Here is a 57,457-nt window from a genome sequence, read left to right on the forward strand (position 1 = left end):
CGGGGGCAGTGCCGCCGATATCGGCATGATGGCCGCGTGAGGCTACGTAGAAGATTACTTCCTCCCCCCTTGAGGGGGAGGTGGCGGCGGAGCCGCCGGAGGGGGTCGTTGCGGCAGTGCTCGACGCTCTTGTGGTGCCTTCTGAGAGGACCCCACCCGGCCGCTGCGCGGCCACCCTCCCCTCAAGGGGGAGGGAAAACACCGGCGTCACCACGGTGATGTCGGGCAGATGCGTGCCGCCATTGTAAGGTGCGTTCAGCGCAAAGACGTCGCCGGGGTGGATGTCGCCGGAGTTCAGCCGGATGATGGTTTCGACCGAGCGATCCATTGAGCCGAGATGCACCGGCATGTGCGGCGCGTTGGCGACCAGCGCGCCGTGGCGGTCGAAGACGGCGCAGGAGAAATCCAGCCTTTCCTTGATGTTGACGGAATAGGCGGTGTTCTGCAGCGTAACGCCCATCTGTTCGGCGATCGACATGAAGAGGTTGTTGAAGACCTCCAGCATCACCGGATCGGCTTCGGTACCGAGGGCAGCCGTGCGAACTTTCCGTTCGGTGCGGCGGATGACGACGTGATTGAGGTTGGTGATTTCGGCCCGCCAGCCCGGCTCGACGACGATGGTCTGGTTCGGCTCGATGATCAAAGCGGGGCCTGCGATCAGGTTGGATGGGCGCAGATTTTCGCGACGATGGATGCCGGCCTCATGCCAGCGGCCCTCGGTGTAGATGCGCCGCGTTCCGGACGCACCCGCTTCAACCCTTGCCGGTCCGGCGGGCGCAAGGGCTTCGGCCGTGGTCTCGACGATCTCGGCGCCTTCCACGCCAACGGTCTCGACGATCATCGGCTTGTCATCATAGACGAACCCGAACTGCGCCTTGTGGGCGATTTCGAAATCGCGCCTGGCCTGGAAGATCGAGTCGCCTTCGAAATTCACCGGCAGCGTGGTGTCGGTGCCGTCATAGCGGATGTGCAGCACCGGCGTTGCCGCAATCTTGTCCTCGGCGATGCCTTGCGCTACCAATTCGGCGATGACGGCTTTTTTCAACGTGCCGATGAGGCTGCCCATCTGGGTCCTGGATTCTTCGGCAAGCGGCTTCAGGAGCGCCTGCTGGCGCGACGCGAAAACCGACGACAGGCCGATACCATAGGCTGAGAGCAGACCGGAGAAGGGGTGGATCAGTACCGCCTCCATGCCGAGCGCGTCGGCAACCAGGCAGGCATGCTGGCCGCCGGCGCCGCCAAAACAGTTCAAGAGATATTCAGTGACGTCATAGCCGCGCTGCACGGAGATCTTCTTGATGGCATTGGCCATGTTTTCCACCGCGATGGTGACGAAGCCTTCGGCGACGGCTTCCGGCGTGCGGCCATCGCCGATTTCGACGGCCAGCGCAGCGAATTTTTTGCGCACGGCGGCCACATCGAGCGGCTGGTCCTGGCCTGGGCCGAAAATTGCCGGGAAGAAATCGGGCTGCAGCTTGCCCAGCATGACATTGGCGTCGGTGACGGCCAGCGGGCCGCCGCGCCGGTAGGCGGCGGGGCCAGGATTGGCGCCGGCGGAATCCGGGCCGGCGCGGAAACGGCCGGCTTCGTAGTGCAGGATCGAGCCGCCGCCGGCAGCGACGGTATGGATGCGCATCATCGGCGCACGGATGCGCACGCCGGCGACCTCGGTGTCGAAGGCGCGCTCATACTCGCCGTCATAATGGGCGACGTCGGTCGAGGTGCCGCCCATGTCGAAACCGATGACTTTCTCGAATCCGGCGAGTTTCGCCGTCTCGACCATGCCGACGACACCGCCGGCCGGGCCGGACAGCAGCGCGTCCTTGCCCTGAAACATGTCGGCGGCGGTAAGCCCGCCCGACGACATCATGAACATCAGGCGAGGGTTCTCCCTCCCCCTCGAGGGGAGGGTGGCGGCGAAGCCGCCGGGTGGGGTCGCCGCGGCAGTGCTCGACCCTTTGGTGGTGCCTCCTGAGAGAACCCCCTCTGTCGGCTTTGCCGACTGCCCTTCGCTATGGCTCCGGGCGTTCGTCGCTGAAAAAGCCAAATCGTTGGCTTTTTCTCGGCCTTTGGCCGACCGCTCCTCACCCCCCACAAGTGGGGAGATTGGCGTCGCGCCCAGTTCTCCCGCCACCCTTTGCACATAGCGCGACAGGATCGGCGACAGATAGGCATCGACCACGGTGGTGTCGCCGCGGCCGACCAGTTTGATCAGCGGCGAGACTTCATGGCTGACCGAGACTTGGCTGAACCCGATCTTGCGGCAGACTTTCGCCACCGCCTTCTCGTGGTCGGGATATTTCCAGGCATGCATGAAGACGATGGCCACCGCATCGATGCCGTCGGCCTTCGCCTGTTCGATGGCGGGCCGGCAGGCGGCGATGTCGAGCAAGCGCTCGACCTCGCCATTGGCGCGCACACGCTCGTCGATCTCGATGACTCGCTCGTAGAGCTGTTCGGGAAGGATGATCTCCTTGGCGAAGATGTCCGGCCGCGCCTGATAGGCGATCTTCAGCGCGTCGCGAAAGCCCTTGGTGATGAGCAAAAGCACACGGTCGCCCTTGCGCTCCAGCAGCGCATTCGTGGCAACGGTGGTACCCATCTTGACGTCACCGACCAGGCCCGGAGGAATAGCGGTGCCGGATTTCAGCCCCAGAAGCTCGCGGATGCCGGCTATGGCCGCGTCGGGATAGGCTTCGGGATTTTCCGACAGGAATTTCCTGGGATGCAAACCGCCTTGCGGATCACGTCCGATCACGTCGGTAAAGGTGCCGCCGCGGTCGATCCAAAAATCCCATTTCTTGTCCACGCAGAACTCCGGCATTGCATTTGGGTCCAGACTGTTAGTTCGGCATCGCCCGGCCCGCAATCGGTAGTGCGCGGATGTTACATCAGGAAACGCAACGTTACGAAACTCATGGCCGTTTGATGCATTTTGCCTTCGACCGTTCACCGCAACGTGAGCGTGTGTTGAAGGAGAGATGTCATGAAAAAGCTCATTCTTGCTTCCGTTTCCGCCCTGGCCCTGTTCGGCGTTGCCGCCTGCAGCGACAGCGGTACGGATAACACCACCACCCAGAGCACCAATCCGCCAGCCGCCGAGCCCATGAAGCCGGCGACGCCGGATGCACCGAAGCCTGCAGAACCGGCTCCGGCAACACCTGCTCCTGCCCCCGCGCAGTAGCAGCAGTCCCGGTCACTTTGACGTGACGAGAGAGGAGGCCGGCTTCGCGCCGGCCTTCCTGCGTTTAGGTCGATTCGGGGCTCAAGGGCCTTGAACCGGCTCTTTCCTACGGTTTGGGATCTGGCGCGTCGGTTGCTTGCGTAAATTCGGTCCACTCTGCGGCGCTGTCTTGGCTTGATAGCAATGGCCGGCGGCCCTAATAAGCGCTCATGTCGATTTGGGATCGCCTCGGCGACTTCATCACCCGCGTTTCATCTTCAGCCACGTCCGGCGTAGCCGATGTGGTTGAGGCCGTGCGCACGGTTTTCTCCGGTGACGCTGATCTGCGCCGGCGTGTTGCCTTCTCTGTGGCGATGATTGCGCTGTCAGCCAAGATGGCCAAGGCCGATGGCATCGTCACCCAGGACGAGGTTCGCGCGTTCCAGGAAATATTCGAGGTGCCGCGAGAACAGACCCGCAATGTGGCGCGGCTTTACGATCTGGCCAAGCGCGACGTCGCCGGGTTCGAGACCTATGCCGAGAGTATGGCGCAGATGTGCGGCTCGGGCCATTCGAACTGCGTCATGCTGGAAGACATACTCGACGGTCTGTTCCATATCGCCAAGGCGGATGGGCTGGTGCATGAGCGCGAAGGGATTTTCCTGCACCGTATTGCCGAGATTTTCCGCATCGACGAGGTGCACTACGAGGCCATCATGGCCAGGCACGTCAATCTCGGCGCCGGCGATCCCTATATCGTGCTCGGCATTGAGCGCGGCAAGCCGTTCGAGGAGGTCAGGAAGCGATACCGCAAGCTGGTCTCCGACAATCATCCGGACCGGCTGATCGCGCGCGGCCTGCCGCAGGAATTCATCAAGATTGCAACGACCAGGGTCGCGGCGATCAACGCGGCCTATGAAATGATCGAGCGGGGCCTCAGGCACGCATGACCGGCTTCTCGCCCGACGAGCCAAGCGCGGAGGTCAGGGTATCGCCGAATTTCGGCCCGCGGCGCGAAACGCTCAGGCCCGACATGATCGTGCTGCACTATACCGGCATGGCGACTGGTGCTGCCGCGGAAGCCTGGTTGTGCAACCCCGCAAGCGAAGTCTCGTCGCACTACCTCGTCCATGAGGATGGCCGCATCATCCAGATGGTGCGCGAAAGCGACCGCGCCTGGCATGCCGGTGCAAGTTCCTGGTTCGGTCGTCGCGACATCAACTCCTGTTCGGTCGGCATCGAAATCGTCAATCCCGGCCATTCGCTCGGCTATTCGGCCTTTCCCAAGCGGCAGGTGGAAGCGGTGATCGGGCTTTGCCTTGGTATCATCGAACGCCATTCCATTACGGCGCAAAGGGTGCTTGCCCATTCCGACATCGCGCCGGGGCGCAAGATCGACCCGGGCGAGAAATTCCCCTGGAATGCGCTGTTTGCGGCCGGGGTCGGCCATCTCGTGCCTGCGGCGCCGGTCCGGCGCGGCGCGGTGCTGAAAGCCGGCGATACCGGCGCCCAGATCGAGGCACTGCAGTCTATGCTGGCGCTCTATGGCTATGGCGTCGAGATATCAGGTGTCTTCGACCGCCAGACCGAAATCGTCGTCGAAGCTTTTCAGCGGCATTTCCGACCACGCCTGGTGGATGGCGTCGCCGACGGCTCTACGTCTAGCACGCTGCAAAGCCTGCTGACTTCCCTTAGGTCAGTTGCGTCTAAATAATCTTTTCCCTGATATTCAAGTTACAGCCTGTCACTGAAAGTGAATTGCCTCGCCTTGTTCGACACAAATTCCGCCCTCAAAGGCAGTTCGTGCAAGTTATCGGACCTCCAGCCCCCCGGATGCTCCGATATTGATTAGGCGTTGCTGCGTGAAGATCTTCGCGCGGCCAAACAGAACAGGACCACATGCAGAAATTGACCGTTGTAACGGCAGCTATTGCTGCCGGAGTAATGACTTTTGCCTTCAGCACGGCCGATGCCGCACCACTGAGCCAGAGGGCAGACCAGGGCTTCATCGCCGCACCCGCCAAGGCCACCATGACGAAGGCAAACCCGAAAGCAAAAAGGGCAACCACCGCGAAAGTGCGCAAAGCAGCCGTGGTGAAGGCCAGAAAAGCCACGGCCAAGAGGCATTTTAAGCGCAACAGGAAGAGCGTCGACCTGACGACGACCGCATCGATCCGCCCAAGCACCGCTGCGGAGTCGACTGCGGCAGCCGCGCTTGGCGGCCAGTATTCGGCAATCATTGCCCGCTATGCCGCGGCCGAAGGCGTGCCGGTGTCGCTGGCCCAGGCGGTCATCAAGATCGAGAGCAACTACCGGCCGAACATCGTCGGCGGCGCGGGTGAAATCGGCCTGATGCAGATCAAGCCGGCAACGGCGCGGATGATGGGTTATAGCGGCTCCGCCAAGGGTCTGTTCGATCCCGACACCAACATCAAATACGGCATGAAGTACCTTGCCATGGCGCGCAATCTCGGCGGCGGCACCACCTGCGGCACGATCCTGAAATACAATGCCGGCCATGCCGCGACGAGGATGAACCCGGTGTCGGCGGCCTATTGTGGCAAGGTCAAGGTGCAGTTGGCGGCATTGGGATCGCCGGCATAAGTCTGCTTTTTCATTTGCGTTTTGGAACGTGAACCCCTTTATACGCTCTGCCAGCTGGCCGGGCGGCCGCACCCGCAAAGCCGAAAGGCTGCGGGTGAGGAAAGTCCGGGCTCCATGGAGACACGGTGCCGGTTAATGGCCGGCGGGGGCGACCCCAGGGAAAGTGCCACAGAAAGCAAACCGCCACGATTTATCGGGGCAAGGGTGAAAGGGTGGGGTAAGAGCCCACCGCGCGACTGGCAACAGGAGCGGCACGGTAAACCCCACCGGGAGCAAGACCGAATAGGGACGGTGCGAGGGGAAACCTTCGAGGGCTGTTTCCGGCTCACCGTCCGGGTAGGTTGCGTGAGGCGCATGGCAACATGCGCCCAAGATGAATGGCCGCCACGTTCTCGCCCCGAAAGGGGCGAGGGCCATACAAAACCCGGCTTACAGGCCAGCTGGCAATTTCTCCCCATATCGCGATTAATCTTTGGGATCAGCAGTCTGCGCCTTCGGGCGCAGCTGACGATTCAGGTGCTTGAGCGATTGAATCAAGTACGCATGCTGGGGTCGAGACAAACGCATCCTTGAAGCTGGTACGATTTAATCGTACCATGATTGTCATGGTTTGATCAGGAGCGCATCATGGGTCACGTCGACAAACGCAGCATCACGCTTTCGCCGGAACTGGCGGCGGCGGTCGACGATGTCGTGGCCGCCGGCGAATATGCCTCGGCCAGCGAAGTCATCCGTGATGCGCTGCGGCAATGGAAAGACCGCCGCGATCTTCTCGGCTACACGGTCGAGGAATTGCGCAGGCTGGTTCAGGAGGGGATCGACAGCGGACCGGCGGTGGACGGCCAGCCCTTCATGGACCGGCTGCGAGCCAAATATCAGAGGATGTCGGAAGCTCCAGGCTCGGAAGAGTGAAATATCGGCTGCTTCCTCAGGCGATATCAGATGTCGAAGGCATCGGTGACTACATTGCGGAACATAGCCCAAAGGGAGCCATGCGCCTTGTGGACGCTTTGGAGAGGCGCTGGACACTGCTCACCTTGCACCCGTTCTCAGGTGCGCCGCGCGATGATATCGCGCCCGGCATTCGTCATCTGATCGTCGGCGAATATGTCACTCTGTATCGCATGGGCGAAGACGCGATCGAGATCGTCCGCGTTTTGCACGGCAGGCGCGATATTGGCGCCGACGACTTGGTGACCTAACCGCCAGCTCAGATGCCGATGTTGTCCAGCGATGCCTCGATCGCCTGCCAGAGTTCTTCCACCGGCTCGCAGCCCACCGACAGGCGCACGAAGCCGGGCGGAACCGAATCTCCTCGCTTGGCCCGCCGCTCGGCGGAGGTGTGGACACCCCCGAACGACGTTGCCGCCTGCATCAGCGTGCAGTTGTTGATGAAATCCTCGGCCTTTTCCTGGGAGAGGAGTTCGAAGGACATGAGGAAGCCGAAGCGCTCCATCTGCGCCCGGGCGAGGTTGTGCGACGGGTCGCCCTCCAGCCCGGGGTAGCGCAAGCCGCTAACGGCGCGATGGTTTTTCAGGCGCTTCGCGATCACCTCGGCAGAAGAACACATGCGGTCGAAGCGTACCTCCAGCGTCTCCAGGCCGCGATGCACCAGCCAAGCCTCGAACGGGCCGGGAATGCCGCCCGCGGTCTCGCGCCAGCCGGTGACGGCCGCGATGATATCTGGATTGCGGCTGGCGACATGGCCGAACAGCACGTCGGAATGCCCATTGGCCGCCTTGGTGTCGGCAGCAACGACAATGTCGGCGCCGAGATCGAGCGGACGCTGGCCGAACGGCGTCATCGTGGTGTTGTCGACGACGACGATCGCGCCCGCTTGGTGCGCCGCCTCGGCGACGGCTGTGATGTCGCAAATGTCCAATCGCGGATTTGACGGGGTTTCAATGTAGACAAGGCGGTAGCCGTCGAAGCCGCCGTCGAGGAATGTAGATGTCGGCCGCAGATCATAAATGACGCCGAACGGCTTGAGGAAACGCTCGGCCAGCGCCCTTGTGGCGTGATAGCCGTCGGAGGGCAAAAGCACGCGGTCGCCGGATTTCAACAGGCCGAAAAACACCGCCGAGATCGCCGCCATCCCCGAGGGGAAGCCGACGCATGGCGCGTCTTCGAGATGCGCCAGCATGTGCTCGACCGCATCCCAGGTGGCGTTGCTGTAACGGCCGTACTGACTGTAGCCGGCGCCGTCGCCCGGGTTGTGGAAAATAGCGGCCATGGTCAGCGGCAATGGGATGGGGTCGCCTTTGGCAAGTCCGTCGCGACGCAGATGGGCAAGGGAGGCCGCGCGGGACCTGGCTGTTTCGGACATGGATTTCTGACCTTGTTGCTCAGCGAAAAGACTGACGACGCTATTCGCGGCAGTGATGCGCGGCAAGCCGCTTCCGCTTGGGCCAGCCCGCTCTAAACGGTTCGTTAGGCTTAATGGGAGATAAAGACGGGAGTGTTGTCAGAGCTGCTCTCACCGGTTGTGGCGCGCGCGTTTGTGAAGCCTGTTCCCGTTGACGCCCATAGTGCCCCATGATATCCCATTTCGATACCAAAGCCTTCGTTCCGCGTCAGGGTAAAGCGTACGCCAATCGGGCAGCCGCGGCGGCTGTGCGTTTGCGGGGTTTTGCCGCTGGGATCGAAGCGGATTTTCGGCAGGGGACGCGCTTCGGCGCGGACGAAAACATGGAGAGGGGTGCGGCGGCGGAAGCGGCTGCAGCGTGTAATGGACCGGTTTCTGTCAAGCGCGGTGAACAGGATCGATGCGAAGGGGCGGGTCTCCGTTCCGGCGCATTTCCGCACTGTCGTGCAGAAACGCGGCTATTCGGAGCTCTACGCGCTGCGCGGACTGGACGTGCCTGCGATGGACGTCGGCGGCCTCGATCTGCTCGACCGCTACGAACAGCGCATCGCGCTGGAAGACCCTTTTTTGCAGACGGCGGACGACATGTCGTTCTTCTGCCATGGCGACGGGACGTTCCTGAAGCTCGATCAGGATGGCCGCATCACGATGAGCGAATTCATCCGCGAGCATACGGGCATCACGAGCGAAGTGGCCTTTGTCGGCCGCGGCAATTTCTTTCAAGTTTGGGAACCCGGGCGGCTTGCCGCCTATGGGGCGCAGGCGCGCGCTCGGCTTTTGCAGCTTCGGCAGGGGACGAAGGCTCACGAGGCCAAGGCTGGGGAGCGGCCGGAATGATGGCGGATCACGGCGATGATCTCAGCGCCGTTGGCGGACCGGTCCGCCACATTCCGGTCCTCCTCGCCGAAGTGCTGGAGGCGCTCTCACCCAAAGCCGGCGATGTGATCGTCGACGGCACGTTTGGCGCCGGCGGCTACACCAAGGCGATCCTGGCGAGCGGCGCCTCGGTGGTGGCGATCGATCGCGATCCCGATGCGATTGCCGCCGGGCGCGGCCTGGAACAGCAATCCGGCGGCAGGCTAAGGCTAGTGCAGGCGCCATTTTCGACGCTGGACGAGCAGGTCGAAAGCGCCGACGGCGTTGTCCTCGACATCGGCATTTCCTCCATGCAGGTCGACCAGCCCGAGCGCGGCTTTTCGTTCCGCACCGACGGGCCGCTCGACATGCGCATGGCGCAGGCGGGCTTGAGTGCTGCCGACGTCGTCAATTCGTTCAAGATAGGCGACCTTGCCCGCATCTTCGGCTTCCTCGGCGAAGAGCGGAATGCCGGCCGCATTGCCCGCATGATCGAGTCACGCCGCGAAAAACGTCCGTTCGAGCGCACGCTCGATCTCGCCGACGCCATCGAAACGCATATCGGCCGCGCGCCGAAGGACAAGATTCATCCGGCCACCCGCGTCTTCCAGGCGCTGCGCATTTTCGTCAATGACGAGCTGGGCGAATTGGCCAAAGCCCTAATGGCATCCGAGCGGGTATTGAAGCCCGGCGGGCGGCTTGCGGTGGTGACGTTCCATTCGCTGGAAGACCGCATCGTCAAGCGCTTCATCGCCGACCGCGCCGACGTCGCCACCGGCTCACGTCATTTGCCCGAGGCGCACGCGCGCACTGCGACCTTCCGCAAGGCTGGTGGCGGCGTGACGGCAGGCGATGCCGAGGTCGCTGCCAATCCGCGGGCGCGCTCGGCCAGGCTGCGTACCGCCATCCGCACCGAGGCGCCGGCGCGCGCCGGTGATCTCACCATTTTCGGCCTTCCAAAGCTTCCCGGCATCCAGGCGCCGCGAGAGAGGTGAATACGTGTTTCGAACCAGCGACATAGTCCTGATCGCCGTCATGGTCTCGGCCGCGGCCCTGACCTACAAGGCCAAGCGCGAGGCCGAGGAACAGCTGGCTTCGGTGCAGAAGATCGAGGCGCAGATCCGCTATGAGGAGGACACGATCGACCTGCTCAAGGCCGACTGGAGCCTGCTGACCCAGCCGTCGCGCCTGCAGAAGCTGGCTGAAATCTACAAATCGCAGCTCGCACTCGAGCCGGTCAATGCGCGGCAGATCGTCGGGCTCGACGACCTGCCGGCAAAACCGCTCAACATCGAGGACCTGTCGTCGCAACGGCTTGGCGGCATGGCCGACAATTCCGGCAAAGGACCAACCGACAAGGATCCCGTGGTCACCGGAGCCATCGTCCAATGATCGCTGGATTTCCAATGCGCGCCAAACTTCCGTCGGTCGGCAAATTGCTGAAGCGCCGCGCACGGACCGGCGAGGACGGCTCCATCGTGGTCGAAGGCGCGCGCAAGGCGACCGGCGGCAAGGCCAAGACCCGCATCGTGATGACCATGGCGGTGTTCTTCGGCATCTATTCGACCATCGCCGGGCGGCTGGTCTATCTCGGTTTTCAGTCCCCCGACATGTCGAATGGGCCGCAAAGCCGGGTGACGGCGTCGCGTCCCGACATCGTCGACCGCAACGGCGAGGTGCTGGCGACCGACATCAAGACGGCATCGCTGTTTGCCGAGCCGCGCCGCATCGTCGATGCCGACGAGGCGATCGAAAAGCTGTCGACCATTCTGCCAGATATCGACCCCGAGCAGACCTATCACAAGCTGAAGAGCGGCGCCGGCTTCGTCTGGCTGCAGCGGCAGCTGACGCCCAAGCAGCAGGCCGACATCATGCAGCTCGGCATTCCCGGCATCGGCTTTCGCACCGAAAAGCGCCGCTTCTATCCTGCCGGCGTGACCTCGTCCTACATTGTCGGCCTCACCAACATCGACAATCAGGGCATCTCCGGCATGGAGAAGTACATTGACGAGCAGGGCCTGAGCGACCTGCAGGCCTCAGGCTTGGCGATCGCCAAGGATCTGAAGCCGGTTCAGCTGTCGATCGACCTGCGCGTCCAGCATGTGGTGCGCGACGAGATTGCCGCCGGCCTCGAGCGCTATCGCGCCATGGGCGCAGGCGCCGTCGTGCTCAACATCAAGACCGGCGAAGTGGTGGCGATGGCCTCGGTGCCGGATTTCGATCCGAACAATCCCTTCAATGCGCAGGACAAGGACCGCCTGAACCGCATGTCGGCCGGCCTCTACGAGATGGGCTCGACCTTCAAGAGCTTTACCTCGGCCATGGCGCTCGATTCCGGCAAGGCGAACATGAACAGCCGTTTCGACGCCTCGCATCCGATCCGGGTCGGCCATCAGGCCATTCACGATTTCCACGGCAAGAACCGCGTGCTGTCATTGCCGGAGGTGTTCCTTTACTCCTCCAATATCGGATCGGCGCGTGAGGCCGAAATGGTCGGCATCGAGGGGCACCGCGAATTCCTGCATCGCCTTGGCCTTCTGGACAGGATGCAGACCGAACTGCCTGAGGTCGCGCGCCCGACCGAACCGAAGGTCTGGAAACAGGTCAACTCCTTCACCATCGCCTTCGGCCATGGCGTGTCGACGACGCCGCTGCAGGCGGCCGTCGGCTGCGCGGCGCTGATGCAGGGCTATTTGATCCCGCCGACTTTCCTGGTCCGCAGCGAGCAGGATGCCATGGCGGTGGCCAAGAGAGTGGTCAGCGAAAGGACTGTGGAGGGCATGCGCTACCTCTATACGCTCAATGCCGAGAAGGGCTCGGCCAGAAACGCCAGGGCCCCCGGCTACCGCGTTGGCGGCAAGACCGGAACCGCCGAGAAGGTGATCAATGGCCGCTACTCGAAGGAACTGAATTTCAACACCTTCGTCGCCGCCTTCCCGATGGACGATCCGCAGTATCTGGTGTTTACGATCGCCGACGCTCCGCACCCGGAAAAGCCCGGAATGACCGACGTCGCCGCCAACAATGCGGGTGTCATGGCCGGAAACATCATCAGGCGGGCAGCCGCCATGCTTGGCGTGAAGCCAGATTTCAGCCATGAAAATGGCGCAACGCTGGTTTCCTATCAGTGATTCTTAGGGCGCGCCGGCAACTGCGCGCCATTTTGTTGAGATAAACGGGGTTCGATGCACCTGAGAGATTTAGCCGGTATCCTGCCTGTCGAGGGAACATCTTCCCGCGATGTGGAGGTAACCGGGATTTCGTCGGATTCCCGCACGGTCAAGACCGGCGTGGTCTTTTTCGCGCTCGCCGGCAGCAAGGCGGATGGTTCGGCCTATGCCGCCGATGCGGCAAAGCGCGGCGCAGCGGCGGTTGTCGTGGGCAAGGCCAGCGCCGTTTCCGGCCTGTCCGTCCCGGTGCTCAGCGTCGACGACCCACGCCTGGCGCTGGCGCTGAGCGCGGCACGTTTCTTCGGCAGCCAGCCGGAGACCATGGTCGCGGTTACCGGCACCGCAGGCAAGACCTCGGTCGCCGCCTTCACCAGGCAGATCTGGGAGCAGGCCGGCTTTGCCGCCGCGTCCATTGGCACCACCGGCGTGGTGGCGCCGGGCCGCAACGATTACGGTTCGTTGACCACACCCGATCCAGTGGCTTTGCACCAGTTGCTCAAGGAATTGGCGGAGGCCGGCGTCACACACGCCTCGATGGAGGCTTCCAGCCATGGTCTCGACCAGCGCCGTCTCGATGGCGTCAAGCTCGCCGCTGGCGGTTTCACCAATCTCGGCCGCGACCATATGGACTATCATCCGACGGTCGAGGACTACCATCGCGCCAAATTGCGCCTGTTCGACACGCTGCTGCCGAAAGGCGCGCCGGCGGTCATCTTTGCCGACGATCCGTGGTCGGCGCCGACCATCCAGGCTGCGCAGGCCGCGGGGCTCAATGTGCTGACTGTCGGCCGCCATGGCGATTTCCTGCGCCTGAAGCGGGTCGAGCACGAGCGCCACCGCCAGCGCGCCGAGGTCGAAGCTGACGGCGTGCTCTACGAGATCGACCTGCCGCTCGCCGGCGACTTCCAGATCGCCAATGCCCTGGTTTCGGCCGGGCTGGCCATTTCCACCGGAACGCCGGTCGCCAAAGCTTTGATGGCGTTGGAGAAACTTCAGGGGGCACCGGGACGGCTCGACCTTGTCGGCGCCACCGCCAATGGCGCGCCCGTCTATGTCGACTATGCCCACAAGCCGGATGCGCTGGAAAATGTGCTGGCCGCGGTGCGCCCGTTCACCACCGGCCGCGTCATCGTCGTGTTCGGCTGCGGCGGCGACCGCGACCGGGGCAAGCGGCCGATCATGGGCGGAATCGCCACGCGGCTGGCCGACGTCGTCATCGTCACCGACGACAATCCGCGCTCGGAAGTGCCGGAAACGATCCGTGCCGCGATCCTGGCAGCCGCGCCCCGCGCGATTGAAATCGGCGACCGCCGCAAGGCGATCCACGAAGCGGTCGCCATGCTCAAAGCGGGCGATACGCTGATCGTTGCCGGGAAGGGCCATGAAGAGGGCCAGACCATCGGCGCCGAGACGTTTCCCTTCTCCGACCACGAGGAAGTCCGCTCGGCGCTGCGGGAGCGGGCCGCATGAGCGTGCTCTGGACTTCCGAGGCGCTGGTCGACGCCATGGGCGGTCGGCCGCTCGGGCCGATGCCGGAGGGAATTTCGGGGATCTCGATCGACAGCCGCAGCCTGCAGCCGGGCGACGCCTTCTTCGCCATCAAGGGCGAGGCGATGGACGGCCATGACTTCGCGACCGCGGCGATCAAGGCCGGCGCCGGCGTGCTGGTCGTTGCTGAGGGCAAGTTGCCGTCGCTCGGGCGGCTGACGGCGCCGATGATCGTGGTGCAGGACGTGCTGGCGGCGCTGGAAAAACTCGGTGTCGCCGCGCGCGCGCGTTCGAAGGCGAAAATCATCGCTATCACCGGATCGGCGGGCAAGACCACCACCAAGGAAGCGCTGCGTCATGTGCTGTCGGCCGTTGGCAAGGTGCACGCGTCGGCGCAGTCGTTCAACAACCATTGGGGCGTGCCGCTGACACTGGCGCGCATGCCCGACGATTGCGATTACGCCGTGTTCGAGATCGGCATGAACCATCCCGGCGAAATCCGGCCACTGGTCAAGATGGTCCGCCCGCAGGTCGCCATCGTCACGATGATTGCCGCCGCGCATCTCGGCTTCTTCAGAAATCTCGACGAGATCGCCAAGGCCAAGGCCGAGATTTTCGAAGGCATCGAGCCCGGCGGTGCGGCCTTGCTCAACCGCGACGATGCGCGCTGGAAGCTGCTCGACAAGATGGCGCGAGCCGCCGGCGTCGAACATGTCTTTGGCTTCGGCGAGAATGCACGGTCGACCTACAAGCTGACCAAATGCGAGCTGCATGCCGATCATTCCGACATCACCGCCAGGATCGGCGGGCAGGATGTGACGGCGCGCATCGGCGCGCCCGGCCGCCACATGGTACAGAACGTCCTGGCGGTGCTCGGCGCCGCGCATTTGGTTGAAGCCGACATCGGCAAGGTGGCCTTGGCACTGGCCGATCTGTCGGCCGAGCGTGGTCGTGGGAAGCGCCATATGCTTCGCCACCCCAAGGGACCGATCACACTGATTGACGAGAGCTACAACGCCAATCCGGCCTCGATGGCTGCTGCCATGGCGCTGCTCAACGCGACGCCTGTCACGGGCGAGGGCCGGCGCATCGCCGTGCTCGGCGACATGCTCGAGCTCGGCGACCATTCGGCCAAGCTCCATGCAGCCCTTGCCGAGTTGATCGTCGGCACCGGCACAAACACGGTCTTTCTCGGCGGCCCGGAAATGCGGGCGCTGGCAGACATCCTGCCCGACGAGATCAAAACGGAATACCGCGCCGGCGCCGAGGAATTGAAGCCGCTGCTGTTGTCGACGCTGAAGGCCGGCGACGTGGTGATGATCAAATCGTCGAAAGGCATCGGCTTTTCAAAGCTGGTCGAGGCCTTGCTCGGCAAATATCCGGCGGAAGCCGCAGGCACGAAACAGAACTAGTCCGGGGAACGGAATCGTATGTTTACATTGCTCGTCGATTTTGCGGACAAGGTCTCGGTCTTCAATGTCTTCCGCTACATAACTTTCCGCACCGGCGGTGCGCTGATCACCTCGGCGCTGATCGTCTTCATCTTCGGGCCGACCATCATCAATTCGCTTAGGCTGCGGCAAGGCAAGGGCCAGCCGATCCGCGCCGATGGCCCGCAGACGCATTTCAAGAAGGCCGGCACGCCGACCATGGGCGGGCTGATGATCCTGTGCGGCATCGTCGGCTCGTCGCTTCTATGGGCGAACCTCTCCTCGATCTATGTCTGGGTGGTGCTCTTGGTGACGCTGGGCTTCGGTTCGATCGGCTTTTACGACGACTATCTCAAGGTAACCAAGCAGTCGCATCTCGGCTTTTCCGGCAAGGCGCGGCTGGCGTTGGAATTCGTCATCGCCGGCATCGCCGCCTGGGCGATCATGCATAATGGCCAGGCGCCGTTCTCATCGTCGCTGACTTTCCCCTTCGCCAAGGAATTCATCATCAATCTCGGCTGGTTCTTCGTGCCGTTCTCCTGCTTCGTCATTGTCGGCGCCGGCAATGCGGTGAATTTGACCGATGGCCTCGACGGGCTGGCGATCGTGCCGATCATGATCGCGGCGGCATCCTTCGGCGTTATTGCCTACCTCTCCGGCAATGCGGTGTTCGCCGAATATCTGCAGATTCATTTCGTGCCCGGCACCGGCGAGCTGGCTGTCGTGCTTGGCGCCGTCATCGGCGCCGGCCTCGGCTTCCTCTGGTTCAACGCGCCACCGGCAGCGATCTTCATGGGCGACACCGGTTCGCTGGCCATGGGTGGCCTGATCGGTACGGTCGCGGTCGCCACCAAGCACGAAATCGTGCTGGTCATCGTCGGCGGATTGTTCGTCGTGGAAATCCTGTCGGTCATCATCCAGGTCGGCTACTTCAAGATGACCGGCAAGCGCGTCTTCCTGATGGCGCCTATCCATCATCATTTCGAAAAGCTCGGCTGGACCGAAAGCCAGGTGGTGATCCGCTTCTGGATCATCGCCGTCATCCTGGCGCTGGTCGGCCTGTCGACCCTCAAGCTGAGATAGGAACCCGCTTGATCCCCGCCGCATCCTTTTCGGGCAAACGCGTTTCGCTCTTCGGGCTCGGTGGCTCGGGGATCGCCACGGCGCGCGCGCTGATCGAGGGCGGCGCCGACGTGCTCGCCTGGGACGACAATCCCGATAGCGTCGCCAAGGCTGCTGACCAAGGCATTGCGACCGCCGACCTGCGCGGCGCCGACTGGTCGAAATTCTCGGCCTTCGTGCTCTCACCCGGCGTGCCGCTGACGCATCCCAAGCCGCACTGGACGGTGGAGTTGGCGCGTGGCTCCGGCGTCGAGGTGATCGGCGATATCGAATTGTTCTGCCGCGAGCGGATTGCGCGCGCGCCTGATGCGCCGTTCATCGCTATCACCGGCACCAACGGCAAGTCGACGACCACGGCGCTGACCGCGCATATCCTCAAATCGGCAGGGCGCGACACGCAGATGGGCGGCAATATCGGCCGGGCCATCATGACGCTCGATCCACCGCAGGCTGACCGGGACTATGTCGTCGAGTGTTCGTCCTACCAGATCGATCTCGCGCCCTCGATCAACCCGACGGCCGGCATCCTGCTCAACCTGACGCCCGACCATCTCGACCGCCACGGCACCATGCAGCATTACGCTTCGATCAAGGAGCGGCTGGTTGCCGGCAGCGAGACGGCGATCGTCGGCGTTGACGATTCCTGGTGCGCGCAGATCGCTGACCGGCTGGAGAGGGCGGGCCGGGAGGTGATCCGCATCTCCAAGCGGCTGCCGCTGACCGACGGTTATTTCGCAGACGGTTCCGATCTGATGGAAGCCGTCCATGGCCGCTACAGCCGCGTCGCCTTCCTCGAAGGCATCGGTTCGTTGCGCGGCCAGCACAATGCGCAGAACGCGCTTGCCGCTGTTGCCGCCTGCCTCAGGGTCGGCTTGAGCCTGGGCGAGATCCAGGCGGGACTGGAGAGCTTTCCAGGCCTGGCGCATCGCATGGAGCAGGTCGGGCGGAAGGACCACGTGCTGTTCGTCAACGATTCCAAGGCGACCAATGCCGATGCGGCGGCACCGGCGCTGTCGAGTTTTTCGCGCATTTACTGGATCGCCGGCGGACTGCCCAAGGAAGGCGGGATCGAGCCGCTGCGCGGTTTCTTCCCGCGCATCGCCAAGGCCTATCTGATCGGCGAGGCGGCGCCCGCGTTCTCGGCGACGCTCGGCGAAGCCGTGCCCTATGAAATCTCGGGCACCCTGGCCGCCGCGGTCGACCATGCCGCGAAAGACGCGGCCAAGGATGACAGCGGCGAGGCGGTGGTGCTGCTGTCGCCGGCCTGCGCCAGTTTCGACCAGTTCAAGAATTTCGAAGTTCGCGGCGAAGCCTTCAGGCAAGCTGCGAATGCTATCGAGGGCGTGAAACCCATCGGAGGGGCACGATAATGCAAAGCCGTCTCGACAAAAGCCCGGTCGCAACCTGGTGGTGGACGATCGATCGCTGGTTCCTGGCGGCGTTCCTGTCGCTGATGGGGCTTGGCATCGTCTTGTCCTTTGCGGCAAGCCCGGCGGTGGCCGAACGCATCGGCCTCGACAGTTTCCACTTTGCCACCAGGCAGATCATCTTCACCGTGCCGGCGCTCGGCGTGATGCTGGCAGTGTCCTTCCTGGAATCGCGGCAGATCCGGCGCATGGCGCTGATCATCCTGGGTATCATGCTGGTGCTGATGGTGGCCGTGCTCTACATCGGCGTCGAGGTGAAGGGCGCGCGGCGCTGGGTGTCGTTTGTCGGCATGTCGATCCAGCCGTCGGAATTTCTGAAGCCCGCCTTCGTCATCGTCTGCGCCTGGCTGTTCGCCGAACACAAGCGCCAGCCCGACATCCCCGGCAATTTGTTTGCCATGCTGCTGCTGATCCTGGTCATCTCGCTTCTGGTGGCGCAGCCCGATCTCGGCCAGACCATGCTGGTGACCGGCACCTGGGGCGTCATGTTCTTCATGGCCGGCCTGCCATGGCTATGGATCATCGCGCTTGGCGCCACCGGCGCCGGCGGCCTGTTTGCCGCCTATACGGTGTTCCCGCACGTCGCCGCCCGCATCGACAAATTCCTGACCGGCGAAGGCGACACGTTCCAGGTCGACATGGGCCGCGAGGCGCTGATCAACGGCCACTGGTTCGGCGTCGGCCCGGGCGAGGGCACGGTCAAGCGGGTCATTCCCGACGCGCATGCCGATTTCGTGTTTTCGGTCGCCGGCGAAGAGTTCGGGCTGATCATGTGCTTCTTCATCATGTCGATCTTCGCCTTCATCGTGCTGCGCGGCTTGAGCACGGCATTGAAGGAACATGATGATTTCACCCGCTACGCCGTCGGCGGTCTCGTCACCGTCTTCGGCCTGCAGTCGGTCATCAACATGTGCGTCAACCTGCAACTGATGCCGGCCAAGGGCATGACGCTGCCTTTCATCTCCTATGGCGGCTCCTCGCAGATCGCCATTGCCATCTCGATGGGCATGGTGCTGGCGCTGACGCGCAAGCGACCGGAAAAGCGCAAGCAGATGGGCTTTGCCCTGTCGCAGCGCGCCCTGCCGGCGGAGTGATATGGCGCGGGGTGTCATCCTTCTCGCGGCTGGCGGAACCGGCGGACATCTGTTTCCGGCCGAGGCGCTGGCGCATGAGCTGATCGAGCGCGGCTGGGGCGTGCATCTGGCGACGGACGACCGCGCCGAGCGCTTTGCCGGCCATTTCCCGGCCGCCGCCATCCATCCGATCCAGTCGGCGACGATGGGCTCGAAAAACCCCGCCGCTCTGCTCGGAGCGTTCTGGAAGATCTGGCGCGGCGTGCGCCAGGCCTCTGCCGTCATCGCCAGGATCAAGCCTGATGCGGTCGTCGGCTTTGGCGGTTATCCGACCTTGCCACCGCTCTATGCCGCGACGCGGCGCAAGCTGCCGACGCTGATCCATGAGCAGAACGCAGTGATGGGCCGCGCCAACCGGGCGCTGTCCGGGCGTGTCGATGCGATTGCCGGCGGCTTCCTGCCGCAAGATGAAAGTGCCACAGGCGCCAAGACGGTGACGACAGGCAATCCGGTCAGGCCGCCAATCCTGGAGGCGGCCAAGACGCCCTACACCGCATCCAAAGGGGCGGATCCGTTCAGGCTCCTGGTGTTCGGCGGCAGCCAGGGCGCGCAGTTCTTTTCCGACGCCATGCCGACGGCGATCGCACTTCTGCCGGAGGCGCAGCGCAAGCGGCTGGTGATCACCCAGCAGGCCCGCGCCGACGACGTGGCGCGGGTGAAGGCCGGCTATGCGGCACTCGGCGTCCATGTCGAGGTCTCGCCCTTCTTCACCGACATGGCACAGCGCATGGGCGCGGCGCATCTGGTGATCTCGCGCTCCGGCGCCTCGACGGTTTCGGAGATCGCCGTCATCGGCCGGCCGGCGCTGCTGGTGCCTTATCCCTATGCGCTGGATCACGATCAGGCGGCGAACGCAGCCGCCCTTGCCGCGGCGGGCGGCGGCGAGGTGCATCCGCAATCGTCACTGTCGCCGGAGCGCATCGCGGCTCTCATTGGCGGGCTGATGGACGATCCCGAGCGGCTGACGGCCATGGCTGCCGGAGCGAAGTCGGCTGGCCGGCCGAACGCGGCACGGTTGCTCGCTGATCTCACAGAGGCTATTGCGTCCAGAAAAACCGTTTCGGATTTCAGGAAAGGGACGCATTGATGAAGATGCCGCAGACCATCGGCCTTGTGCATTTCATCGGCATTGGCGGCATCGGCATGAGCGGCATCGCCGAGGTTCTGCACAATCTCGGCTACAAGGTGCAGGGTTCGGACCAGGCCGACAGCGCCAATGTCCAGCGGCTGCGCGACAAGGGCATCGAATGCTTTGTCGGCCACAAGGCCGAGAATATCGGCGCGGCCGAAGTGGTGGTCGTCTCCACCGCGATCAAGAAATCCAATCCCGAGCTGAAGGCCGCGCGCGAAAAACTGCTGCCGATCGTGCGCCGGGCCGAGATGCTGGCCGAACTGATGCGCTTCCGCCAGGCGGTCGCGATCGGTGGCACGCATGGCAAGACCACAACCACGTCGATGGTGGCGACGCTGCTCGATGCCGGCGGGCTCGACCCGACGGTGATCAATGGCGGCATCATCAATGCCTATGGCACCAATGCCCGTATGGGCGATGGCGAGTGGATGGTGGTCGAAGCCGACGAAAGCGACGGCACCTTCCTCAAGCTGCCGGCCGAGATCGCCGTCGTCACAAACATCGATCCCGAGCATCTGGACCATTATGGCAGTTTCGACAAGGTGCGCGAGGCGTTCCGGCAATTCGTCGAGAACGTGCCGTTCTACGGTTTTGGCGTGATGTGCACCGACCATCCGGAAGTACAGGCGCTGGTCAGCCGCATCGAGGACCGCCGCGTCATCACCTATGGCGAGAACGCGCAGGCCGATGTGCGTTTCACCAACCACCGGATGGCCGGTGCCGTCTCGGCATTCGACGTGGTGATCCGCGACCGCAAGACCGGCGGCCAGACGACGATATCGGATCTGCGGCTGCCGATGCCCGGCCGCCACAACGTCTCCAACGCCACCGCCGCAATTGCGGTCGCGCATGAACTCGGCCTGTCGGCCGAAGCGATCAAGAAAGGGCTGTCGTCCTTTGCCGGCGTCAAGCGGCGCTTCACCCACACCGGCTCGTGGAACGGCGTCGACATCTTCGACGATTACGGCCACCACCCGGTCGAGATCACGGCGGTGTTGAAAGCGGCGCGCAGCGCCACCAAGGGCCGCGTCATCGCCATTGCGCAGCCGCACCGCTTCACCCGGCTGCACGATCTGTTCGACGAATTTTCGGTCTGTTTCAACGATGCCGACACGGTGATGGTGGCGCCGGTCTATGCGGCGGGCGAGGAGCCGATCGACGGCGTGACCTCGGAGGCGCTGGTGTCGCGCATCCGCTCCGGGGGCCATCGCGATGCGCGCTACGTCGAAACCCCTGCCGCGATTTCGCCCGTCATCCGCGCGTTGGCGAAACCGGGCGACTTCGTCATCTTCCTGGGCGCCGGCAACATCACCCAATGGGCCTATGCGCTGCCTGGGGAACTCGGCGGTACCGTCTCATGATGCGCGGCCAGGACCTGCTCGACAAACTTGGCGACCGGCTTGCCGGCCTGCGCGGCCGCATCACGCCCAATGCCGAGATGGACAAGATCACCTGGTTCCGCGCCGGCGGTCTGGCGGACGCCCTGTTCCAGCCGGCCGACGAGGAGGATCTGGCTGCCTTCCTGCGCGCCGTGCCGGAGGACATCCCGCTCACCATCGTCGGTGTCGGCTCCAACCTCCTGGTGCGCGACGGCGGCATTCCAGGTTTCGTCATCCGGCTTTCGGCCAAGGGCTTTGGCGAGGCCGAGGTGGTTTCGCCGACCGTCATCAAGGCCGGTGCTGCGACGCCCGACAAGCGCGTCGCGGCCGTCGCTTATGAGGCCGGCATTGGCGGCTTTCATTTCTATCACGGCATTCCCGGCGCCATCGGCGGGGCGCTGAGGATGAATGCCGGCGCCAATGGCGTCGAGACGCGGGAACGTGTCGTCGAGGTTCGGGCGCTCGACCGCAAGGGCAATCTCCACACCCTCAGCAATGAAGACATGGGCTATGCCTATCGTCACTCGGCCGCACCTGCCGGGCTGATCTTCACCTCCGCCGTTTTCGAAGGTGTTCTGGAAGACCCAGAGGCGATCAAGGCGGCCATGGACGCCGTCCAGACGCATCGCGAGACGGTGCAGCCGATCCGCGAGAAGACCGGCGGCTCGACCTTCAAGAATCCGGAAGGCACCTCGGCCTGGAAGGAAATCGACAAGGCGGGCTGCCGCGGTTTGATGATCGGCGGCGCGCAGATGTCGCCGATGCACTGCAACTTCATGATCAACACCGGAACAGCGACCGGATACGACCTCGAATATCTCGGCGAGACGGTGCGCGCTCGCGTGCTTGAAAAATCGGGCATCCGCCTGCAGTGGGAAATCAAGCGCCTCGGCAATTTCCGCCCCGGCCATGCCGTGCAGGAATTCCTCGGACAGCTTCTTTAGCGCAAGCTGAACTTCATGTGATGCTTGAACTTCAAACGGTCTGAAACAACAGCGCCACCGTTGCTCCAAAGACTCACAACACGCTTTTTCCGGCCGTTTTCGCGGAAAGTGAATCTGTCGGAATCATAAGCACTTGCCAGCGAATCAACTCTCTGATTCTCTGCCTTAAAGCGTTTCCTGATTTGAGTCGTTCGACGCGTCGACCGCGTTTTCCGTCTGGGGGGGCAACCTGCCGGGAGACTCGGACTCAATCTGGTCGCTGAATGCGTGGTTGCGGGCCCGCCGTGAGAGGGATGACGGGATATGAAGAACAAGCATGTGGCTGTCCTCCTGGGCGGATTCTCGTCCGAGCGGCCCGTGTCTCTGTCTTCGGGAAAGGCGTGTGCGGATGCGCTTGAGAATGAAGGCTACCAGGTTACCCGCGTCGATGTTGCGCGCGATGTCGGCGCCGTGCTCACCGAACTCAAGCCCGATGTCGTCTTCAACGCACTGCACGGCCCGTTCGGTGAAGACGGCACCATCCAGGGCATCCTCGAATATCTGGCCATTCCCTACACCCATTCGGGCGTGCTCGCCTCGGCGCTCGCCATGAACAAGGAGCAAGCCAAGAAGGTCGCCAAGGCTGCCGGCATCGCGGTGGCGGAATCGAAGGTTGCCAGCCGCTTTGCCATCCAGAACAAGCATCCGATGAAGCCGCCCTACGTGGTCAAGCCGGTCAATGAAGGCTCAAGCTTCGGCGTCGTCATCGTGCATGAAGGGCAGTCGCATCCGCCGCAGGTCATCGGCTCGTCCGAATGGAAATATGGCGAGACCGTCATGGTCGAGCGCTACATCCATGGGCGCGAGCTGACCTGCGCCGTCATGGGCGACGTGGCGCTCGGCGTCTGCGAGATCATTCCGACCGGCCATTCCTTCTACGACTATGATTCAAAATACGTCGCCGGCGGATCAAAACACGAAATCCCTGCTAAAATTTCATCAAATATTTACCAAAAAATACAGACACTGGCGCTCAAGGCACATCTGGCTATCGGCTGCCGGGGCGTTTCCCGATCGGACTTCCGCTATGACGACCGTCACTCCGAAAACGGCGAGATTGTCTGGCTCGAGATCAACACTCAGCCGGGCATGACGCCGACGTCTTTGGTGCCTGAAATCGCCGCCCAGGCCGGGCACTCGTTTGGCGAATTGTTGAGTTGGATTGTGGAGGACGCTTCGTGTCTGCGTTGAAATGGGGACAGGACAAGGGCAGGGGCGGCGCCGGGCCGGCGCTGTTCGGCATGCCGTTGTCGTTCGACCATTTCGTGCTGCCGCGCGTGCTGCGCCGGCCGGTGCGCGTGCTGGCGCGCCTGGGCGGCGGCGACTTCGTCGCGCCGCGCTTTTCCGCGGCCATCCTGTCGGCTTCGCTCATTGCATCAAGCAGCCTCTATGGCGCCATTCTCGGCGGTCATGCCGACGACATCGTCCAGAGCATCACCGCCCGGACCGGCTTTGCCGTCGACCAGATCAAGGTGGTCGGCAACCGCCAGACTTCGGAGATCGACATACTGGACCGGCTCGAGCTCGACGGCTGGACGTCACTGATCGGCTTCGATGCCGAGGCCGCGCGTGAACGTATTGATACCTTGCCCTGGGTCGAAGTGGCGGCGGTGCGCAAGGTCTATCCACATACGCTGGAAGTGCGTGTCGAGGAGCGCGAGCCCTTCGCGCTCTGGCAGCAGGGCGCGGAGCTTTCGGTCATCGAACGCTCCGGCGCGGTGATCGCGCCGTTCTCCGGCGGCAAGCAGGCGCTGCTGCCGCTGACCATCGGCACCGGCGCGCCGGCCAAGGCCCCCGACTTCGTGGCCAAGATCAACAAATTTCCCGAGCTCGCGGCTCGGGTCAAAGGCTATATCCGCATCGGCGAACGGCGCTGGGACCTTAAGCTGGAAAACGGCATCACGATCAAGCTGCCCGAGGATGGCGAGGATCAGGCGATCGCCGATCTGGTTCGGATGGACCACGACAACGGGCTTCTGACGCGGGACATCGCCGCCGTCGACATGCGCATCTCCGATCGCCTTGTGGTGCAGCTGACGCCGGAAGCGGCGACGCAGCGCCAGGCCGCGCTCAATGAAAAGCCGCAAAATCTGAAGCGCAAGTCGGGGACGAAGATATGAGCTGGCTTGGCGGCAAGAGCGATGCCTCTTCGCGGCGTTCCGGCACGCTCACCGTGCTGGATGTCGGCTCGAGCAAGGTTTGCTGCGTGGTGGCGAAACTGAAGCCGCGCGAGGACGGCAAGCTGTTGCGCGGCCGCTCGCACCGCATCCAGGTGATCGGCATCGGCCACCAGAAATCGCAAGGCGTGAAGTCGGGCGTGGTCGTCGATCTCGACCGCGCGGAGCACGCCATTCGCCTGTCCGTCGACGCAGCCGAACGCATGGCGGGACTGACCGTGGATTCGCTGATCGTCAACATGACGGCCGGCCGGCTGAAGAGCGAAACATATTCGGCCACCATCAATCTCGGTGGCCATCAGGCCGACGAAGCCGACATCAAGCGCGTGCTTGCCGCCGGCGCCAAGCAGGCGCTCAAGGCCGAACGCGACGTGATCCATTCGCTGCCCGTCGGCTTTTCGCTGGACGCCGAGCGCGGCGTGCGCGATCCGCGCGGCATGGTCGGCGACCAACTCGGCGTCGACATGCATGTGCTGACGGGCGATGCCGCGCCGCTGCGCAATCTGGAGCTCTGCATCAACCGCTCGCATCTTTCGGTCGAGCGCATGGTGGCGACGCCCTATGCCAGCGGGCTTGCGGCCCTGGTCGACGACGAACTGGAAATGGGTGCGGCCTGCATCGACATGGGCGGCGGCACGACGACCATCTCGGTGTTTTCGGAAGGCAAATTCGTCCACGCCGATGCCATTGCCATCGGCGGCAATCATGTGACGCTCGATATGGCCAAGGGCCTGTCGACCTCGCTCGACGCCGCGGAGCGGCTGAAGGTGATGCATGGTTCGGCGCTGCCTGGCAGTGCCGACGATCGCGACCTGGTCTCGATCCAGCCGATCGGCGAAGACGGCGAGATGCCGCTGCAGATCCCGCGCTCGGTGATGACGCGCGTCATCCGCGCCCGCATCGACGAGACGCTGGAACTGTTGCGCGACCGGCTGAACAAGTCGGGCTACGGCAATGCCGTGGGAAAACGCGTCGTGCTGACCGGCGGCGCCAGCCAGCTTGCGGGTCTCCCCGAGGCGGCGCGCCGCATTCTGGGACGCAATGTGCGCATCGGACGCCCGCTCGGCGTGGCGGGCCTGCCGGAAGCTGCCAAGGGGCCGGCTTTCTCGACGGCGGTCGGGCTGCTGATCTATCCGCAGATGGCGAGCTTCGAGAGCCATCCGGCGAAAGGAATTTCCGGTCTCAGGATGACCGGGACGGGCGGAAAACTGCATCGCATGAGTCAGTGGTTGAGAGACAGTTTCTAATTGACGGGGACAGCCCCATAGGCGGCCGCGGCGGCGAAGCGGCGGGAAAGGCAAAGGACGGAGACAATGACGATCAATCTGCAAAAGCCGGACATCACCGAGCTCAAGCCGCGGATCACCGTATTCGGTGTCGGCGGCGGCGGCGGCAATGCCGTCAACAACATGATCACCGCGGGCTTGCGCGGTGTCGAGTTCGTCGTGGCCAACACCGATGCACAGGCGCTGACCATGTCGAAGGCCGAGCGGCTGATCCAGCTCGGCGCGCATGTCACCGAGGGGCTCGGCGCCGGCTCGCAGCCTGAAGTGGGCCGTGCGGCGGCGGAAGAGTGCATCGATGAGATCATCGATCATCTCTCCAACACCCATATGTGCTTCGTCACCGCCGGTATGGGTGGCGGCACCGGAACCGGTGCGGCTCCCGTGGTTGCCCGCGCGGCGCGCGAACGGGGTATCCTCACCGTCGGCGTCGTCACCAAGCCGTTCCATTTCGAAGGCCAGCGCCGCATGAAGACGGCGGATCTCGGCATCGAGGAGCTGCAGAAATGTGTCGATACCCTGATCGTCATCCCCAACCAGAACCTGTTCCGGCTGGCCAATGACAAGACCACCTTTGCCGACGCCTTCGCCATGGCCGACCAGGTGCTCTACTCCGGTGTTGCCTGCATCACCGACCTGATGGTCAAGGAAGGCCTGATCAATCTCGACTTCGCCGACGTGCGTTCGGTGATGCGCGAAATGGGCAAGGCGATGATGGGCACCGGCGAAGCTTCGGGCGAGGGCCGCGCGATGGCCGCCGCCGAGGCGGCGATCGCCAATCCGTTGCTCGACGAGACCTCGATGAGGGGCGCCAAGGGCCTGCTGATCTCGATCACCGGCGGCCGCGACCTGACCCTGTTCGAAGTCGACGAGGCCGCGACCCGCATCCGCGAGGAAGTCGACCAGGACGCCAACATCATCCTCGGCGCCACCTTCGACGAGGAACTCGAAGGCGTCATCCGCGTCTCGGTGGTCGCCACCGGCATCGACAAATCGGCAGCTGAAATCGCCGCGGCGCCGATCTCGATCCGGGCCGTGCCGCCGCAGCAGAAGCCGGTCAGCCGCCCAGCGGCTCCGGGGGCGGAAGGCCGTCCGGCACCGGTCCAGCAGCAGACCTATGAGCAGCGCGCGGCCGATCCGGTGGCCGAGGCGATCCAGCTTGCCGAGGCCAATGCGGCGGCAATGGCTCGTCCGGCGCCGATGGCCCAGGCGGAAGATTTCCGCCCGCAGAGCAAGATCTTCCAGGCCCCGCCTGCCCAGCCGCAGCCTGTCGTGCAGCAGGTGATGCAACCGGCGCCGCTGCGGGAAATGCCGCAGCCGGTGGCTGCCGCACCGCAGCGCATGCCGCGGGTGGAGGATTTTCCGCCGGTGGTGCGGGCCGAGGTGGAGGCCAAGGGCCGTCCGGCCGACCATGAAAACAGCGGGCCGATGGGGCTGCTCAAGCGGCTGACCAACGGGCTGACGCGCCGCGAAGAAGAGCCGGCCCGGTTGCAGCCGGCACAGCCGCGCGAACCGAAACTGCGCCAGGCGGCGCCGGAAATGCGCCGCCTTGCCAGCCAGGATCCGCAGCTTTACGCGCCGCGCCGCGGCCAGCTCGACGATCAGGGCCGGTTGACGCCGCAGACCAGGTCGACCCAGGAAGACGACCAGCTGGAGATACCGGCTTTCCTGCGCCGCCAGGCCAACTGAGCCGTTAACAGTATGTAACACTTGTTAACAGGCAGACGAGAGATTGTCTGCCTGTTAACGTTTAAAGTGGTTTAATAACAAGGCGTTACGATGTGACGCTCAAGGTCTGTCGCGGTTACACAGAGTAAGAAACCGTGATTTGGAGTCTCCCTGACGGACCATTATCTTTGCCGCAGCACTTTCGGTGTGCTGGGATTCGGGGAAGTGGCCCTGCCTGCCGATAAAAAAGAGCCGCGCCTTTTGGGTTAAAGCGGACTTAGGCGTTTGGGCTATGGGGTTTGTCTTGCAAGACTATCAGACGACACTGAAATCGCGTGCAACGCTGACCGGTACCGGCGTTCACAGCGGCAAACCGGTCACCGTCAATTTCCTCCCTGCGGACGCCGACACCGGCGTGCTCTTCCACCTTTCGAACGGAAGCGAGAGCCGCGAGTTCCGCGCGCTGGTTGCTGAAGTCGGCGCGACCGATCTCTGCACCATGCTCGGCGATCCGGCAGGCGAGCATATCGCCACCGTCGAACATCTGATGGCGACGCTTTTCGGGCTCGGCATCGACAACATCGTCATCGAGATCGACGGTCATGAGGTTCCGATCCTCGATGGCAGTGCGGTGGCGTTCGTGGAAGCCATCGACCAAGCCGGCATTGAGACGCTGGCGGTCAAGCGCCGCTACATCAGGGTGGTCAAGCCCGTCCGCATCGAGAATGGCGCGTCCTGGGCCGAGTTCAGGCCCTATAGCGGCACGCGCTTCGAGGTCGAGATCGATTTCGAAAGCCCGGCGATCGGCCGCCAGCTATTCGCCTCCGACATCAACCCCGACATCTTTCGCCAGGATATCGCGCGCGCCCGCACCTTCGGCTTCATGAAGGATGTCGAGCGGCTGTGGGCGGCCGGCTATGCGCTGGGCTCCTCGCTGGAGAACTCGCTGGTGATCGGCGACGACAACCGGGTGATCAACATGGGCGGCCTGCGCTACCCCAATGAGTTCGCTCGCCACAAGACGATGGACGCGATGGGCGATCTGGCGCTGGCCGGCGCCCGTTTCATCGGTTGCTTCCGCTCCTATCGCGGCGGTCACCGGATGAATGCGGCTGCTTTGCGGCGGCTTCTGTCCGACCGTTCGGCCTTCGAGGTCGTCGAGACCACGCGCCGCGAGCGCGGCCGCACCGCCGAGATGAGCGCCGTCACCGGCCCTGTCTTTGCGCCCTGGGTGATCTGATTCTTAACGATTTTCTGGCTTTCTGAACGCTGGCCGGTGTTGCACGAAAGCATCACCGGCCAGTGAAAGTGCGTAGCATTCGGGGCAACACCAAGCCGCCACAAAAATGTGCGATTGGCTAGACATAGCGTTGCTGGGCAAGGCAGTTATGGTTTATGGCTGCTGCCGTCTGTTAGGCGCATGTCGCTCAAAAGTGGGGATCAGTTTTGAGGGAACGCCATGCGAAAGGCATTGAACTAACGCCGAAAGGGCGCAATCCAATCATGTTCTTCAAGCGAGTTGGTCAATCGAAAGCGCCGTATCGGGCTGTTTTCCTGGCGCTTTCGGTGGTTGTGCCATCGCTCTTCCTCTCGGCCTGCATGTCGTCCGAGAAAGACGTCGACCTGTCGACCTATGTCGACCAGACCGAACCGGCCGACGTCCTTTACAATCAAGGCCTTGCCAATCTCAATGCCGGCCGCCTGGATGAGGCGAGCAAGAAGTTCGACGCCGTCGACCGCCAGCACCCCTATTCGGAATTCGCCCGCAAATCGATGGTGATGGGCGCCTTCGCCGACTATCGCGCCGGCCGTTATGACGAAGCGATCGGCTCGGCCAAGCGCTATCTCACGCTCTATCCGTCGACCGACGACGCGGCTTACGCCCAGTATATTATCGGGCTGAGCTACTACAAGCAGATCAAGGACGTCACCCAGGATCAGAAGGAAGCACGCCAGACCGTGCAGACGATGCAGGATCTGGTGACGCGCTGGCCGACGTCGGAATATGTCGACGACGCCAAGGAAAAGATCCGTTTCGCCAACGACCAGCTGGCCGGCAAAGAGATGCAGATCGGCCGCTATTATCTCGAGCGGCGCGAATACATTGCTGCCGTCAAGCGCTTCCGCAACGTGGTCGAGAACTATTCCAACACCCGCCATGTCGAAGAGGCGCTGGCGCGTCTGGCCGAAAGCTACTACGCGATGGGCTTGACCTCGGAAGCGCAAACCGCCGCTGCGGTGCTCGGCACCAATTATCCCGACAGCCAATGGTACAAGGATACCTACAAGCTGTTGCAGAGCAACGGGCTTGAGCCGCGCGAGAATGCCGGATCGTGGATATCCAAGGCCGGCAAGCTGATCACCGGCGCCTGACGCCCGAGCATCGACTGAGGCGGAACGCGCTTTTCGGATTGATCCGACGCTCAAACAAAAAGATAGTGCGGCGCTGCGACTCCATCGGTCGCATGCCGCTTCACAGCGGTTCAGTGGTTTGATTGAGGCGCTGAACCGTCCTAACTTTTTGTTCTACGCAATTCCGGACGGAAAGCCGCTACGCACTTTTCCTGGAATTGCTTGAGGTCCGGGTTCTGATGCTTTCCAGACTGTCGATCCGCGATATCGTCCTGATCGAGAAGCTGGATATCGACTTCCAGCCCGGCCTTTCCGTGCTGACCGGTGAAACCGGCGCCGGCAAATCCATCCTTCTCGACGCGCTGTCGCTGGCGCTTGGCGCCCGCGGCGACGCCTCGCTGGTGCGGCACGGTGCTGCCCAGGGCCAGGTCATTGCCGTCTTCGATGTGCCGCGCAACCACCCGGTGCGCGCGCTGCTGGCCGAGAACGCCATCGAGGATGACGGCGACATCATCCTGCGCCGGCTGCAGACGGCGGATGGCCGTACCCGTGTCTTCGTCAACGACCAGCCGTCCAGCGTCACCCTGATGCGCGACATCGGCCACGCGCTGGTCGAGATCCACGGCCAGCATGACGAGCGCGCCCTGGTCGATCCAGGCGCGCATCGCGAATTGCTGGACAGTTTTGGCGGCCATCTCGGCGCCGCCCGCGCGACAGGCGAGGCGTGGCGCTACTGGCGCGGCTGCGAGCAGGAGTTCGCCAGGCACCGCGCCAAGGTCGAGGCGGCGGCGCGCGAGGCCGATTATCTCAGGGCCTCGGTGGCGGAACTGGCAAAGCTCGATCCGCAGCCCGGCGAAGAGACACAGCTGGCGGAATTGCGTGCAACGATGATGCGGGCGGAAAAGATCGCCTCGGAAATACACGACGCACAGGATGTGCTGTCAGGCCCGTCCTCGCCGCTGCCGCAACTGGCCAGCCTGTTGAGGCGCCTGCAGCGCAAGGCCAGCGAAGCGCCGGGACTGCTCGAGGATGTGGTGAAGTCGCTGGACGAGGCGATGCTGTCGCTGGATGCGGCGCAATCGGGCGTCGAGGCGGCACTGCGCGCTACCGAATACGACCCGCAGCGGCTGGAGAAGGCGGAGGAGCGGCTGTTTTCGCTGCGTGCGGCCTCACGTAAGCACAGTGTGGCCGTCGACGATCTGGCGCAACTGCGCGACACCATGTCCGCCGATCTCGCCGATCTTGATGCCGGCGAGGGGCGCCTGCATCTCTTGGAAAAGCAGGCCTCAGCGGCGCGCGAAGCCTACGATATTTCCGCAGCCCAGCTGTCCTCGCTTCGCCATGCGGCCGCGGTCGGCCTGACCAAGGCTGTGATGGCCGAATTGCCGGCGCTGAAACTGGAACGGGCTGAGTTCATCGTCGAACTGGCCAGCGATGGCGAGAACCGCATGGAAGAAGGCATCGACCAGGTCGAGTTCTGGGTGCGCACCAATCCCGGCACCAGGCCTGGGCCGATGATGAAGGTCGCTTCCGGCGGCGAGCTGTCGCGCTTCCTGCTGGCGCTCAAGGTGGCGCTGGCCGACCGTGGCTCGGCGCCGACATTGGTCTTCGACGAGATCGACACCGGCGTCGGCGGCGCCGTGGCCGATGCGATCGGCCAAAGGCTGGCCAGGCTGTCGAAGCGCGTGCAGGTGCTGTCGGTCACGCATGCTCCGCAAGTGGCGGCACGTGCTGCGACGCATTTCCTGATCTCCAAATCCGGCGGCTCGGACAAGGTCGCCACCGGCATTGCCGAGATGGACCGGGCGGCGCGCCAGGAAGAGATCGCGCGCATGCTGGCCGGCGCCACCATCACCGAAGAGGCGCGCGCAGCCGCCGAACGGCTGCTACGCGAGAATATTGCTGCAGCGTAGTCGTCGCAAGGCTTTCGGACTGAGTCAGGATATGGCTCCATCCCGCTGTTCAGGAATGCTTTTTCCGAAATCCTGATTTAAGGTGCCTCGCCACTGTCCAGGGACCGCTGCATGTCTGAAAAACCAGTCGAATCGTTGAGCGAAAGCGAAGCCGCGGATGAGCTCCAGCGGCTGGCCGAGGAGATCGCCGGTCATGACCGGCGCTATCATGCCGAGGACGCGCCGACGATTACGGACGCAGAATATGACGCGCTGCGGCGGCGCAATCTTGCCATCGAGGAGCGCTTTCCCGGTCTGGTGCGCGAGGATTCGCCCTCGCTGCGGGTCGGCGCCGCGCCGGCGGAAGGCTTTGCCAAGGTGCGCCATGCGGTGCCGATGCTCAGCCTCGCCAAGGCCTACACAGACGAGGACGTCACCGATTTCATCGAGCGTGGCCGGCGCTTCTTCGACCGCGACAAGGACCTCGACATCGCGTTTACGGCCGAGCCGAAGATCGACGGCCTGTCGGCGTCGCTGCGCTATGAACGCGGTGTGTTCGTGCAGGGTGCTACGCGCGGCGACGGCGCTGTCGGCGAAGACATCACCGCCAATCTCAGGACCATCGCCGACATCCCAGCCAAGCTCAAAGGATCGGGCTGGCCCGAGACCATCGAGATCCGCGGCGAAGTCTACATGACCTATGCGGAATTCGAGGCACTGAAGGCCCGCTCGGCGGCGGTGGGCGGCCAGGACTATGTCAATCCGCGCAACACGGCAGCGGGCTCCTTGCGACAGAAGGATGCGTCCGTCACCGCCAGCCGCAATCTTAAATTTTTTGCCTATGCCTGGGGCTACACGACAGCGGATCCGGCGCCGACCCAATACGATTCGGTGCAGAAATTCGCCGAATGGGGGTTCAAGGTCAGCCCGCTGATGGTGCGGGCGAAGTCTGTCGAGGAGCTGATCGCGCACTACCACAAGATCGAGGAGCTGCGTTCGTCGCTCGGCTACGACATCGACGGTGTCGTCTACAAGGTCGACCAGCTGGAATTGCAGCGTCGCTGGGGCTTTGTCACCGGCGAGCCGCGCTGGGCGGTTGCGCATAAATTCCCGGCCGAACAGGCGATGACGACGGTGCAGAAGATCGACATCCAGGTCGGCCGTACCGGTACGCTGGCGCCGGTGGCGCGGCTGGCGCCGGTCACGGTCGGCGGCGTGGTGGTCGAAAACGTCACGCTGCACAATGAGGACTACATCAAGGGCTTCGACAGCAACGGCCTGCCGATTCGCGACGGCATCGATGTCCGCATCGGTGACACGGTTGTCATACAACGGGCGGGCGATGTCATTCCGCAGATCGTCAGCGTGGTCGTCGACAAGCGGCCGGCTGATGCGGTGCCTTACGAATTCCCGCACATTTGTCCGGTGTGCGGCTCGCCGGCGACGCGCGAAATCAACGAAAAGACCGGCAAGGAGGATTCGCGCCGGCGCTGCACCGGCGAGCTGATCTGCGCCGCCCAGGCTGTGGAGCGGCTGCGTCATTTCGTGTCGCGCGGCGCGCTCGACATCGAGGGGCTGGGCGCCGAGAATATCGACCTGTTCTTCAATTCGGGACTGGTCAAGACCGCCGCCGATATCTTCACCCTCAGGGATCGCCGCCCAGCCGTCACCAGGGCGCTGGCCGAGCGGCGCGAGGAGCAGGCTAGGCAGCGCGAGGCGGCATCGGGCAAGGCGCGCAAGAATGTGCGCGGTGTCGAGGACCGCAATTATGAAGGCCTCGACAAGCTGTTCGCGGCCATCGATTCGCGCCGCGCGCCGGAGCTCGACCGCTTCATCTTCGCACTCGGCATCCGCCATATCGGCGAAACGACGGCGGCCGTGCTTGCCCGGACGTTTTCGACCATCGAGGAGCTGATCCGCGTCGGCAAGGAAACGGCGGCGGCTGAGGATCCGCACAGCGTCTTCCCCTCCATCAACGGCATTGGCGACACGGTGATCGACGCGTTGCGCGATTTCTTCGGCAATGAACGCAATGACGATGTGCTCGACAGACTGCTCGAACAGGTCAAGCCGAAGCCGTATGTCGTCACCGTTTCGGCCGATAGCGAGGTTGCCGGCAAGACCATCGTCTTCACCGGCACGCTGGAAAAGATGACACGCTCCGAAGCCAAGGCGATGGCCGAACGGCTCGGCGCCAAGGTGGCGGGTTCGGTGTCGGCGAAGACCGATCTGCTGGTGGCCGGGCCGGGCGCCGGCTCCAAACTGAAGCAGGCCAGTGAACTCGGCGTCGAAGTCATCGACGAGGACACCTGGCTGCGACGGGTCGGCAAGGCGTGATGGCCGGTTCGTTCAAAGGGTTCGGGCAAAAAGCCATCCCGTTCCTCAAGGCGCTCGACTTCCACCAGAGCCGCGAATGGTTCCAGGAAAACCGCGCGCTTTACGACAGCGAGTTGCATGAGCCGTTCTGCGATCTGGTCGAGACGCTGACCGAGCGCTTCGCGGCGGCGGGTCTGGGCTTGCGCGGAGACCGCAAGAAGTCACTGTTTCGCATCAACCGCGACGTGCGCTTCGCCAAGGACAAGCGGCCCTACAACCAGCATTTGTCGGCCATGCTGTCGCCGCATGGCACCAAGATGGAGCAGGGCGTGTTCTTCGTCTATGTCGGGATCGACCGCTGCTTTGCCGATGTCGCCTGGTGGAATCCGGAGCCGTCCCTGCTGCTGGCGATGCGCAAGGCGATCGTCGCCCGGCCGGCCGAGTTCCGAAAACTGCTTTCAACCCTTAGGAAAAACGGCTTCGAACTCGAAACCGAGGGCCGCATGAAGCGCACGCCGCGCGGCTTCGAGCAGGTCAACGAACCCGATCTTGTCGACGCCATCCGCAACCGGCACTTCTATGTCCAGCACATGATCGATCCGGCTGGAATTCACGCGCCGACGCTGGTCGCCGAGCTTGTCGATTTCGCCTTGCGCGCCAAGCCGCTGCTTGACTGGGGCAGGGCGATCCAGGGCACGGCACCGCGGAGCTAAATCAGCCCCGCGCGCTGCACGGCTACATCCGCATCAAAAGCCCACCGTCGACTGCCAGCTCGATGCCGGTGATGTAGCTTGCCGCATCGGAAAGCAGGAAGAGCGTGGCATTGGCCATGTCCTGCGGCGTGCCGATGCGGCCGAGCGGCGCATAATTGGCAACGGCCGCGCGTTTCTCCTCGGTGTCCCAGCGCGCCTGCAGCGGCGTCAACGCCATGCCCGGGCAGATGGAGTTGGAGCGGATGCGGTCACCGGCAAGCTGCATGGCGAGCGACTTCGACAGTGCACAGACGCCGGCCTTCGATGCCTGGTAGGCATCCTGCGGGGTCGGATCGCCGCGATACCACTGGATGGTGGAGAAGTGCACCATGGCGCCGCCGCGTCCGCCGGCCCGCATATGGGGAACCACCGCCCGCGCGGTGTGGACGAAGGATTTCAGATTGATGTTGAAGACCTGGTCCCAGACATCGAGGTCCATCTCGAGGGCCGATTTGTCGCGACCGAACCAGAGCACGCCTGCGACATTGGCGAGATAATCGATGCCGCCGCGCTCGCGGCCCGCGGCATTGATGGTCTGCTCGACGAAGGCGGCGTCGGTGAGGTCGCCCTGGGCAAAGGTGAGCCGGTCGTCATAGACGGCAAGCGACGCCGGACGCGGCTTGACGTCGATGGCGGTGACCGAGGCGCCGGCCTCGAGCAGCGCCAGCGAGATCGCCTCGCCCATACCGCCACCGGCGCCGGTGACGACCGCGTGCCTGCCGGTGAAATCATAAGCGATCATCCGAACCCCTCATTTTTTTACAACATCAGTTTCGCTGATTTGTTGGCTCAAGCGAATTCGTCTGACTTTTCAAACGCCGGCTCCTACATAGCAGCGCGAGATGGGAATGTGACATGTCGGCAGAGACCTTAAGCGAAAATTCTGTGGCCAGCGACTTCTGGGACGGCGTGCGGCTGTCGATGCCGGTCGTTGTCGCTGCGGCACCATTTGGGCTGCTGTTCGGCGCCATCGCCGTCGACAACGGCTTTTCCGTTCTCGAAGCTTTCTTGATGAGCGCGCTGATCTTCGGCGGCGCGAGCCAGATGGTCGGCATCGAATTGTTCGGCCAGCATGTCGCGCCATGGCTGATCGTGCTGTCGATCTTCGCGGTGAATTTCCGCCACGTGCTTTACTCCGCCAGCATCGGCCGGCGAATCGCGCACTGGCCGGTTATCAGCCAAGCGCTGGGCTATTTCGTGCTCACCGATCCGCAGTTCGCGGTGGCGGAGCGCAGGGCCGAAGCCGGCGAGACCGTTGGCTTTGCCTGGTATATGGGCCTTGGCCTGCCGGTGTATGTGTTCTGGGGGATCGAAAGCGCGCTGGGCGCGGTGTTCGGCAAGCTGATCCCCGACACGCATGCGCTGGGCATCGATTTCCTGCTGCCGATCTATTTCCTCGGGCTGGTCATGGGCTTTCGCAACCGGCCACTGTGGCTGCCGGTGGTGATCGCCAGCGCCGCGGCGTCGATCATTGCCTACAAGACTGTGGGATCGCCATGGCACGTCTCCATCGGCGCCGTTGCAGGCGTGCTTCTGGCCGTCATCCTGCCGCCGCATCATAGCGGTGTGGAGGCAAAACGATGAGCGCGACTTTGTGGATCATCATTGCCGGCGCGATCGCCACCTATCTCACCCGCGTCGGCGGCCATCTGGTGATCTCGCGCTTCGACCACATCCATCCACGCGTCGAGGCCGGCTTGAACGCCGTGCCGGCGGCGGTGCTGACGACGCTGGTGGCGCCCGCCGCACTCAGCGCCGGACCGGCGGAATGGGCGGCACTGGTCGTCGCCGCTGTGGTCTCGCTGCGCGCCGGCCTGATGGCGATGTTTCTGGCCGGGGCGGTGGTGCTGATCCTCGCGCGGCAGTTTGTGGCATAGGGCGCCTGCCGGCAGATCAGTTTCGAACGGTCGGCGCCGCCCCTCATTGCCCTGCCGGGCATTTCTCCCCGTATAATGACGGGGAGAAAGAAGCTCATTTCAGATCTTGGCGTCGTGCGGCAGCGGCGCTGTTGCCTTCTCCAGCCAGGCCAGCGTCTCGCCGTCGAGCATCGGGCCGATCTCGGCCAGCACCCAGGCATGGTAAGTATCCAGCCACTGCAACTCCTCGCGCGTCAGCAGGTCGGTGCGGATCAGCCTGATATCGATCGGCGCCAGTGTCAGCGTCTCGAAACCGTGCATGGCGATGTCGCCGCCCTCCACCTGTTCGGCCGGCGTCACCAGGATCAGGTTCTCGATGCGGATGCCGTAGGAGCCTTCCTTGTAATAGCCGGGCTCGTTGGACAGCATCATGCCGGCCAGCAGCTTTTCGGTGCCGGTGCGGGCGATACGCTGCGGCCCTTCGTGCACCGCCAGATAGGAGCCGACGCCATGGCCGGTGCCGTGGGCAAAGTCGCAGCCATGCTTCCACAGCGCCATGCGCGCCACCGCGTCGATTTCCGAGCCGCGCGTGCCGGCGGGAAAGCGCAGCGTCGAAATGCCGATCATGCCCTTCAGCACCAGCGTAAAGCGCTCGCGCATCTCCTCGGTCGGCTGGCCGATCGGCACCGTGCGGGTGATATCGGTGGTGCCGTCCTGATACTGGGCGCCGGAATCGAGCAGGAACAGCTCGCCCTTTGCCAGCTCGCGGTTGGTGGCGCGCGACACGCGGTAGTGCATGATGGCGCCGTTCGGACCGCTGCCGGAAATGGTGTCGAAGGAGACATCGCGCAGCGGCATCTGCGTTTCCTCGCCGGTCTGCCGGCGCACCTCCTCCAACTTGGTGACAACGGTTATTTCGTCGAGCGTGCCCGGCTTTTGCCGTTCCAGCCAGCACAGCAGTTTCGCCACGGCCGCCCCGTCTCGGCGGTGCGCGGCGCGGCTGCCGGCGATTTCCGCCTGGTTCTTGGTGGCGCGCGGAATGCGGGCGGGATCGGCCGCTGAAACAAATGCGCCGCCATTGTCCTCGACCAGCATTCTCAGCTTCTCCGCCGCCAGCACCGGGTCGAGCGCGATCTTGGCGCCGCCCTTGGCAAGGGTAACGACCGCCGCCTCGAATTCGCCGGGCTCGTGCAGATCGGCGAGTTGGGTGAGATAGGCGGCGACCGTGCGCGAAAACTTGCGCTGGTCCATGAACAGCTGGTGCTTGCCGTCGGCGGCAGGGATCGCGAAGCCGAGCGCCAGCGGCGTGTGCGGCACGTCACCGCCACGGATGTTGAAGGCCCAGGCGATCGAGGAGGGGTCGGTGAGCACGGCGTGCGTCGCGCCCTCCTTGCCGATTGCCGCCACCAGCCGCGCCAGCTTGTCCTTGGCGAGTTCCCCGGCAAAGCCGATCGGGTGGATTTCGACCGGCGCCACGGGCGGCGCCGGCTGATCCTTCCAGATGATGTCGATCGGGTTCCTGTCGAGCGGCACCAGCGTCGCGCCGGATTGCTCGGCCGAGGTTTTCAGCGCCTTGACCTCAGCGATCGTGTGCAGCCACGGGTCGAAGCCAAGCCTGGCGCCCTTGCCGAGATTGTCCTTGATCCAGGAGGCCGGCGGGTTGTCGACGAGACTCTCGATCGCAAAAATGTCGAGATCGACCTCGTGGCGCACTTGCAAGGTATAGCGGCCATCGACGAACATGAAGGCGCGGTCACGCTGCACAAGTGCTACGCCCGCCGAGCCGCTGAAGCCGGTCAACCATTTCAGCCGCGCCGAGCGATCGGCGACATACTCGCCCTGGTGCTCGTCGGCGCGCGGCACCAGGAAACCGTCGAGGCCATTATCCGCCAGCCATCGCCGCAGCAACGTCACGCGCGGCTTGCCGACGCTGGGGTCGCCTGCGGAATCGAAGGTCTGGAACATGGTATGCCTCCTGTATCGGGCGCGACCGTAGCGCATGACCCGGAAAACCGGAATCGATTTTCGCCAATCGCAACAGGCTCGGATTGGTCCAAAGCGCGTTGCGTCTCAGTGCTTCAGGTGGATCGTCACCCAGCCTTCGCGATGCAGGGTCCTGACATGCCGGAAATTCTGGCCGACATAGGCCGAGATCACCGCATTGCATTGGCGCTCGAGGATGCCGGACAACACGATCGAGCCGCCGAGGCTGATGTGCCTGGCCATCTCAGGCGCCAGCCGCATCAGCGGCCGCGCCAATATGTTGGCGACGATGAGGTCGAAAGGCGCGCGCTTGCCGAAGATCGGGTGGTGGAAGCCGGGCGCCGTCACCGTTTCAACCAGCGCCTTGACGTGGTTGAGGCGGGCATTGGCGGCGGCGACCCTGACGGCGATCGGATCGATGTCGGTCGCCAGCACCGGAATATGCGCCAGTTTGGCGACGGCGATTGCCAGCACCGCGCTGCCGGTGCCGAGGTCGAGGGCATTCCTGGGACGTTCGCGGCGCACGACCCGTTCCAGCATTTCGAGGCAGCCGGCCGTGGTGCCGTGATGGCCGGTGCCGAAGGCAAGGCCGGCCTCGATCTCGATGGCGAGTTCGCCGCTGTGGCGCTTCCGGCGGTCATGCGCGCCATGGACGAAGAAACGTCCGGCGCGCACCGGTTTCAGTCCCTCCAGCGAGCGCGCCACCCAGTCGATGTCGGGCAGAACCTCGCGCTCGATCGGCTTCGACAGGGACAGTCCGGCAAGGCTGTCCCTTAGCCGCGCCTCAACCGCGTCGACATTGCCGTCGGTGTAGAGCGAAACCTCGTAGATGTCGCGGTCTTCATCGACTTCGAGCACGGCGATCGGCAGGCCTTCATCCTCGAAAGCTGGCTCGAGCGCGGCAAAGATGCGGTCGGCCTCGATCTTCCCAGCGATGAAGTGGAGCCTGGTCTGACCCATCAGCTGTTCTCTTGCTTGAGCATGATCTCTGGACAACACTTTTCTGTCCGAGAAAACCGGATTCCACATTTCGGGATCATGCCTAGCCTGCCGCCAGCCGCTTCAGCTTGGCGATCGCGGTATCGGCGCTTTCGCCATAGGCTATGGTGCCCGAAAACTCGCCCTTGGCGTTGAGCAGCAGCGCGGAGGCGGTGTGGTCCATCGTGTAATCGCCGTCGCCGGTGTCGACCTTCTTCCAGTAGATGTTGAAGGACTTCGCCATGGCGTGCACCTTGTCGGGATCGCCCGATATGCCGACGATGCGGTCGGAGAAATTGCTGACGTAAGTGTTCATCACCGGCGGCGTGTCGCGCTCTGGATCGACGGTAACGAAGTAGGCGTTGAGGTTCTTGCCGTCGTCGCCCAGCGCCTTCAGCCAGCCGGCCATTTCGAACAAAGTGGTCGGGCAGACTTCCGGGCAATGGGTGAAGCCGAAGAAGACGATGCTGGGTTTTCCCCGGAAGGCGGCTTCGGTGATTGGCGCGCCTTTCTGGTCGACCAGCGTGAATGGCGCGCCATACGGTTCGCCACCATAGTGGCCGCGATAGAAGTCAAAGGTGAGCCAACCGATGCCCGCCACCATCAGAACCAGAATGCCGACCAGAATTGAACGCATCATCAGGAATTGTCCGTCGCAGAAATCATCGAGCGCCGGATCGGCGTCTCTCTGCCGGCAGTCTTAGCCGGTCGCAGGGGGCAAGGCAAAGATGCCGCGTTGCCGCAACCGGGCTGGGCGCTACCTTGCAAACAGCTGGCCCTTATCCCACCTGAGACCGGCAAACCGAACCTGAGGAGGCTCCCTTGCAAAGACGGACCGGGCAGAGACGGATTGGGCAGAAACTGATCGGCGGCACGCTGGCCGCATGCCTTGCCCTTTGCGCCGGTGCCGCCGCGGCAGAGGAGGTCGGCAAGGTTGGCGTCGACTGGGTCGGCAACGACATCATCGTCGAGGCGATCAAGGACCCCAAGATCGACGGCGTGACCTGCCATGTCTCCTATTTCGAGCGCAGCGTCATCGACCGGCTGCACAAGGGCAACTGGTTCGAGGATCCGTCTGATTCCTCGATCTCCTGCCGCCAGACCGGGCCGATCACCATCGGCGACATCGACATGAGCGAGGGCGGCGAAGAGGTGTTCAAGCAAGGCATCAGCCTGATCTGGAAGAAGCAGGTGGTGAACCGCATCTACGACAAGAAGAACGAGACGCTGATCTATCTCTCGCATTCGCGCCAGGTGCAGGACGGCTCGGCGAAAATGTCGGTGACGACCGTGCCGCTGTTCGGCCAGAACGTGGTGTGGACCGGCGGCAAGCCGAAATAGCGGATCCTGTGTCAGCGCAATTGCTCTGACGGACGGTTGGCCCCCTTGCGGGGCCAATCGCCACGCGACAATTGCTTCTGCAATTGCGCGGGGGTAAATCCGCCGCATGGACCGTACCGAAAACCTCGTCCTGAAAGATCCGGAGCCGCGCATCCATCCGACCGCGGAGCTGAAAGCGTGCAAGCTTGGCCGCTATGCCTCGATCGGCGAACGGGTGGTGCTGCGCGAGGTCAATGTCGGCGATTTCTCCTATTTCGAGCGCCACGCCGAGGCGATCTACACGACGATCGGAAAATTCTGCTCGATCGCCGCCAACAGCCGCATCAATGCGCTGGAGCATCCGATCGAGCGGATCACGCAGCACAAGCTCAGCTACCGGCCGAACGAGTATTTCCGCTGGCTGGGCGTCGACGCGGCGTTCCGCGCGCGGCGGCAGGCCAAGGCGGTCGGCATCGGCAACGATGTCTGGATCGGCCATGGCGCCGTCATCATGCCCGGCATCAGCATCGGGAATGGCGCGATCGTCGGCGCCAATTCGGTGGTGACGCGGAATGTACCGGCCTACACAATCGTCGCCGGCGTACCGGCGAAGCCGTTGCGCATGCGCTTTCCCTCCGAGATCGCGGCGCGGATCGAAAGCCTCGCCTGGTGGGACTGGCCGCCGGAGAAACTCGCCAAAGCGGTTCCCGACATGCAGGCCTTGCCGATTGAGGATTTCCTCGATCGCTGGGAGCAAGAGCATTCCTGAGAGCTCGCCGCGCGTGCGCGGTTTCATCGACTGGCTGGCCGAAATCCTGGCGCCAAAATTCTGAACGGCACGTGTCGGGAAGAGTTCCGCCGGTCTGCGGCAACGCAACGAACCCTTCCGCCATGCGGGGGTGGCGCAGCGGAAGGGGCTTGGAGACAAATCCGCGTGAAGCGGACGGAACAGGTTTTTTGGCCTGCATGGTGACTAATGGCAACAAACCGATAAGGCGGCTTTTCACGGCGCTGCGCCTTTGGCGTGCATACAATTGCACCAGCGATGCCCTCTGCGACAGGGAACCGGAAGCGGCTGCCGGTTGTTTATTGTTGGAGCGATGAATGCGGCCTTGGTCAGCTGGTCGCGCTTTGAACGGTTGAGGATGTGAATGATCGAAAAGCTGTTTACCAGAATCGCCAACACCGTTTCGCACTTGGCGGGCCTGCCGCCGACTTTCATCGCCTGTTGCGCCATCGTTATCGTCTGGGCGGTAAGCGGGCCATTCTTCGGCTTCTCCGATACGTGGCAGCTCGTCATCAACACGGGAACGACGATCATCACCTTTTTGATGGTGTTCCTGATTCAGAACACCCAGAACCGCGACGGCGCCGCGGTTCAGGCCAAGCTCGACGAACTGATCCGCGTCAGCGAGGGCCACAATCATTTCATCGGCATCGAGCACCTGACCGAATCCGAGGTCGAGGAGATCAGAGACAAATGCGAGCGGGCGGCAAAACGCCATGACCACGAGCTCGCCGAACTGGCGGGCAAGAAGGCCGTCGCGCAAAAGCGCACCGCGAAAAAACGCGCGCCCGCCTGAGTCTCGGCTTTGGCTGAGTTCGACGATCAGTTTCCCATAAAGGCCGCGAAAGCGTCCTTATGGTCGGGGTGCCAGCGCGAGAGAGCAGGCCGGTTCTCGATGATGTCGCCGATCGCCCAGGCCATGCGCTTTTCATCGGTCGGCCGCATCACCTCATTGTCGGGGCAGAGGATGTAGAAGTCCCCGCGCGCCAGCGAAGCCAGCATGAAATCGACCACCTGCTCGCCGGTCCAGGCGCCAGCGGGTTTTTCGACCGCTCCTTCGGTGAGGCCGGTGAAGGTGAAGCCGGGAATGAGAAGATGCGCCGCGACCTTCGCGCCCGGCTCGTTGCGCAATGCGTGCGCCAGCCCTTCGGTGAACGTCTTCAATGCCGATTTGGAGACGTTGTAGGCGAGATTGCCGGGTGGCGTGGTGATGCCTTGCTTGGAGCCGGTGTTGATGATCAGGCCAGGCTCTCCCGAGGCCAGCATGGCCGGAGCGAAGGCCTCGACGCCATGTACGACACCCCAGAAATTGATGTCGATCAGCCGCTTCCAGGCGTCGCCGTTCTCCCACGGTTTTCCCGGATTGTTGCCGACGCCGGCATTGTTCATCAGCAGCGATACGACGCCGAAAGCGGCATGCGTCTTTTCTGCCAGCCGGCCGAGTTCGTCGGCCTTCGACACGTCGGTGGCGACGGCAAGCACGGCATTCTCGCCGGTGATCGCGGCGACTGCCTGGCGGGCCGCATCGAGGCGCGCGCCGCCAATGTCGGCCAGCACCAGTCTCATGCCCATAGCCGCCAGCCTTTTGGCGGCGGCAAGCCCGATGCCGCTGGCGCCCCCGGTGACGACGGCGACGTTGCCTCGGCTGAGGGCGGGCAAAGCGGATTGGATTTCGGCGTCGGAGGTCATGATCTTTTTCCTAGGGTTCGGGTGGCGCCGAACTTAGCGCGGGACGCGCATCGTGCAAGGCCGTCCCGCGTGTTCGGGTTGACCGCATCAACGGCGGCCGTGCATGCTGCGGCTGAACAGGAGACTGCCGATTGACCGACTGGGTTGCGATCCTGAAGGAGCAGACCGCCACCGGCGACCAGATGGGCCGCGAGGTGCCACAGATGCTTGCCAATCCGGACATAAGCGAAGCGCAGGTGAAGACCTTGTTTTCGGCACTCGAAAAACAGGCCGAGTTCGTCGAGAAATTGCGCATGGCGCTGGAAAAATTCGGCCATGATTTTTCGATCATCAAGGCGGCCGAGCGGCTGGAGGAGCGCTATGCCGACCTTGCGGCGTCGGTTGCCGAAAAGCTGAAGGCGATGCGCGAGTAGACGCGTCCTACGCTACTTTTCCAGCACCCGCGAAAAACGCGTGTCCGGCACGAACCAGACGGCGGCCACCAGCACGAAGATCGCAACGCCGATCCATTGGTTGACGAAGGCAAGCGGGACGGCGGCGGCGTAGAGGGCCACCGAGATCTTGCCCTTGCGGTCATTGCCCAGCGCCTTGGCGAAGGCGGTGTCGTTGCCGTGCAAATGGTGCAGCTTGGTGGCGAGAAAGGTGTAGGCGACCGCGCACAGCACCAGGTCGATGCCATAGACGGCGACGGGGACCGGCGCGAAATGGTTCTCGCCCATGAAGGCCGTCGTTGCCGGCATCAGCGACAGCCAGAACAGAAGGTTGAGGTTGGCCCACAGCACGCGGCCGTCGACCCTTTGGACGGTGTGGAACATGTTGTGCAGATTGTTCCAGTAGATACCGACATTGATGAACGACAAGACATAGCTGAAAAAGATCGGCCACAGAGGCAGAAGCGCTGAAAAATCCTCCCCATGCGGCACTTTCAGCTCCAGCACCATGATGGTGATGATAATGGCGACGACGCCATCGGTGAATGCCTCGACTCTGCCTTTTCCCATGGATTCTCCCTCTCGATGGAAAGACGTTAAGCGAGGATTTCGGGCAAGACCATCCTGACAAGGTTGTCAGGATGAAGTTCGGCGCGTGGAACGGCCATCCTTACATGGACGTTGGGGCGCAATTGGGCGTTGGGCGATTGGCCGGAGGTTGCCATGACCAGCTATGCCGAGACCACGACGCGCGACAACGGACTCGATGGCCGGCCCGCGATGGCCGCGGTTGCCGCCATGATCGCCGCGCTGTTCGCCGGCAGCACGGTGCTGACGCCGCTTTACGTCATCTACAAGCAGGCCTTCGGTTTCTCGCAGATCACGCTGACGCTGGTCTACGCCGTCTATGTCGTCGGCAATCTCGGCGCATTGCTGATGTTCGGGCGCTTGTCCGACGGCATTGGCCGCCGTCCTGCGGCGCTGGCGTCGATGGCCATAGCGGTGGTCAGCGCGGTGGTGTTCCTGCTGGCCGAGAATGTCGCATGGCTCGATGTCGCCCGCATATTGAGCGGCCTTGGCATCGGCGTCGGCGCGGGAACCGGCACGGCCTGGCTTGCCGAATTGATCGAAGGTAAGGACAAATCGCGCGCGGCAATCATCGCCACCAGCACCAACTTCGTTGGCCTTGGCCTCGGCGCGCTGGCATCGGGCCTGCTCGCCGAATATGCGCCCTGGCCGTTGAGACTAACGTTTGCGGTCTATCTTGCCTTGCTGGTGGTGGTGACGCTGCTGATCTGGCGTACCCGCGAAACCGTGTCCCGGCCGGGCAGGCTGACCGACGTTTCGTTGCGGCCACGGCTATCGGTGCCGAGCGATATCCGCGCTGCCTTCGTGGCGCCGGCGGTCACCGGTTTCGGCGCCATGGCGCTGGTCGGCTTCTATGCAGCCCTGGCGCCGAGCATCCTGGCGCAGCAACTGCATGTGGCCAACCATGCCGAGGCCGGCGCGCTGTTCTTTGAACTGTCGATCGTTGCGGCCGCGACCATTCTGGCCACGACCCGACTGTCCAGCCGCGCCGGCATGCTGGCCGCGCTGGCGCTGATGATCCCGGCCGTAGGGCTGATGGTTGCTGCTCAGTTTTTCGCGTCGATGTCCCTGATGGTTGCCGCCACCGCTGTGTGCGGCGTGGCGGCGGCGCTCGGCTATCGCGGCGGCCTGCAGGTGGTGAACCAGATCGCACCTGCCGAGCGTCGCGCCGAATTGGTGTCGGCGTTCTTTATCTGCTGCTTCTGCGGCAATGCGCTGCCGGTGATCGGCATTGGGCTGCTGTCGAGTTGGACCACTCCGACGACGGCAAGCCTGGCCTTCGCCGGCATGATCACGCTGTTCTCTGTCGTAGCGCTGGGGTTCGGCGTCAAATACGCGCGCTGAGCCTCACCCGTTTGGCGTCTCGGGCGCCATGTTTGCCCGTCCGCGCGGGATGCCGAGGCCGGTGTCGGGCGGCTCGCCGGCGGCCGGCCGGTCCTCGATCATGTGCATGGTGCGCCAGCGGCCGAAGCGATAATAGGCGGCGGCCAGCACCAGCGAGGTGATCGATCCCGCCGGAAAACTCCACCACAGCGCTTCCTCGCCGATGTAGCTCCTGAAGAAGTAGGCAAAGCCGGTACGCACGACCAGCACGGAAATCACCAGAATGATCAGCGGCGGCATCACGGCACCGGTGGCGCGCACGGTGGCGAACAGCACGATGGTGACGCCGAACAGGATGAACGACCAGGACGCCACCTTGTTGATGTGGGCTGCAATGTCGATTGCGGTGCTGTCGCGGCTAAGGAACAGGCCGAGCACCGGCCTGTCGAAGAGGAACAGCAGCGCCACCAGGGCGCCGGTGAGCACCAGGTTGAAGCCGACGCCGGACGCCGCGATGCGACCGATGCGGTCCCAGCGCCCGGCGCCGACATTCTGGGCCGCCATCGACGAGACTGCGGCGCCGATCGCCAGTGCAGGCATCTGGATATAGGTCCACAGCTGCGCCGCGATGCCGTAGGCGGCGGCGACCTGCGAGCCGTAGGAGTTGACGATGCCCATCACGGTCAGCGCCGCCGCCGAAATGACGATCATCTGCAGGCCCATCGGCACGCCCTTGAAGACGACGATCCTGAGCAGCGCCGGATCCGGCCGCAGCAGAGCGAGGTTCGCGCCGGCGAGCCGCAACGGATGCTTTTTGGCATAAAGCACGACGAGGATGGCGATCACGCTCACCGTCTGGCCGATCAGCGTCGAGGTGGCGGAGCCGGCGATGCCGAGTTCGGGGAAGGGGCCGATGCCGCGAATGAGCAGCGGATTGAGGATGATGTCGAGCACGACCGCGAGCGCCATGAAGAAGAATGGCGTGCGCGAATCACCCGCACCGCGCAGCACCGTCATGACGAAGGACAGAAGGTTCATCATCGGCACGGCGACGAAGATGATACGCAGATAGGAGCGCGCCAGCGGCAGCGCATCGGGCGGGGTGCCCAGTGTGTTGAGGATGGCGTCGACCCAGATCCAGCCGCAGACGGCGAAGATAGCCGAGACGAGGAAGAAGAAGCTGGCGCTGGTGCCGACGATGCGCCGCGCCTCGGGCAGGTCGCGGGCGCCGACCGATTGCGCCACCAGGATGGTGGCGGCCATGCCGATGCCGAATACGGTGCCAAGAATCAGGAACAGAACCAGATTGGCGTTGGAGGTGGCGGTCAGCGCCGATTCACCGAGGAAGCGGCCGACCCAGACAGCGTTGATCGAACCGTTGAGCGACTGCAGCACATTGGAGCCGAGCACCGGCAGAGCGAACAAAAGCAGCGTGCGCGGAATCGGGCCGCTGGTCAGGTCGCCGGTGCGCCGGCGCGGTGGTATTTTTTCGTCCATGGGCTGTTCGGCGAAGGTTCATCTCAAAGTCCGCCCGGCAATGATCGCCGATTTAACGGACAAGGTCGATGCGGCATTGGAACATGCCACCTGGCGGCTTCAAGCTAATCAGTTCTCAAAACATTCGGAATGGGATATGGGTCGTCGCCGCGTGGGGTCGCATATCCTGTTGGATATGATGAATAGGCTGGGGGGGATCATGTCCGACAATCCGCTTTTTTCCGAGCGCCTGAACCGGCGCGCGTTTCTTGGAATATCCGCTTTGGGTGCCGCTTCCATGGCGCTTTCAGCCTGCACCACGACCGACGTCGTGGTGCCGCCAACGCCCGCTCCGGCGCCCGAACCGGCTCTGGGCGATGCCGCCACCATGTATTCGGCGCGCGTCGATGAGGGCTTTTCATTGCCGGCAATCCCCGTCGCCAAGCTCGATCCGAAATTCGTGCGCCAGATCGTGGACGATCCGACCGGCGAAAAACCCGGCACGATCGTCGTCGATACATCCGAGCATTTTCTCTATCTGGTGCGCGACGGCGGCAAGGCAATGCGCTATGGCGTCAGCCTCGGCAAGGCCGGGTTTGGCTGGACCGGCAGCGCCGTGATCCAGGCGCGCAAGAAATGGCCGGTGTGGACGCCGCCGCCCGAAATGATCCAGCGCCGGCCGGAACTGGCGAAATACAAGGACGGCATGCCGCCCGGACCGCAGAGCCCGCTCGGTGCGCGCGCGCTCTATCTGTTCCGCGACGGCAAGGACACGATGTACCGGCTGCACGGCACGCCGGAATGGGATTCCATCGGCAAGAACGCGTCGTCGGGCTGCGTGCGCTTCATGAACCAGGACATCATCGACCTCTACAGCCGGGTCAACGGCGTAGCCCAGGTCTATGTGCGCCCGAACCTGTCGGCCGCGGGCAAGATCATGGCTGTGTCGAGCCGGACCGCCGAGCCGATCGATGCCGGCGTGCCAAGGGATGCGGAGATTTTGAAATAGGTGCCTTCACGGCATCGCTGATCGCCGACAAACGGTAAAGGCGGACGCGCCGGGCGCGTCCGCCTTTCCGTATACGGCTACTTCTTGGCGAGGCCCGGAAGCGTGACCTGATAGACCAGGAACATGGTATCGACATCGGCGCCGTCTTCGGCCTTGTAGGGCGCGCCGACCTGAAAACCGTCCTGGGTGAGAAAGTCGTTATCGTTGCCGACGAACAGGAAATAGTCGTCGGGCAGCGCCGGATCGAGCACGCTGACCACCGACATTGCTTCCCACTTCTCCGACAGATTGTTCTTGTCGTTGGGCTTGCCGTCATGCAGGCCGAAACGGCCGAGTTCCTTGTTGTCGTTGATGTCGATGAACGGCGTCAGCTTGGCCGGGGTCACCGAGGGGTCGAGCACGCCCTTGGGCGCCAGCGGCTTGTCGGCGGCATCGAAGGCGCCGCCGGCAATGTCGGTGGCGGCCGAGACGTCAACGACGAAGATCTGGCGCACAAGCGACGTGTCGCCCTTCACCCCCTGGCCGTTGCCGCTGTCGCGCGCCAGCATCAGGAAGGTCTTGTCGGACAGCGCCACGATTTCGCTCTGCGCGGCGACTTTGGTCTTGTCCTTGGCGTCCTTGAACACCGGCAGCGGCACGGCATATTCATGCACCAGCTTGAGATGGGCCGGGTCGGAGGCGTCGTAGACCAGCGCGCGAGTGTTCTGGCGCGTCGCGGGCGAATCGCCGCCATCCTGGCGGGGCGCCGACTGCAGCACAGTGATCAGCGACTTGCCGTCCGGCGTCAGCGCCATGCCTTCGAGGCCTTGATTGTTCTGGCGGCCGGTTTCGGGATCCTTCGGATCGGGTTCGGCTGCACCGGGGCCCGGATTGTCGGAGGCGAAGTTCGGCGCGCCCTTGCGCATCGGCACCAAAGCGGCGGGCGGCTGCGTTGCCGACAACAGATGGCCGTCGGCCGAGAAGCGGTAGATGTTGGGGCCGTATTCGTCAGAGATGAACATGGTGCCGTCGGGCAGCCGCGCGGTCGCCTCATTGTCGAGCGCCAGCTTGCCATTGGCCTCGGGCAGGATCGGCAGGTCGCCATTGGCCGCGCGCACGCCGTTGAGCGGATCGAGGCCGGTGGCGTCAGCGCCCTTGTCGTCGGTGAGGAGCAGGGAATCGGCAAGCGTCGCCTTGACGCCTGTCTGTTCCTGGCCGGAGGTGGGCGTGGCGCCTAGTGCTACCGGCGTGAACTCGATGCGAATAGTGTTGAGGCGCGGCCGGTAATCGGTGGTGCCGACGACATTGTAGCCACGGTCCGGCAGCAACCAGAGCGAGCCCTTGTAGCCGTCCGCGCCACGGGTCCAGCTTGCGGCGTCGATGGACATGCCGGAGGCGGAGCCGAAGGTCTCGCCGAACTTGTCCTTCTGATCGGCCGGGATGCGGCCGACGCCGACCAGGCCCTTGTTGACGAAGCCACCAACGGTGGCTGTGCTGTCGGCAAGGGCAGGGGTCAGGGCGGTAAACAGCGCCAGCGCGGCGCCGAGCGACACGGTTCGGTGCGAGATTTTCATGGAGATCCTCTTTGTGACAAGCCTTGAGCGGCGCAAAGGGGCCACCGCATCGCATCGACGATGTCGCCCTCTCGCAAAGCGGTCTAGGACGCGAACATGATACTTGCGTGACAGAGCGGGCCTCTTCCTTCTCCCTTGTGGGAGAAGGGAGAGACGCACTATCAATCGCTGTCGCGCGCGATCAGCTCCAGCGGCCAGACTTCGCGGATGATGCGCGGACCTTCCGGGCCGGCAAAGGCGGGAAGCGAGGCCAGCAGCATTTCGGCCAGCCGCCGGCCCATCGGCTCCAGCGACGGACGGAAGGCGGTCAGCGCCGGTGAAAAGTAGCGGCAGAGCGGCGTGTCGACGATGACGATCACCGCGATGTCGTGGCCGGGCCTGATGCCCATCTCGGCCAGTGCCTTGCAGCCGCCGAGCGCCATTGCGTCATTGTTGAAGATGATGGCTGTGGGCCGGTCCTTGGAGAGCATCACGCGCGGCGTCACCTGGTAGCCTCCGGCCTCGTTGATGAAGCCGTCGGCGATCAGGCCGGGGTCGACTTCGATGCCATGCCGCTCCAGCGCCTTGCGGTAGCCGTCGAGGAACAGGTAGCCGAAGTTGAGATCAAGCGAAGGGCGGATGGCGGCAATGCGGCGGTGGCCGCGCGCGACCAGCCGGTCGACGGCTTCATCACCCGCCCTCTCGAAATCTATATCGAGCGAAGGATAGGTGTCGTCGCCGGATTGACTTCGGCCAAGCGTGGCGAAGGGAAAGCCGGCCTTGCTGAGATAGTCGATCCGATCGTCTTCCCGCCGTGTATTGGCCAACACGACCGCGTCGGCCCGGCGCGTCTCAACCACGCGGCGCAGCCTCTCCTGCTGATATTGGCCGGGCTCGCCCATGACGACCATCAGATCCAGGTCATCCTCGGCCAGCCGGCCCTGCAGACCGATCAGGAACGGGATGAAGAACGGTTCGCCATATTGCTGGTCGCCCGGATGCGGCTGCAGCATGAAGGCGATCGAATGGGTGGTGCCTTGCCGCAGGCTGCGGCCGGACTGGTTGGGCGAATAGTTCAATTGCTTGGCGGCGGCGAGCACGCGCTGGCGGGTGTCGGCATTGACGTCGGCGCGGCCGTTCAACGCCCGCGACACGGTGCCGATCGAAATGTTCAGGTGACGCGCTAGGTCATGGATACTGGACGCCAAGGACAGTTCTCCCCCTGTCTTGGCTAGCACCGGCTGCCGCCCAGGCCAAGGCTTCGGGATGATTTTCGCTGACAGCCGATTGACATTCTACGCCATCGGGTGTGTTCTCGTAAACGTTTACGGAGAAACGTTTACGGTGATGCCGGAAATGCCGTGACATTCGGTCTGGAGGGACCGGACGGGAGGAATGCCGGATGATGAATGCCGTCCTCGTCGGCTGTGGTGCGATGAGCAAGGCCTGGCTCGATGCCGCGAGGCAGATCGACGGGCTGGCCATTGTCGGCCTTGTCGATCTCGACGCCGAACGGGCGAAGGCGAGGGCGCACGAATACGGGCTCGACGGCGCGGTAATCGGCACCAGCCTCGACGCGGTGCTCGACCAGACCAGGCCCGACGCGGTGTTCGATGTCGTGGTTCCAGCCGCCCGGCGTGATGTCGCCTTTGCCGCCTTTGCCCATAATTGCCATCTGCTGACGGAAAAGCCGCTGGCCGATACTCCGGAAAATGCCCGCGCCATCGTCGATGCGGCACGTAACGCGGGGCGTATCCATGCGGTCGTGCAGAACCGCCGCTACGTCGCCAATGTCCGGCGCATCAGGCGCTTTCTCGACTCCGGCGCCATCGGCAAGCCAACCAGCATCCATGCCGATTTCTTCGTCGCGCCGCATTTCGGCGGCTTCCGCGAGGAGATGGCGCATGTGCTTTTGCTCGACATGGCGATCCATACTTTCGACGCCGCCCGCTACATGGTCGGCGGCGATCCCGCCGGCGTCTTTTGCCAGGAATGGGAGCCGGCGAATTCCTGGTACCGGCAGGGATCGTCGGCCAGCGCTATCTTCGATCTCGGCGGCGGCAAGGTGTTCACCTATGCAGGCTCTTGGTGCGCGGCGGGCTTCCGCACCAGCTGGGAGAGCACGTGGCGCATCGTCGCCGAGCACGGCAGCCTGGTCTGGGACGGCGAGGACGGACTGAAGGCCGAGGTTGTGTTGTCGGTCCGCGACGGCCTGTTCGACCTGACCCAGCCCATCACAGTACCGCCGCTCGATTCCGCCGACCGCGTCGGCGGTCATCTCGGCATCATCAAGGATTTCATCCACGCCATCGAGACCGGCAGCGAGCCGGAAACCCGTGGCAGCGACAACATCAAAAGCCTGGCCATGGTTTTTGGCGCCATCGAAAGCGCCGAGACCGGACGGCGCGTCGCAATCACACAGGAAGCATCATGATGCCAAACCCGCTTCTCGACATCCGGATCGGCACCATGGTGCGGGCCAATCTCGAAGACCCGGCCGCCTACATCAAAGAGATTCTGCCGCTCGGCTTCGAGAGCATCCAGCCCTTCTTCTGGCAGACGCTGGGCGGCAAGGATTTGCCGCGGCTCGCCGGCGAGATCCGCGAGGCGATCGGCGATGCCGATGTCGTCGTGTCGTCGATCGGTGTGTTCGGCAATCCGCTGGAGGATGGCGAGGTCGATCGCGGCGTGCTCGCGGCCTGGGAAACGGTGATCGACAATGCGCATCTGTTCGGCGCCTCGACGGTCAGCGGCTTCACCGGCCGCCTGCGCGGCAAGAAGCTGACCGACAGCCTGCCGCGCTTCCGTGAGGTCTGGGGGCCGCTGGCCAAACGCGCCGCCGACAAGGGCGTGCGCATTGCCTTCGAAAATTGCGCCATGGACGGCAACTGGGCCGCCGGCGACTGGAACATCGCCCACAATCCGGACGCCTGGGAGCTGATGTTCAACGAATTGCCCGACGACAATCTCGGCCTCGAATGGGAGCCCTGCCACCAGCTTGTCTACCTCATCGACCCGATGCCGCAGATCCGCAAATGGGCGCCGCGCATTTTCCATGTCCACGGCAAGGACGCGACGGTGCGCTGGGATGTGATCCGCGAGCACGGCGTGTTCGGCAAGCTGCCCTTCGTGCAGATGCGCACGCCCGGGTTTGGCGACAGCGACTGGACGCGGGTGATCAGCGAATTGCGGCTGGCCGGTTACAAGGGCGCCATCGACATCGAGGGCTGGCACGACCCGGTCTATCGCGGCGACCTCGAAATCACAGGCCAGGTGCGCGGGCTGGAATACCTCAAGCAATGCCGGGGAGGAGCGACCTACCTGCCGAACCCGGCGTGACCGAGGGCCGGTGGGAGGAGCCGGCCTGACAGATTCCCAAGCACTGCCGACAAGCACTGCCGACAGGCGAACGACGAAACCCCTCGGCTCACCGAGGACAAAAGGGAGGAACGTGCATGAGCATCGCAATGAGAACGACACTTCTGCGCTCGACCGTCGTGGCCGCCGCCACGGCGCTGTGCGCTGCCATCTCCACTCTGCCGGCGCAGGCGCTCGACGCCCAGTGGTGCAAGGATGTCCACATCCGCTTTTTCGTCGGCGGCGCCGAGGGCGACGCTTTCGGCACCATCGTCTACAATGGCGCCAAGCAGGCGGCGTCCGATCTCGGACCCAAGGTCGACTACATCTTCTCGCAGTGGGACGTCGAGAAGATGGTTCAGCAATTGCGCGAGGCCGTCGCCGTGAAGCCCAACGGCATTGCCATGATGGGCCATCCCGGCGACGCCGCGATCATGCCGCTGGCCGAACAGGCGCACAAGGACGGCATCAAGATGATGTACCAGAACGTGCCGGTGCCGACGGTGGTGGCTGCGTTCGGCGGCGGCTATGTCGGCGCCCAGCAGGAGCAGCAGGGCCGCGCGCTCGGCGTCGAAGCGTTCAAGCTCGGCAATCTCAAGTCCGGCGACAAGGCGATCATGATCGGCCCGTTCGAGAACGAGGCCCGCGGCGCGCGCGAGCGCGGCACGGTGGCAGCACTCAAGGAAGCCGGCGTCGAGGTCATCCAGCTGTCGTCGCCGCCGAGCGGCGAATGGGCGTCCGACCCCAATCTGGCGATACCGGTGATCACCGCGGCCCTGCTCAACAATCCCGACGTCAAGGCGGTCGGCTATCCCGGCGGCCAGATGCTGGGCAACGTCGCCACCTACATGCAGGCGGCGGGGCGCAAGCCGGGCGACATCTTCAATTTCGGCTTCGACACCAGCCCGCAGATCGTCGAGGCGTTCAAGGGCGGCTGGGTGCAACTGACGGCCGATCAGCAGCCGTTTCTGCAAGGCTATCTGCCGATCCTCAGCCTTTGCCAGCAGGTGGTGCTGGGCCTGGCGCCGATGAATGTCGACACTGGCGCCGGCTTCGTCACGCCGCAGAATTACGAGATCGTCGCCGAGCTCGCCAAGCAGGCGCTGCGCTGACCTCCCAAACTGCCGGCTGGGCGCAAGCCCGGCCGGCAGGACCGCCGGCACCAGGCCGGGATGATACCACAGGAGCGAGGATCGCCATGGCCGAACGCATCATCGAACTGCGCGACATCAGCAAATCCTATGGCCAGGTCTATGCGCTGGGCGGGGTCAATCTCTCGGTCGACCGCGGCGAGGTGGTTGGCCTGATCGGCGACAATGGCGCCGGCAAATCGACGCTGATCAAGATCCTGTCCGGCGTCGTCAAGCCGACCAGCGGCGAGATCCTGGTGCGCGGCAAGCCGGTGACCGGCTGGAGTGCGGCACGCTCGCGCGACGCCGGCATCGAGACGGTCTTCCAGGACCGGGCGCTGGCCGTGCAGCAGACCATCGTGCGCAACATCTTCATGGGCCGCGAACTCACCGGCTTCATGGGCTTTCTGAAGGTCAATAAAGAGATAGAGGAGGCGAGCCGGCTGATGCGCGAGATCGGCTTTACCTCGAAAGTGTTCACGCCGCATTCGATCGTCGGCCAGCTCTCCGGCGGCGAACGCCAGGGCGTGGCGATCGCGCGCGCCATCTACAAGCAGGCCGAGCTGATCATCCTTGACGAGCCGACGACGGCGCTGTCGCTGACCGAGACCGCCAAGGTCTTCCATTTCGTGCGCCAGGTGCGGGCGAGCGGCCGTTCGATCCTGTTCATCGGCCACAACATCCACCATGTCTTCGACATCGCCGACCGCTTCGTGGTGATTGACCGCGGCAAGGTGGCGCTGACCGCCGATCGCACCGAGGTCAAGTCGGCCGAAGAGCTGATCAATTTCATGGAAGACGTTGCGCATCCCGGAGGATTGCCGGGGCTGCACGAGGCCGGCGACGCGGAGAGGGCAGCACGATGAGCAAGACCATGGAACCCGATCTGCAGAGCCCGCTCGGCGGCAAGGCGGCCCGGCCTGAGTGGAAGCACCCGTCCGACCATTGGCTGCGCGGTTTCGTCATCGACAACCGCGCAGCGCTCGGCACGCTCGCCGTGTTCATCATCATGATGGCGGCGTTCCTGATCGCCAACCCGACCGTGTTCACCACCTGGTATCTCTACAGATCCGTGCTGACCACGCTGCCGGTTGCCCTGTTCGTGGTGGTGCCGCTGGTCTTCGTCGTCACCTGCGGCGAGATCGACCTGTCGTTTCCCGCAACCATGGGCTTTGCCTCCTGGGTGTTCGCGCTGGTGGTGCAGGCCGGCTACGATCCGTTTCTCGGCATCGCAGCGGCGATTCTCACCGGCACGCTGCTCGGCTTTCTCGTCGGATCCCTGGTCGTTTATGGCGGGCTGTCGTCGCTGATCGCCACCCTCGGCATGAATTTCCTGCTGCGGGGACTGATCCAGATCATCAACGAGGGCAGATCGACGGCATTGACCGGTCTCAGCGACAGCTGGGCGTACACCATCTTCTCCGGTCAGGTGTGGGGTTTTCCGGTACAGGTCTTATGGGCACTCGCCTTCGTCATTTTTTCGGCAATGCTCTACAACCGGCACCGCTTCGGCGCGCAGGTGAGGGTCGTCGGCGACAACCCCGACAGCGCCCAGCAAATGGGCATCGACGTCAAGCGTGTGCGGGTGAAAGTGTTCATCTTCACCGGCATCGGGGCCGCGATCGCCGGCACGTTTTCGGTGATGATCAACTTCACCTGGTGGCCGACCGCGGGCGACGGCTATCTCTTGCCGGTGCTGGCTTCGGTGTTCGTCGGCGGCACGCCGACCTGGGGCGGCATCGGTACGGTTGCCGGTGGAGCGATCGGCGCGGTCACCGTGTCGTTCATCCAGACCGGCGTCGTGGCGGCGGGCCTGAGCGGCTTCTACGTCCAGTTCTTCAACGGGCTGATCATCATCCTGTCGCTGCTGGGGCACAAGTGGAACCAGGCGCGGTACAGGTGAGGGGCGGGCTAAATTGACGGGGACGCTCATGTTGCGGACCGCATGCCCCGACGACTGGGCAGACGCCCGTCGCTTCGTCATTCTAAGGCGGAGCAGGAGCGAAGCTCCGTCGCGTAGACCCTGGAATCCATTCCGCGACCTTGGCGTGCAGCTGCGCAGGATTCCGCACCGTGGCAACGCGTTGAAGACGCGGGATGGATCCTCGGGTCTACGCTGCGTCGCTACGCTCCTTGCTCCGCCCGTGGATGACGAGGCGGGGAGGGCTCCGCCAGACTACAACAATGTGGTCGCTTGTAGGACAACAGGACAAGCGGGCGCTCACACCGCCGCCACAAACCCGTCCAGCACGCGTTTCTGGCCGGCCTTGTCGAAGTCGATGGTCAGCTTGTTGCCTTCGATGTTGGAGATGTTGCCGTTGCCGAATTTCTGGTGGAAGACGCGGTCGCCGACGCTGAAGGGCGACGGCGTGTCGGCGACGGATTTGGCGACCAGTTCGCCGTCAATGGTGCGGCCTTTGACGCTGGTTCGGCCGGCGCCGTAGCCGGAGTCGGTCTCGCCATAGCCGATGCGCTCGACCTGGTGGCCGGAGCGCGAGCCCCAGTTGCGGTCGGTCGCCTCGGTGCGGTTGGCCTGCGCGCGCTGCCAGCCGGGCGTCGCATAGGTGTTGGAGAAGGCGCCGGATTTTTCCCCGCCGACATTGTCGAAGCGCGAGGCGCCGTAGGGGTTCTGCCGCCCTGCGCCCTGGCCGCCACGGCCCGACGCGAACGAACCGCCGCCATAGGAATTGCCGTAGCCGCCATAGGAGTTGCCGCTTTCGGCGACCTCGACATGGGCTTCCGGCAGTTCGTCCAGAAAGCGCGACGGGATGGTCGACTGCCACAGGCCGTGGATGCGGCGGTTGGAGACGAACCACAGATGCAGGTTCTTCTTGGCCCGGGTCAGGCCGACATAGGCGAGACGGCGCTCTTCCTCCAGGCCGGAGCGGCCGCCTTCGTCCAGCGCGCGTTGGTGCGGGAACAGGCCTTCCTCCCAGCCGGGGAGGAACACGGTCTCGAATTCGAGGCCCTTGGCCGAATGCAGCGTCATGATGTTGACGGCGTCAAGCTCGGCGTTCTGCTCGGCGTCCATGACCAGCGCGACATGCTCGAGGAAGGAGCGCAGCGATTCGTACTCCTCCATCGAGCGGATAAGCTCTTTCAGGTTTTCCAGCCGGCCCGGCGCCTCGACCGAGCGGTCGTTCTTCCACATGTCGGTGTAGCCGCTCTCCTCCAGAATGGTCTCGGCGAGTTCGGTGTGCGGCGTGGTTTCCAGCGCCTTCTGCCAGCGCTCGAAATTGGCCGCCACTTCGCGCAAGGCCGCGCGGGGCTTGGGCTTCAGCTCGTCGCTTTCTGCGAGCTTGGCGGC

The 57,457-nt window shown here is 63.9% G+C and carries 52 protein-coding genes and 1 other RNA gene (2 of these 53 running past the window's edge); 41 read left to right on the plus strand and 12 right to left on the minus strand.

The genetic code is table 11. From position 1 onward, the window contains the following. A protein-coding gene (locus NL532_RS13720) for a hydantoinase B/oxoprolinase family protein (RefSeq protein ID WP_286488130.1) crosses the window boundary here: on the minus strand, window positions 1-2,809 show its 5' portion. It extends 1,151 nt beyond the left edge of the window; the window shows 2,809 of its 3,960 coding nt (coding positions 1-2,809); it begins with the start codon at window positions 2,807-2,809; the stop codon falls past the left edge of the window. A gap of 177 nt (window positions 2,810-2,986) precedes the next feature. Between NL532_RS13720 and NL532_RS13725 the strand changes: the two genes are divergently transcribed. The 7 genes from NL532_RS13725 to NL532_RS13755 all read left to right on the plus strand — a co-directional run bounded on the left by NL532_RS13725 (window position 2,987) and on the right by NL532_RS13755 (window position 6,969). Then, entirely contained in the window at window positions 2,987-3,184 is a 198-nt protein-coding gene (locus tag NL532_RS13725; RefSeq protein ID WP_023668260.1) for a hypothetical protein, read from the plus strand. A gap of 209 nt (window positions 3,185-3,393) precedes the next feature. Beyond that, a complete protein-coding gene (locus NL532_RS13730) occupies window positions 3,394-4,113 on the plus strand; it encodes a J domain-containing protein (protein ID WP_023668261.1) in 720 nt (239 codons plus the stop codon). Then, complete coding sequence (locus tag NL532_RS13735) at window positions 4,110-4,877, plus strand: N-acetylmuramoyl-L-alanine amidase (RefSeq protein ID WP_023682147.1); 768 nt, start codon at window positions 4,110-4,112, stop codon at window positions 4,875-4,877. Before NL532_RS13730 ends, NL532_RS13735 begins: the two co-directional genes overlap by 4 nt. A gap of 185 nt (window positions 4,878-5,062) precedes the next feature. Beyond that, window positions 5,063-5,767, plus strand: a complete 705-nt coding sequence (locus NL532_RS13740; protein ID WP_023682146.1) for a lytic transglycosylase domain-containing protein — start codon at window positions 5,063-5,065, stop codon at window positions 5,765-5,767. A gap of 50 nt (window positions 5,768-5,817) precedes the next feature. Then, an RNA gene (rnpB, locus tag NL532_RS13745) (RNase P RNA component class A) lies at window positions 5,818-6,215 on the plus strand. 179 nt (window positions 6,216-6,394) lie between these two features. Then, window positions 6,395-6,679, plus strand: a complete 285-nt coding sequence (locus NL532_RS13750) for a type II toxin-antitoxin system ParD family antitoxin (protein ID WP_023829241.1) — start codon at window positions 6,395-6,397, stop codon at window positions 6,677-6,679. Further along, a complete protein-coding gene (locus NL532_RS13755; protein ID WP_023668265.1) occupies window positions 6,676-6,969 on the plus strand; it encodes a type II toxin-antitoxin system RelE/ParE family toxin in 294 nt (97 codons plus the stop codon). Before NL532_RS13750 ends, NL532_RS13755 begins: the two co-directional genes overlap by 4 nt. A gap of 8 nt (window positions 6,970-6,977) precedes the next feature. On the opposite strand, the gene NL532_RS13760 is transcribed toward NL532_RS13755, so the two are convergent. After that, window positions 6,978-8,093 (minus strand): cystathionine gamma-lyase, encoded by a 1,116-nt coding sequence (locus tag NL532_RS13760; protein WP_023829242.1) that lies wholly within the window; start codon window positions 8,091-8,093, stop codon window positions 6,978-6,980. Window positions 8,094-8,495: 402 nt separating this feature from the next. Between NL532_RS13760 and mraZ the strand changes: the two genes are divergently transcribed. The 21 genes from mraZ (at window position 8,496) to NL532_RS13865 (ending at window position 34,652) form a co-directional block, all read left to right on the plus strand. Further along, entirely contained in the window at window positions 8,496-8,969 is a 474-nt protein-coding gene (gene mraZ, locus NL532_RS13765) for a division/cell wall cluster transcriptional repressor MraZ (RefSeq protein ID WP_023804327.1), read from the plus strand. Further along, complete coding sequence (gene rsmH / locus NL532_RS13770) at window positions 8,966-9,982, plus strand: 16S rRNA (cytosine(1402)-N(4))-methyltransferase RsmH (protein WP_023714771.1); 1,017 nt, start codon at window positions 8,966-8,968, stop codon at window positions 9,980-9,982. The genes mraZ and rsmH overlap by 4 nt, the downstream gene beginning before the upstream one ends. A gap of 4 nt (window positions 9,983-9,986) precedes the next feature. After that, a complete protein-coding gene (gene ftsL / locus NL532_RS13775; RefSeq protein ID WP_023829243.1) occupies window positions 9,987-10,379 on the plus strand; it encodes a cell division protein FtsL in 393 nt (130 codons plus the stop codon). A gap of 14 nt (window positions 10,380-10,393) precedes the next feature. Beyond that, entirely contained in the window at window positions 10,394-12,118 is a 1,725-nt protein-coding gene (locus NL532_RS13780; protein WP_023829244.1) for a peptidoglycan D,D-transpeptidase FtsI family protein, read from the plus strand. Between the two features lie 54 nt (window positions 12,119-12,172). Beyond that, complete coding sequence (locus tag NL532_RS13785; RefSeq protein WP_023826598.1) at window positions 12,173-13,627, plus strand: UDP-N-acetylmuramoyl-L-alanyl-D-glutamate--2,6-diaminopimelate ligase; 1,455 nt, start codon at window positions 12,173-12,175, stop codon at window positions 13,625-13,627. After that, on the plus strand, window positions 13,624-15,057 hold the full coding sequence (locus NL532_RS13790; protein WP_023829245.1) for a UDP-N-acetylmuramoylalanyl-D-glutamyl-2,6-diaminopimelate--D-alanyl-D-alanine ligase: 1,434 nt from the start codon (window positions 13,624-13,626) through the stop codon (window positions 15,055-15,057). Before NL532_RS13785 ends, NL532_RS13790 begins: the two co-directional genes overlap by 4 nt. Before the next feature lie 18 nt (window positions 15,058-15,075). Next, on the plus strand, window positions 15,076-16,158 hold the full coding sequence (gene mraY, locus NL532_RS13795) for a phospho-N-acetylmuramoyl-pentapeptide-transferase (protein ID WP_023668273.1): 1,083 nt from the start codon (window positions 15,076-15,078) through the stop codon (window positions 16,156-16,158). Between the two features lie 8 nt (window positions 16,159-16,166). Next, on the plus strand, window positions 16,167-17,567 hold the full coding sequence (gene murD, locus NL532_RS13800; RefSeq protein ID WP_023733073.1) for a UDP-N-acetylmuramoyl-L-alanine--D-glutamate ligase: 1,401 nt from the start codon (window positions 16,167-16,169) through the stop codon (window positions 17,565-17,567). Then, entirely contained in the window at window positions 17,567-18,718 is a 1,152-nt protein-coding gene (gene ftsW, locus NL532_RS13805) for a putative lipid II flippase FtsW (protein WP_023668275.1), read from the plus strand. Before murD ends, ftsW begins: the two co-directional genes overlap by 1 nt. 1 nt (window position 18,719) lies before the next feature. Then, on the plus strand, window positions 18,720-19,844 hold the full coding sequence (gene murG, locus NL532_RS13810; RefSeq protein ID WP_023829246.1) for an undecaprenyldiphospho-muramoylpentapeptide beta-N-acetylglucosaminyltransferase: 1,125 nt from the start codon (window positions 18,720-18,722) through the stop codon (window positions 19,842-19,844). Then, on the plus strand, window positions 19,844-21,250 hold the full coding sequence (gene murC, locus NL532_RS13815) for a UDP-N-acetylmuramate--L-alanine ligase (protein ID WP_023668277.1): 1,407 nt from the start codon (window positions 19,844-19,846) through the stop codon (window positions 21,248-21,250). The genes murG and murC overlap by 1 nt, the downstream gene beginning before the upstream one ends. Continuing rightward, window positions 21,247-22,212: a UDP-N-acetylmuramate dehydrogenase gene (gene murB / locus NL532_RS13820; RefSeq protein ID WP_031203214.1), complete on the plus strand. Its 966-nt coding sequence runs from the start codon at window positions 21,247-21,249 to the stop codon at window positions 22,210-22,212. Before murC ends, murB begins: the two co-directional genes overlap by 4 nt. Before the next feature lie 303 nt (window positions 22,213-22,515). After that, the gene (locus tag NL532_RS13825) at window positions 22,516-23,442 is read left to right on the plus strand and encodes a D-alanine--D-alanine ligase (protein WP_023829247.1); all 927 of its coding nucleotides are present in this window, start codon (window positions 22,516-22,518) and stop codon (window positions 23,440-23,442) included. Further along, window positions 23,430-24,371: a cell division protein FtsQ/DivIB gene (locus tag NL532_RS13830; RefSeq protein ID WP_023829248.1), complete on the plus strand. Its 942-nt coding sequence runs from the start codon at window positions 23,430-23,432 to the stop codon at window positions 24,369-24,371. Before NL532_RS13825 ends, NL532_RS13830 begins: the two co-directional genes overlap by 13 nt. Next, window positions 24,368-25,675, plus strand: a complete 1,308-nt coding sequence (gene ftsA / locus NL532_RS13835) for a cell division protein FtsA (protein WP_023668281.1) — start codon at window positions 24,368-24,370, stop codon at window positions 25,673-25,675. Before NL532_RS13830 ends, ftsA begins: the two co-directional genes overlap by 4 nt. A gap of 66 nt (window positions 25,676-25,741) precedes the next feature. After that, a complete protein-coding gene (gene ftsZ, locus NL532_RS13840) occupies window positions 25,742-27,400 on the plus strand; it encodes a cell division protein FtsZ (protein WP_286488131.1) in 1,659 nt (552 codons plus the stop codon). A 271-nt stretch (window positions 27,401-27,671) separates the two neighbouring features. Beyond that, a complete protein-coding gene (lpxC, locus tag NL532_RS13845) occupies window positions 27,672-28,619 on the plus strand; it encodes a UDP-3-O-acyl-N-acetylglucosamine deacetylase (RefSeq protein WP_023668283.1) in 948 nt (315 codons plus the stop codon). A gap of 263 nt (window positions 28,620-28,882) precedes the next feature. Further along, a complete protein-coding gene (locus NL532_RS13850; RefSeq protein WP_023668284.1) occupies window positions 28,883-29,752 on the plus strand; it encodes an outer membrane protein assembly factor BamD in 870 nt (289 codons plus the stop codon). A gap of 218 nt (window positions 29,753-29,970) precedes the next feature. Beyond that, window positions 29,971-31,644, plus strand: a complete 1,674-nt coding sequence (gene recN, locus NL532_RS13855; protein ID WP_023829250.1) for a DNA repair protein RecN — start codon at window positions 29,971-29,973, stop codon at window positions 31,642-31,644. A 111-nt stretch (window positions 31,645-31,755) separates the two neighbouring features. Next, a complete protein-coding gene (gene ligA / locus NL532_RS13860; RefSeq protein WP_286488132.1) occupies window positions 31,756-33,960 on the plus strand; it encodes an NAD-dependent DNA ligase LigA in 2,205 nt (734 codons plus the stop codon). After that, a complete protein-coding gene (locus NL532_RS13865; RefSeq protein ID WP_023829251.1) occupies window positions 33,960-34,652 on the plus strand; it encodes a DUF2461 domain-containing protein in 693 nt (230 codons plus the stop codon). Before ligA ends, NL532_RS13865 begins: the two co-directional genes overlap by 1 nt. A gap of 22 nt (window positions 34,653-34,674) precedes the next feature. On the opposite strand, the gene NL532_RS13870 is transcribed toward NL532_RS13865, so the two are convergent. Then, the gene (locus NL532_RS13870; protein WP_023829252.1) at window positions 34,675-35,433 is read right to left on the minus strand and encodes an SDR family NAD(P)-dependent oxidoreductase; all 759 of its coding nucleotides are present in this window, start codon (window positions 35,431-35,433) and stop codon (window positions 34,675-34,677) included. A gap of 113 nt (window positions 35,434-35,546) precedes the next feature. Between NL532_RS13870 and NL532_RS13875 the strand changes: the two genes are divergently transcribed. After that, entirely contained in the window at window positions 35,547-36,275 is a 729-nt protein-coding gene (locus tag NL532_RS13875; protein ID WP_023712442.1) for an AzlC family ABC transporter permease, read from the plus strand. Beyond that, window positions 36,272-36,568, plus strand: a complete 297-nt coding sequence (locus NL532_RS13880) for an AzlD family protein (protein ID WP_023712443.1) — start codon at window positions 36,272-36,274, stop codon at window positions 36,566-36,568. The genes NL532_RS13875 and NL532_RS13880 overlap by 4 nt, the downstream gene beginning before the upstream one ends. Window positions 36,569-36,667: 99 nt before the next feature. Here the strand turns inward: NL532_RS13880 and NL532_RS13885 are convergent, their stop codons facing one another. The 3 genes from NL532_RS13885 to NL532_RS13895 all read right to left on the minus strand — a co-directional run bounded on the left by NL532_RS13885 (window position 36,668) and on the right by NL532_RS13895 (window position 40,148). Then, window positions 36,668-38,512: an aminopeptidase P family protein gene (locus tag NL532_RS13885; protein WP_023829253.1), complete on the minus strand. Its 1,845-nt coding sequence runs from the start codon at window positions 38,510-38,512 to the stop codon at window positions 36,668-36,670. Between the two features lie 105 nt (window positions 38,513-38,617). Next, the gene (locus NL532_RS13890; protein WP_023682125.1) at window positions 38,618-39,490 is read right to left on the minus strand and encodes a 50S ribosomal protein L11 methyltransferase; all 873 of its coding nucleotides are present in this window, start codon (window positions 39,488-39,490) and stop codon (window positions 38,618-38,620) included. 82 nt (window positions 39,491-39,572) lie between these two features. Continuing rightward, entirely contained in the window at window positions 39,573-40,148 is a 576-nt protein-coding gene (locus NL532_RS13895; protein WP_023829254.1) for an SCO family protein, read from the minus strand. A gap of 182 nt (window positions 40,149-40,330) precedes the next feature. Here NL532_RS13895 and NL532_RS13900 point away from each other — a divergent pair, with 182 nt between their 5' ends. The 3 genes from NL532_RS13900 to NL532_RS13910 all read left to right on the plus strand — a co-directional run bounded on the left by NL532_RS13900 (window position 40,331) and on the right by NL532_RS13910 (window position 42,411). Next, on the plus strand, window positions 40,331-40,849 hold the full coding sequence (locus tag NL532_RS13900) for a CreA family protein (RefSeq protein ID WP_031203217.1): 519 nt from the start codon (window positions 40,331-40,333) through the stop codon (window positions 40,847-40,849). 106 nt (window positions 40,850-40,955) lie between these two features. Beyond that, entirely contained in the window at window positions 40,956-41,597 is a 642-nt protein-coding gene (locus tag NL532_RS13905; RefSeq protein WP_023688044.1) for a DapH/DapD/GlmU-related protein, read from the plus strand. A 382-nt stretch (window positions 41,598-41,979) separates the two neighbouring features. After that, window positions 41,980-42,411 (plus strand): low affinity iron permease family protein, encoded by a 432-nt coding sequence (locus NL532_RS13910; RefSeq protein WP_023750938.1) that lies wholly within the window; start codon window positions 41,980-41,982, stop codon window positions 42,409-42,411. A gap of 26 nt (window positions 42,412-42,437) precedes the next feature. Here the strand turns inward: NL532_RS13910 and NL532_RS13915 are convergent, their stop codons facing one another. Then, entirely contained in the window at window positions 42,438-43,304 is an 867-nt protein-coding gene (locus NL532_RS13915; RefSeq protein WP_023829256.1) for an SDR family NAD(P)-dependent oxidoreductase, read from the minus strand. A 131-nt stretch (window positions 43,305-43,435) separates the two neighbouring features. On the opposite strand from NL532_RS13915, the gene NL532_RS13920 reads away from it, so the two are divergent. Further along, window positions 43,436-43,717: a hypothetical protein gene (locus tag NL532_RS13920; protein ID WP_023829257.1), complete on the plus strand. Its 282-nt coding sequence runs from the start codon at window positions 43,436-43,438 to the stop codon at window positions 43,715-43,717. Window positions 43,718-43,729: 12 nt separating this feature from the next. On the opposite strand, the gene NL532_RS13925 is transcribed toward NL532_RS13920, so the two are convergent. Beyond that, entirely contained in the window at window positions 43,730-44,305 is a 576-nt protein-coding gene (locus NL532_RS13925; RefSeq protein WP_023682120.1) for a TMEM175 family protein, read from the minus strand. A 153-nt stretch (window positions 44,306-44,458) separates the two neighbouring features. On the opposite strand from NL532_RS13925, the gene NL532_RS13930 reads away from it, so the two are divergent. Beyond that, window positions 44,459-45,667: an MFS transporter gene (locus NL532_RS13930; protein WP_023705538.1), complete on the plus strand. Its 1,209-nt coding sequence runs from the start codon at window positions 44,459-44,461 to the stop codon at window positions 45,665-45,667. 3 nt (window positions 45,668-45,670) lie between these two features. Here NL532_RS13930 and NL532_RS13935 read toward each other — a convergent pair whose 3' ends face one another. Further along, complete coding sequence (locus NL532_RS13935; RefSeq protein WP_023712449.1) at window positions 45,671-47,143, minus strand: MATE family efflux transporter; 1,473 nt, start codon at window positions 47,141-47,143, stop codon at window positions 45,671-45,673. Between the two features lie 199 nt (window positions 47,144-47,342). Between NL532_RS13935 and NL532_RS13940 the strand changes: the two genes are divergently transcribed. Further along, entirely contained in the window at window positions 47,343-48,131 is a 789-nt protein-coding gene (locus NL532_RS13940) for a L,D-transpeptidase (RefSeq protein WP_023668302.1), read from the plus strand. Window positions 48,132-48,208: 77 nt separating this feature from the next. Here NL532_RS13940 and NL532_RS13945 read toward each other — a convergent pair whose 3' ends face one another. Together NL532_RS13945 and NL532_RS13950 are read right to left on the minus strand one after the other, a co-directional pair. After that, window positions 48,209-49,684 carry an esterase-like activity of phytase family protein gene (locus tag NL532_RS13945; RefSeq protein ID WP_023829258.1) on the minus strand — a complete coding sequence of 492 codons (1,476 nt, stop codon included), beginning with the start codon at window positions 49,682-49,684 and terminating at the stop codon, window positions 48,209-48,211. Window positions 49,685-49,845: 161 nt separating this feature from the next. Further along, the gene (locus tag NL532_RS13950) at window positions 49,846-50,871 is read right to left on the minus strand and encodes a LacI family DNA-binding transcriptional regulator (protein WP_023688052.1); all 1,026 of its coding nucleotides are present in this window, start codon (window positions 50,869-50,871) and stop codon (window positions 49,846-49,848) included. Between the two features lie 194 nt (window positions 50,872-51,065). On the opposite strand from NL532_RS13950, the gene NL532_RS13955 reads away from it, so the two are divergent. The 5 genes from NL532_RS13955 (at window position 51,066) to NL532_RS13975 (ending at window position 56,053) form a co-directional block, all read left to right on the plus strand. Next, the gene (locus tag NL532_RS13955) at window positions 51,066-52,097 is read left to right on the plus strand and encodes a Gfo/Idh/MocA family protein (RefSeq protein ID WP_023744619.1); all 1,032 of its coding nucleotides are present in this window, start codon (window positions 51,066-51,068) and stop codon (window positions 52,095-52,097) included. Then, window positions 52,097-53,002 (plus strand): sugar phosphate isomerase/epimerase family protein, encoded by a 906-nt coding sequence (locus NL532_RS13960; RefSeq protein ID WP_023744620.1) that lies wholly within the window; start codon window positions 52,097-52,099, stop codon window positions 53,000-53,002. Before NL532_RS13955 ends, NL532_RS13960 begins: the two co-directional genes overlap by 1 nt. A 116-nt stretch (window positions 53,003-53,118) precedes the next feature. Beyond that, a complete protein-coding gene (locus NL532_RS13965) occupies window positions 53,119-54,132 on the plus strand; it encodes a substrate-binding domain-containing protein (protein ID WP_023682113.1) in 1,014 nt (337 codons plus the stop codon). A gap of 86 nt (window positions 54,133-54,218) precedes the next feature. Next, window positions 54,219-55,016, plus strand: a complete 798-nt coding sequence (locus tag NL532_RS13970; protein WP_023668308.1) for an ATP-binding cassette domain-containing protein — start codon at window positions 54,219-54,221, stop codon at window positions 55,014-55,016. Then, window positions 55,013-56,053: an ABC transporter permease gene (locus NL532_RS13975; RefSeq protein ID WP_023682111.1), complete on the plus strand. Its 1,041-nt coding sequence runs from the start codon at window positions 55,013-55,015 to the stop codon at window positions 56,051-56,053. The genes NL532_RS13970 and NL532_RS13975 overlap by 4 nt, the downstream gene beginning before the upstream one ends. Window positions 56,054-56,371: 318 nt before the next feature. On the opposite strand, the gene NL532_RS13980 is transcribed toward NL532_RS13975, so the two are convergent. Beyond that, window positions 56,372-57,457: the 3' end of an ATP-dependent helicase gene (locus NL532_RS13980; RefSeq protein ID WP_286488133.1), read on the minus strand. 1,647 nt of this gene lie beyond the right edge of the window; only the last 1,086 of its 2,733 coding nucleotides appear in the window; its start codon lies off the right edge, out of view; the stop codon is at window positions 56,372-56,374.

It is taken from the genome of Mesorhizobium sp. C120A (genome assembly GCF_030323105.1).
Taxonomy (GTDB): domain Bacteria; phylum Pseudomonadota; class Alphaproteobacteria; order Rhizobiales; family Rhizobiaceae; genus Mesorhizobium.

Coding starts and splice junctions, on each gene's coding strand:
- NL532_RS13725 (WP_023668260.1), top strand. CDS start 2,987: ATGAAAAAGCTCATTCTTGCTTCCGTTTCCGCCCTGGCCCTGTTCGGC.
- NL532_RS13730 (WP_023668261.1), top strand. CDS start 3,394: ATGTCGATTTGGGATCGCCTCGGCGACTTCATCACCCGCGTTTCATCT.
- NL532_RS13735 (WP_023682147.1), top strand. CDS start 4,110: ATGACCGGCTTCTCGCCCGACGAGCCAAGCGCGGAGGTCAGGGTATCG.
- NL532_RS13740 (WP_023682146.1), top strand. CDS start 5,063: ATGCAGAAATTGACCGTTGTAACGGCAGCTATTGCTGCCGGAGTAATG.
- NL532_RS13750 (WP_023829241.1), top strand. CDS start 6,395: ATGGGTCACGTCGACAAACGCAGCATCACGCTTTCGCCGGAACTGGCG.
- NL532_RS13760 (WP_023829242.1), bottom strand. CDS start 8,093: ATGTCCGAAACAGCCAGGTCCCGCGCGGCCTCCCTTGCCCATCTGCGT.
- mraZ (WP_023804327.1), top strand. CDS start 8,496: ATGGACCGGTTTCTGTCAAGCGCGGTGAACAGGATCGATGCGAAGGGG.
- rsmH (WP_023714771.1), top strand. CDS start 8,966: ATGATGGCGGATCACGGCGATGATCTCAGCGCCGTTGGCGGACCGGTC.
- NL532_RS13780 (WP_023829244.1), top strand. CDS start 10,394: ATGCGCGCCAAACTTCCGTCGGTCGGCAAATTGCTGAAGCGCCGCGCA.
- NL532_RS13785 (WP_023826598.1), top strand. CDS start 12,173: ATGCACCTGAGAGATTTAGCCGGTATCCTGCCTGTCGAGGGAACATCT.
- NL532_RS13790 (WP_023829245.1), top strand. CDS start 13,624: ATGAGCGTGCTCTGGACTTCCGAGGCGCTGGTCGACGCCATGGGCGGT.
- mraY (WP_023668273.1), top strand. CDS start 15,076: ATGTTTACATTGCTCGTCGATTTTGCGGACAAGGTCTCGGTCTTCAAT.
- ftsW (WP_023668275.1), top strand. CDS start 17,567: ATGCAAAGCCGTCTCGACAAAAGCCCGGTCGCAACCTGGTGGTGGACG.
- murG (WP_023829246.1), top strand. CDS start 18,720: ATGGCGCGGGGTGTCATCCTTCTCGCGGCTGGCGGAACCGGCGGACAT.
- murC (WP_023668277.1), top strand. CDS start 19,844: ATGAAGATGCCGCAGACCATCGGCCTTGTGCATTTCATCGGCATTGGC.
- murB (WP_031203214.1), top strand. CDS start 21,247: ATGATGCGCGGCCAGGACCTGCTCGACAAACTTGGCGACCGGCTTGCC.
- NL532_RS13825 (WP_023829247.1), top strand. CDS start 22,516: ATGAAGAACAAGCATGTGGCTGTCCTCCTGGGCGGATTCTCGTCCGAG.
- ftsA (WP_023668281.1), top strand. CDS start 24,368: ATGAGCTGGCTTGGCGGCAAGAGCGATGCCTCTTCGCGGCGTTCCGGC.
- ftsZ (WP_286488131.1), top strand. CDS start 25,742: ATGACGATCAATCTGCAAAAGCCGGACATCACCGAGCTCAAGCCGCGG.
- lpxC (WP_023668283.1), top strand. CDS start 27,672: ATGGGGTTTGTCTTGCAAGACTATCAGACGACACTGAAATCGCGTGCA.
- NL532_RS13850 (WP_023668284.1), top strand. CDS start 28,883: ATGTTCTTCAAGCGAGTTGGTCAATCGAAAGCGCCGTATCGGGCTGTT.
- recN (WP_023829250.1), top strand. CDS start 29,971: ATGCTTTCCAGACTGTCGATCCGCGATATCGTCCTGATCGAGAAGCTG.
- ligA (WP_286488132.1), top strand. CDS start 31,756: ATGTCTGAAAAACCAGTCGAATCGTTGAGCGAAAGCGAAGCCGCGGAT.
- NL532_RS13865 (WP_023829251.1), top strand. CDS start 33,960: ATGGCCGGTTCGTTCAAAGGGTTCGGGCAAAAAGCCATCCCGTTCCTC.
- NL532_RS13870 (WP_023829252.1), bottom strand. CDS start 35,433: ATGATCGCTTATGATTTCACCGGCAGGCACGCGGTCGTCACCGGCGCC.
- NL532_RS13875 (WP_023712442.1), top strand. CDS start 35,547: ATGTCGGCAGAGACCTTAAGCGAAAATTCTGTGGCCAGCGACTTCTGG.
- NL532_RS13880 (WP_023712443.1), top strand. CDS start 36,272: ATGAGCGCGACTTTGTGGATCATCATTGCCGGCGCGATCGCCACCTAT.
- NL532_RS13885 (WP_023829253.1), bottom strand. CDS start 38,512: ATGTTCCAGACCTTCGATTCCGCAGGCGACCCCAGCGTCGGCAAGCCG.
- NL532_RS13890 (WP_023682125.1), bottom strand. CDS start 39,490: ATGGGTCAGACCAGGCTCCACTTCATCGCTGGGAAGATCGAGGCCGAC.
- NL532_RS13895 (WP_023829254.1), bottom strand. CDS start 40,148: ATGATGCGTTCAATTCTGGTCGGCATTCTGGTTCTGATGGTGGCGGGC.
- NL532_RS13905 (WP_023688044.1), top strand. CDS start 40,956: ATGGACCGTACCGAAAACCTCGTCCTGAAAGATCCGGAGCCGCGCATC.
- NL532_RS13910 (WP_023750938.1), top strand. CDS start 41,980: ATGATCGAAAAGCTGTTTACCAGAATCGCCAACACCGTTTCGCACTTG.
- NL532_RS13915 (WP_023829256.1), bottom strand. CDS start 43,304: ATGACCTCCGACGCCGAAATCCAATCCGCTTTGCCCGCCCTCAGCCGA.
- NL532_RS13925 (WP_023682120.1), bottom strand. CDS start 44,305: ATGGGAAAAGGCAGAGTCGAGGCATTCACCGATGGCGTCGTCGCCATT.
- NL532_RS13930 (WP_023705538.1), top strand. CDS start 44,459: ATGACCAGCTATGCCGAGACCACGACGCGCGACAACGGACTCGATGGC.
- NL532_RS13935 (WP_023712449.1), bottom strand. CDS start 47,143: ATGGACGAAAAAATACCACCGCGCCGGCGCACCGGCGACCTGACCAGC.
- NL532_RS13940 (WP_023668302.1), top strand. CDS start 47,343: ATGTCCGACAATCCGCTTTTTTCCGAGCGCCTGAACCGGCGCGCGTTT.
- NL532_RS13945 (WP_023829258.1), bottom strand. CDS start 49,684: ATGAAAATCTCGCACCGAACCGTGTCGCTCGGCGCCGCGCTGGCGCTG.
- NL532_RS13955 (WP_023744619.1), top strand. CDS start 51,066: ATGATGAATGCCGTCCTCGTCGGCTGTGGTGCGATGAGCAAGGCCTGG.
- NL532_RS13960 (WP_023744620.1), top strand. CDS start 52,097: ATGCCAAACCCGCTTCTCGACATCCGGATCGGCACCATGGTGCGGGCC.
- NL532_RS13965 (WP_023682113.1), top strand. CDS start 53,119: ATGAGCATCGCAATGAGAACGACACTTCTGCGCTCGACCGTCGTGGCC.
- NL532_RS13970 (WP_023668308.1), top strand. CDS start 54,219: ATGGCCGAACGCATCATCGAACTGCGCGACATCAGCAAATCCTATGGC.
- NL532_RS13975 (WP_023682111.1), top strand. CDS start 55,013: ATGAGCAAGACCATGGAACCCGATCTGCAGAGCCCGCTCGGCGGCAAG.